The sequence below is a fragment of the Burkholderia sp. YIM B11467 genome (assembly GCF_052952715.1).
Genome location: NZ_JBQVSQ010000013.1, coordinates 1 through 57,671, shown reverse-complemented (window position 1 = coordinate 57,671; position 57,671 = coordinate 1). Strand labels below are relative to the sequence as shown.

Sequence of the window (57,671 nt, the reverse complement as noted above, 5' to 3'; positions counted from 1 at the left end):
AAAAACGGATCGCCACGAAAGGAACCCGCCATGAACGAATTGCCCCTTGCATCCGGCATGCCGCCCGTCGCGGCTGTCGCGCCGCCCGCCACCGCCTCGCGCGGCAAGATCGTCGCGATGGCCGCCATCGCCGGCGCGGTGGTGACCAACATCTACTGCACGCAACCGATCCTGCCGCTGATCGCGCAGGACCTGCAGGCCGACCCGGCGACGGCCGACCTGGTGGCCGGCGCGGCGCTGCTCGGCTTCGCGACCGGGCTGGCGCTGCTGCTGCCGCTCGGCGACCGCTACGATCGGCGCAAGCTGGTACTGGGCCAGATCGCACTGGCCTTCGCGTTCGCGGTGGCGTCCTCGTTCGCGCCGGGTGTGTGGGCGCTGGTCGGTGCCGCATTCGGGCTCGGGGTGGTCAGCTGCGTGCCCCAGCAACTGGTGCCGTTCGCGGCCGTGATGTCGGCGCCCACCGAACGTGGTCGCAATGTCGGCACGGTGGTCACCGGCATCATGGTCGGGATCCTGCTCGGCCGCGCGGTCAGCGGCCTGATCGCCGCGCACTATGGCTGGCGCGCGGTGTATGGCGTCGAGGCCGCCGCGATGGTGCCGGTGGGCATCGCCGCCGCGTGGCTGCTGCCGCGTGGCGTGCCGAGCACGACGCTGTCCTATGGCCGGCTGCTCGCGTCGCTGTGGACGCTGGCGCGCGCGCATCGCCCGATCCGCGAATCGATGATCGTGCAGGCGCTGCTGTGGGCCGCCTTCAATGCGTTCTGGGTCAATCTCGCGGCGCTGCTCGCCGACGGGCCCTGGCACCTCGGCAGCGCGTGGGCCGGCGGCTTCGGCCTGATCGGCGCGGCGGGCGCGCTGGCCGCCACGATCGGCGGCCGGGCGTCGGACCGGATCGGCACGCGGCGCGTGATCGGCCTGGGCATCGCGATCGTGACGGTCTCCTACCTGATTCTGGCCGGCGCCGGCAGCTCGTTCGCGCTGCTCGTGATCGGCGTGGTGGTGCTCGACATCGGCGTGCAGGCCGGGCTGGTCGCGAACCAGACGCGCGCGTTTGCCGCCGATCCGAAGGCGCAGGGCCGCATCAACAGCCTCTACATGACCGCGACCTTCGTCGGCGGCGCGCTCGGCGCAACCGTCAGCGGCGCGCTGATGGCCCGCTTCGGCTGGCATGGCGTGGTCGCGTTCGGCATCGCGGCCGGGCTCGCCGCCGCGCTCGTGCATCGCTGCATGGGGCGGCGCTGATCCGGCGTGCGCGATGACCGACCTCGACCTCATTCATAAGGCGCTCGCGCATCCGTTTCGACGGGACGTGCTGCGCTGGCTGAAGGCGCCGGACTCACCGGACACGTTCCCGCGCGCGGCGCGGCTCCACTCGTGCCACGGCGTACCGCTCGCGTCGATCGTGGCGCGCAGCGGGTTATCGCAATCGACCGTCTCGGCCCACATCGCGCTGCTGCGCGACGCGGGCCTGATCGTCGCGACGCCGGTCGGGCAGTGGATCTTCGTCGCCCGCAACGACACGGCCATCGCCGCGTTCGTCGCCCGGGTCGCCAGCGATCTCTGACCTGATCCGGCCCGGGGCAGCATCAGGACGATGCGTTGGGTCGTGACTGACGTTGCGTTCCGCGTGTTGTCCGAGCGGCGGCTGTAGCGCGGCGCTCAGCCCGTCCGCCGCACGGGTTCGCGTTCGGCCGCGTCGTCTTCTTCGACAAACCGCCCCGCGTAATCGCGCGCGAACTGCACGGCGATGCGGCCAGAGCGCGCGCCGCGCTCGAGCGCCCATTGCAGCGCGGGCTCGCGCGCCGCACGGATCTGCTCGACGTCGAAACCTGCCGCACCGAGGCGGCTGTCGACGACGGCCAGGTATTCGTCCTGCGTGAAGCCGTAGAACGTGACCCAGATCCCGAAGCGCTCCGACAGCGAGATCCGCTCCTCGACCGCATCGCCGGGATGCAGCTCGCCATTCTCCGCACGGGACACGTTCGCGTTGTCGCTCGCGTGCTCGGGCATCAGGTGGCGGCGATTGGACGTCGCGTACACCAGCACGTTCGACAGGTCGCTCGCGACCGATCCGTCGAGCACGGTCTTTAGCCCCTTGTAGCCGGTCTCGCCCGCCTCGAACGACAGGTCGTCGCAAAACACGATATAGCGCTCGGGCCGCGCGCGCACCAGCTCGACGATCGCCGGCAGGTCGTTCAGCCCTTCCTTGCTGACCTCGATCAGCCGCAACCCGTGTGCCGCGAACGCGTGCAGGCACGCCTTCACGATCGACGACTTGCCGGTGCCGCGCGCGCCGGTCAGCAGCACGTGATTGGCCGCGAACCCGCGCACGAACTGCCGCGTGTTCCGTTCGACGATCGCCGCCTGCCGGCCGACGTTGCGCAGCGCGTCGAACGCGACGAGCGCGGGCGACGGGATCGGCTCGAGCGGTGCCGCGTGATGAGCGCCGCCAAAGCCGCGCCAGCGAAACGCAACGGCCGCCTCGAAATCGACGGCCGCCGGCCGCCCGGTGTGCGCCATCGCTTCGAGCGCCACCGCGATCCGTTCGAGCTGACGCGCGAGCGACGACACGGCAACGGGTGCGCGCCCATCCGGCAGCGCGGCAATCAGGTCCTGCACGTCGCGATCGCCGCTCATTGCCGAGCGCCCTGCGACGCGCTCGCCTGAAACGGGAACCGCTGCGCGAGCGCCACGCCGAGCAGCGCAACGCCCCCGCCGATCAGGTGATAAAGCCGCAGCGATTCGCCGAGCAGCACGATCGCGCCGCCGGCCGTCATCACGGGCAGCAGGTTCATGAACATCGCGCAGCGGCTCGGGCCGAGCAGCCGCACGCCCTGCATCCACAGATAGGGCAGCACCACCGACGCCAGCACGCCGGCGTACAGGATCAGCGGCACGCTCGCGCGCGTCGGCCATGCGGCTTGCGCGGGCAGCCGCAGCAACATCGGCACCATGAACACGAGCGCGGCGAGCGCCTGCACGTAGGTCGACTGCCACGCCGGCAGCGCACCGATGCGCCAGCGCTTGAGCAGCACGCCGTAGAGCGCATACGCGGCCGACGCGGCCAGCATCAGCAGGTCGCCCGCATGCACGCCGCGCGCGGCGATCGCGGTCGGGTGCCCTTCGGCGATCAGGTACACGACGCCCGCGAGCGACAGCATGCCGCCGGCCACCATGCCCGCGCCCGGCGGATCGCCGAGCAGCAGCGAGCTGAGCGCCATCGTCATCAGCGGCACCAGCGCGGTGATGATCGCCATGTTGGTCGCACTCGTCGTTTTCGCGGCCTCGTAGGACAGACTCTGGAACAGCGCCATCGCGAGGAAGCCGAGCACCGCGAGCTTCGGCAGGTGCGCGACGAGCGCCGCGCGATTGCGCCACGCCGGGCGCAACGTGAACACGCTCATCAGCGCGACGGCGAGCAGCAGCCGGTAGAACGTGATCGCCGACGGGTCAATCGTCGATGCCGACAGCTTCGACACGACGACGTTGCCGGCCCACAGCGCGATCGCGCAGAAGGGAAACAGAAAAGGAGACTTGTTCATCGCGTTTGACGGATTAATATCGTGACAGGGATCTGGCGTGCATCGGAACGCCATCGTGCCCGCCCGCCCAACTGCCTGTCTCACGCCAAAATGTCAGGACTTATCGCCAATCGGACAATCGAGTCCACCCCACCCTTCGCGCACCTGCGCTACGAATCGACGCCGATGCCCGTGTCGGCGATGGCGGCGACGTACGCGCACGGCACGTGCATCGAGCCGCATCGCCACCGCCGCGCGCAACTGCTCTATGCGATCGAGGGCGTGATGCACGTGCAATCCGAAGGCGCGTCGTGGGTCGTGCCGCCAACGCGCGGCGTGTGGCTCGAAGCCGGCCTCGACCATACGGTGCAGATGAGCGGCGACGTGCAGATGCGTACCGTGTTCGTCGAGCCCGGCGCGGTCGAGCACCTGCCCGCACGGAGTTGCGTCGTGGAAGTGCATCCGCTGCTGCGCGAGCTGATCCTCGCCGCGGTGGACGTACCGCTCGACTACGCACCGGGCTCGCGCCACGATCACCTGATGCACCTGCTGCTCGCCGAGGTGACGGTCGCGCCGCTGTTGCCGCTGTACCTGCCGTGGCCGCACGACGCGCGCCTGCGGACGATCTGCGACACGCTCGTCGCCACGCCCGACGACCTGCGCACGATCGCCGAGTGGGCCGACGTGCTCGGCCTGTCGGTGCGCACGCTGCATCGCGCATTCCGCCGCGAGACGGGGCTCAGCTTCCGCCGCTGGCGCGAGCAGGCGCGGCTGCTGCTCGCGCTCAAGCGCCTGGCGCACGGCGAGAAAGTGCTGACCGTCGCGATGGATCACGGCTACAGCAGCCAGAGCGCGTTCTCCGCGATGTTCAAGCGGCATTTCGGCGTGTCGCCGTCGGCGTTTTATGCGTAGCGCGTGTTCGGCGCGACGGCACCGCTACCGCGCCGCAATCCCCGCGATGAAAAACACGCACGCGGCCGCCGACGCCACCGTGCGCACGTGATTCCACATCGTCCAGTCGTGCACGTAGCGCGTCCACAGCGCCGCGCCGTGCGTCGTGAGCGGATCGGCCGCGGCCAGCGCATCGTTGAGCGGCACGTTGACGGCCATCGTCACCGCGAACATGCCGAACACGTAGAGCACGCCGCCCGCGACCGCCGCCATCGCGCCCGGCTGGTCGCGATCGAACAGCGCGATCACGACCAGCGCGAGCGCCATCAGCGTCGTGCCGAGGAACAGCGGCATGAACGGCGAGCGCACGATGTCGACGTTGATCGCATTCATCGCGGCCACGCCGGCATGCGGCGCGATCCGTGCGAGCGACGTCATCACGAACGTCGAGAACGCGAAGTACACGCCGGCCATCAGCCCGCAGCCGATGGCCGAACCCCACAGCAACGCGGAAGTCACGAGCGCGATCATGGTCATGCGCTCCACACGCCGGTCGCGGCCGTCGCACGCGCATAGTCGGAGAAATCGCGCGCGGGCCGCCCGAGCGTCTCCTCGATGCCGTGCATCACCGCGCTGTTGCGCCCGTCGAGCACCACGCCGAACAGTTCGTCGAGCAGTGCGACGACCGGCTCCGGCACGCCAACCTCGCGCAGCGCCGCGACGAACGCGTCCGGCGGAATCTCGCGATACGCGATCGGCCGGCCGGCAGCCCGCGCGATTTCACCGACCGCTTCGGCGAACGTCAGCGCACGCGGGCCCGTCACCTCGATCACACGGTTCGCGAACCGTGCATCGGTGAGCGCGGCCACGGCCACGTCCGCGATGTCGTCCGCATCGACGAACGGCTCGCGCACCGCACCGGCCGGCAGCGCGACCTCGCCGGCCAGCACGCCGTCGATCAGGTAACCCTCGGAGAAGTTCTGGTTGAACCAGCTCGCGCGCACCACGCCCCAGCCCACACCTGACGCCTGCAGCGCGGCCTCGGCCGCCTGCGCGCGTGGCTCGCCGCGCCCCGACAGCAGCACCACACGTTCGACGCCGCTGTCACGGGCGAGCCGCGCGAATGCGGCGATCGCGTCCACCGCGCCGTCGACGGCGAGGTCGGGCTGGTAGGTCACATACGCGGCCGACACGCCGTCGAGCGCGGCGGGCCAGGTCGCGGGCGCCGTCCAGTCGAAGCGGACGGCCGACGTGCGCGACACGGGCCGGGTAGCGATGCCGCGTGCGCGCAGCCGCGCATCGACACGGGCGCCCGTCTTGCCCGAACCGCCGACGATGAGGATGGGAAGTGCCGACATGTGTGTCTCCTTGGGTCAAAATACGAGAATGTCTCGCGTTTCAAAAACACGATAGACTCTCGCATTAGCAACGTCAAGTTTTTCTGGAGGCGGCATGGGCCGACAAAAATCGGGGCAGAACGACGAGCCTGAAGCGGTGGCAGCGGACGCGCCGGCGCGCGCGCGGCTGGTACCGACGCAGCAGCGCAGCCGCGAGCGGTTCGAACGCATCCTCGCGTGCGCGTCGGAAGTCATGATCGAGAAAGGCTGCGACGCGTTCCGGATGAGCGACATCGTCGAGCGCACGGGCATCTCGTTCGGTTCGCTGTATCAGTACTTTCCGGACAAGGCAGCCGTGATCGGCACGCTCGCGGAACGCTACAACGCAGTCGGGCACGACTGCGTGCGGCGCGACCTGGCGAAGATGAAGCGGATCGAGGATCTGCACGGCACGCTGTGCCGCATCACCGACAGCTACTACCAGATGTTCGTCGACGAGCCGCTGATGCGGGACATCTGGCGGGCCACGCAAGCCGACCGCGCGCTGCAGGAACTCGACCGGGCGGACGGCGTGTTTCTGGCCGGGCTATTGACCGGTGCGTTGCGGGATCTCGCGCCGGCGGTACCCGACGCGCAGTTGGCCGCATTCTCGGAATTGACGATGGTGTTGATCGCTGCAGCGGTGCGGCATGCGATCGAGCTGCCGCCGAAGGCGGCGCGCAGGATTCTCGCGATGTTCAAACGGACATTGCCGGAAGATTTATCGGTGCTCGACAGCTAGGATGTGTTCGAATCCTCGAACCGCGGCATTCCGATTTCGCACTTGAAACAAAATATTCGTTAATACAATTACGCAAATCCATATGGGCGCAACCCGAGACCCCGGCGCCCGCCTCCCCTGATTTCCCACCCAAACCGACTCGATAACCCGCTGCTCCCGGGAGCGCGGGTCTTTCGTCTTTCGCGCGAAGCAATCCGCTTCGTGACGCAACGCTCGTTTCGCCCCGGTGAACGTCGCGATGCTTTATTCAGCAATCCGGCAGCCAGATTCCACCGGAGTCAACAAATCGCGAGATGATTAACCGAAATCGATTAACTCAATCAAATGCCGATGCTTAATGGAATCGATTTCAATCAATAATTCCAACCATCCATCCATTTGGCCATTTACTTTTCAATTTTACTTCCGCTAAGCTTACGGCACGTTTTTAAACCCACCAAATCGATCGGCGAATTTCCAACCCCAAGCAATCCGCATTAAATCGATCGATTATTGTTTATTTTGAAAATCGAATGAGATGGAATAAATCCATAAAAACCGGCAAGCCATCATGTGATTGACCGGGCTCTCCGTGCGTCGCGCGGCGACAGGTGCCTGCCGCCCCGACCACGCTTCTTTGGCATCGCGATTCAGGTTGCGCGGGACGGGCCCGATCCTATGGCCCGGCCGGCGCCGTACCGCTATCGCGGACTTCAAACTCACACTCTTGCGAGCGCTGACGATGGACGACTTTTGCCGCGCGAACCTGCCCCCTGCCGAAGATTGGCCGGCGTTTGTCTTCGAGTTGCCGGGGCTGCAGTTTCCGCCGTTTCTCAATTGCGCCGCCGCGCTGCTGGATACCGCAGTCGAGGAACGGGGCTGGGGCGATCGCGTTGCGATCAGGACCGAGTCGGGCATCACGTGGTCGTATCGCGAGTTGCGCGACGCCGGCAACCGGATCGCCAACATGCTGGTCCGCGATGCGGGCCTGGTGGCCGGCAATCGGGTGCTGCTGCACGGCGCCAATCACCCGATGCTGGCCGCCGCGTGGTTTGGCGTGGTCAAGGCCGGCGGCGTGGCCGTCGCGACGATGCCGAAGCTGCGCGCCGGCGAACTGTCGACCATCATCGGGCGAGCCCGGGTCACGCACGTCATCTGCGAAGCCGGGCTGTCGACCGAGCTCGACACGGCGATGGCGCGCATTCAGTGGCGCGGCGACGTTCGGTACTACGAAACGGATGACACGCATCCGCACGCGCACTGGCTCGGCGGTTATTCAGCGGTATTCGCGGCAGCCGACACGCGCGCGGACGATCCTTGCCTCATCGCGTTCACGTCGGGGACGACCGGGGAACCGAAGGCCACCGTCCATTTTCATCGCGACGTGATGGCGGCCTGCCACTGCTTTCCGCAGCATGTGCTCCGGCCCACGGCCGATGACGTCTTCTGCGGGTCGCCACCGCTCGCGTTCACGTTCGGCCTCGGCGCGCTGCTGCTGTTTCCGATCAGTGTCGGCGCAAGCGTCGTGCTGTTGCCGAAAGCGAGCCCGGAGCGGCTGCTGGCCGCCATCGACCGGCATCGGGTCAGCATCCTGTTTACGGCGCCGGCGGCCTATCGGGCCATGCTCGACCATCTCGACACGCATGACCTGTCGTCCCTGCGCAAATGCGTGTCGGCGGGTGAAGCGCTCCCGTCCTGGACACGCGACGCATGGCGGGAGCGCACCGGCCTGCACCTGATCGACGGCATCGGGTCGACCGAGATGCTGCACATCTTCGCGTCGACCGGCGACACCGGCACGAAGGACGGCGCAATCGGCAAGGCGGTGCCCGGTTACCGCCTTGCCGTCCTGGATGAGCACGGCCAATGCCTGCCGCCCTACGAAATCGGCTACCTGGCCGTGCAGGGGCCGACCGGGTGCCGCTACCTGAATGACGCGCGGCAACGCGACTACGTGAAGCACGGCTGGAACCTGACGGGCGACAGCGCCTACCTGGACGAGGAAGGTTATCTGTTCTATCAGGCGCGCGCGGACGACATGATCATCAGCTCAGGCTACACGGTGTCTCCCGGCGAAGTGGAGCAGGCGCTGCTGCGCCATCCCGATATCGCCGAATGCGGCGTCGTCGGACAGATCGACGAATGGGGCGGCACGCTCATTTGCGCGCATGTGGTGCTGCGACCGGGCGTCGGCGGCTCGGACGCATTGACGACGCAGCTGCAGCAGCACGTCAAGAACGTGATTGCGCCGTACAAATGTCCGCATCGCGTGACCTATCACGCCGGCGGTTTGCCACGCAACGAATCGGGCAAATTGCGGCGTGCCGTGCTCCGGCAGGCGGGTCATGGCGTGACGCATCCCCTGAATCAAGCAGTCCTCAACGAGCACGCCTTATGAAAATTCTCGGCGCCGCGGTGGCCATTCCGGACCCCGCGATCACCGCGCAATCCTGCGCCAACGATTACGCGATCAAGGCAGCCAGGCAGGCGCTGCAGCAAGCCGGTTGCCTGCCGTCGGAACTGGACCTGATCGTCAGCCTGTCGATTTCTCCCAGCCGGATGGCGGACGCGCCGACGATCGCCGGGCCGCGGCTGGCGCACTCGGTGCAGCGCGACCTGCGTGCGCGACATGCGGCCGTGTTCGATCTGCTCGACGCGGACTGGACGCTCGCACTCGATCTCGCGCAAAGCCATTGCAAACAGCTCGGCTATCGACGCGCGCTCGTCGTTCGCGCGGAGGCGCTCGCGGACGTCGAACAGGTGGCCACGAGCGGCTTCGCCGACGGTGCGGGGGCGATCGTCCTGACGCCTGCCGGCCAGGACCGCGTCGATGCGAGCCGCTACGCGGACCTCGATTCACCCCCGTTCGCGACGCTCGATGCACTGCCCGCCCGGCGCGTGAACGGCCTCCTGTCGCTGGCCCGCTTCGAGAGCCGGTTCGATCACGCAACCGGTCGCTTCGACGCCGAACCGGCCAATGCGGCCAGCGCGGTGCGCGCGATGGTCGACGCGGCGCAGAGCCGCATCGACCGGCGCGCCGCCACGCTGTTTTGCGAATCGTGGTTGAGCGGATGGCCGTCGATCGCCACCGGCGTGGGTCGCGATTTCCACGTCGATGTCGTCGCCGGTTCGACGGATATCCCGAACCCGTTCCAGCTGCCCGCGTGGCTCACGTCCCGCGTCGCACATTCGATGTCGTTGCGTGAGGATGAACGGTCGGTGGTCGCCATGACGCTGGATCCGTTCAGGCCGCGCATCGCCTGCAGCACGATGGAGGTCTGATGGTGCACAACGTCCGAATCGCAAGTCTCGCGTGCCGCCTGCCGGCACGCCAGGTCCCCAACGACGATCCCGTGTTCGCGGACGTCGAGCCCATTCCGTCGGAATGGTGGCAATTCTGGGGCATCGAATCGCGCTACATGATCGATCCCGATGCCGGCGAATCCGAGCTTGCGCTGGCCGAGCGCACGGCGCGCGACGCACTCGCCCGTGCCGGCGTGGAGGCCGCCGAACTCGATCTGGTGCTGTTCAACATGACGTCGCCGTTCGTCTCGCTCGCCGACGGCCGGCGCCGTTTCGCGCCGCGGCTGTCGCGCGCGCTGCGCGACCGGCTCGGCGCCACGCGCGCGCTCGACGCCGATGTCGAGATGGAATGCGCGAGCTTCGTGCTGCAACTGCAGCTCGCCACCAACCTCATCAAGCAGGGGCGGGTGAAACGCGCGCTGGTGTGCTCGTCGGAGCGCATGTCGGCGGTAGTCGACTACACCAGCAAATCGTCGACGAACTTCGGCGATGGTGCGGCCGCGGCCGTGCTCGTCGCCGAGCCGGCCGATCCCGGCGGTGCCGACTGGCTGGATGCCGCGTATCGCAGCGATGCAACGCACTACGACCTCGTGACGATGCAGTGGCGCAACGCCCGGGCCGCGGCAGACGACAACGCGGCAACCGACGCCGACAACCCGTTCGGCGTGTATTTCACGCTCAAGCCCGAAGCGCAGGAGGCGATCTCGCGCTTCATGCCGGTGGCCATTCCCGATATCGTTGAGCGGCTGTTGCAGCGGAGCGGAACAGGCATCGCCGACGTCGATGCGATGGTGTTCCATCAGCCGTCGGCGCTGCTCGTGCGCGCATGGGCCCAGCGGCTCGGGCTCAAGCCCGACCAATACGTGATTCGCGTGGCCGATTGTGCGTGCCTCGTATCGGCCGCCGTGCCATTTGCATTGTTCGAGTCGATCCGCGAAGGCGTGATCCGGCCGGGATCGTTGGTCGTGATTGCCGGCGCGGGCGCCGGCTGGGGCTTCGGCGCGCAATTGTGGCGCTGGGGCGAAACCGTCGTGACCGATGCGGGCGAAACCGTCGCCGCCGTCACCGAGCAGGAGGCGCAGGCATGACCACCAGACTCGTTATCGCCGGGATGGGCCATGCGCTGCCGGAGCGGATCGTCAGCAACGACGAAGTCGCCGGCATGATCGACACCAGCGACGCGTTCATCCGCGAACGCACCGGCGTCGTCGCGCGACGCTATCTCGCCCCCGATCAGGATCTGGCGGATCTCGCGTGCCCGGCTGCGGAACGGGCGATGGCCGACGCCGGCGTCACTGCGCACGACGTCGACCTGCTGATCGTCAATACGCTGTCGCCGGATCATCACGATCCGTCGCAGGCATGCTACATCCAGCCCCGGCTCGGCTTGCGGGAAATCCCGTGCTTCGATATCCGCGCGCAATGCAGCGGCGGGCTCTACGGGGTCGAGATCGCGCGCCATTTCCTCGCGAGCGGCCTGTATCGCAACGTGCTGCTGATCTGCGCCGAAGCCCTGTCGCGGCGGATCGACACCAGCAATGCCGGCCGGAATCTGTCGATCCTGCTGAGCGACGGCGCCGCCGCGCTGCTGCTGCAAGCGACGGACCACCCGGCGCACGGGCTGATCGACCTGACGCTCGGCGCCGACGGCACCCAGTTCGACCTGCTCAGCACCGAAGCGCCCGGCGCGCGACGCCCCCGCTTCATCGACGAAGACGACCTCGCGGCCGGCCGGCATTACTTCCGGATGAAAGGCGGGCCCATGTTCGAAGACGCCACGCGGCGCATCGTCGACGCGTGCCGGCAGATGCTCGACAAGCACCGGCTGACGATCGGTGATATCGGCCTGGTCGTGCCGCATCAGCCGAACCTGCGCATCCTCGACGCGGTCATCGAGCGGCTCGGGCTGCCCCGCGAGCGCTGCATGATCTCCGTCGATCAGCTGGGCAACATGGCAAGCGCGGCGTTTCCGGTCGCGCTTGCCATCGCGCGCGAGCAAGGCCGCATGCCGGCCGGGCAGCTCAACCTCTTCGTGACCTACGGCGCGGGCGCGACCTGGGCCTGTGCGCTCTATCGGAGCTGAACGACATGCTGAACGCTACCCCGGGGTGGATCGAGCCGCGGCTGGCCCTCGTCGGCACGGCTGACGTGCCGCTGTACGTGATCGTCAACGACGAGGCCGCGACGCTGATCGAGGGCGGCCTGAGCGGCATGACGGAACTCGTGTGGCAGCAGCTTCACGATCTGCTGCGGGACTTCGGCGGCATCCGGCATTTGCGCTACTGGCTGATCACCCACTCGCACTATGACCATTGCAGCCTGCTAATGACGCTCAAGTCGCGCATGCCGTGGCTCCATGTATCCGGTTCGCCCGACGCGTTCGATGCGTTCCAGAGCCCGTCGGCCTGCCGCACCATCCGTCAGCTCGACGCGCACGCGTCCCGGTCGTGGGCGCCCGCCGTCGGTGTCGACTTCACCGAGCTGTCCGACCTGCCGTTCTACCCGGTCAATCCGGGCACGCAGCTCGACATCGGCGGCGGGATGCAGATTCGCACGATCGCGCTGCCGGGCCACAGCCGTTGCCAGTTCGGCTACTACTGCCCGCAGCTGGACATCGGTTTCGTGTCGGATGCGCTCGGCGAGTTTCACGGCGCCAGCCACTGGCTGCCGCTGGTCTTTCAGGACCTGTTTGCCTATCGGCACTCGCTGGGCGTCATCGAGCAGCTACACGCGCCGCGGCTTGCATTGGGGCACCACGGCATCCTCGCCGGTGCGCTCGCCCGATCGGCCGCGCGGCAAGCACGCGCATGCCTCGATGCACGCGAGGCCGACGCGCGCGCGGTTCGCGGCAATGCCGCCGCCACGCAGGAACTGGCCCACCACTGGACTGCCCGTTACGCGGCAAGAAGCGAAAAGGTGGTGCCGCATTTCCTGCATCTCAAAAGCATGATGCACATGATCGATCTGTTCCATCGCGCCGAATAGCCTCCTTCGGATTCCCGCCGCAGCAACGCATGGGCGCCGCCCGGCGTCAGGCCGCTGCTCGCTGTTTTCATTCCTCTTCCGACGACATCATGACCACTGCGACCTTGCCGACCACGCTCAGCGAATTGCTTCAGAACCGCGCCGCCACCCTCGGCGACAAAACCGCCTACGTGTTCCTGAGCGGGCCGCCCGAGCAGGAACAGGCCGAATCGATGACCTTCGCGGCGCTCGACGTACGCGCCCGCCAGGTCGCCGCACTGCTGCGGCAGAACGCGGTCGAGATCGGGGACCGCGTGCTGCTGCTGTGCCGGCCGGGGCTCGATTACGTCAGCGCCTTCATGGGGTGCCTGTATGCGGGCGCGATCGCGGTGCCCGCCTACCCGCCGCGCAACCGGCAGCACATGGTGCGGATCGCCGGCATCGTCGAGAACGCAGGCGCCAACACGATCCTGTGCTCGGCCGATGACCACGCGCGCTGCACGACCTGGCTCGCCGATACCGACGCATCCGGCAGCACGCTGCTCGACGTCGGCGGCGCGCAGGTGCTGGAACCCGTCGATGCGCCCGCCGACGTACAGCCGTCCCACATCGCCTTTCTGCAATACACGTCGGGAACCACCGGCAGCCCCAAGGGCGTGATGGTGTCGCACGGCAACCTGATGCATAACCTGGGGCTGATGCGCGAATGGCTCGCCTATGACGAGGCAAGCACGATCGTCAGCTGGCTGCCGCCGTACCACGACATGGGCCTGATCAGCGTGATCCTGACGTCGCTCTACGGCGGCTTCCGGAGTGTGCTGATGGCCCCGGAACGCTTCATCCAGCATCCGTACCTGTGGTTGCGTGCGATCAGCCAGTACCGTGCGGACCTGACGGGCGCGCCGGATTTCGCGTACCGGATGTGCTGCCGGCGGATCTCCGACGAACAGCTGGCAACGCTCGACTTGTCGTGCCTGCGGGTCGCCTATAACGGCGCCGAGTCGGTGCGCGCCAGCACCCTGACGGATTTTGCGCAGCGCTTCGCCGCCGCGGGCTTCGCCGCCGACGGTTTCCTGCCGTGCTACGGGCTGGCGGAGGGCACGCTGTACGTCGCCGGCCGCACGGAGCGGCATCCGATCCGCACGCTGTGCGTCGATCAGGCCGCGCTCCAGCGGCAATCCGTCGTGTTGCGCAGCGAATTCCAGGGCGTGTCGCCGCAGCCGCTGGACCGCCCGGGCGAACGGGTGCTGGTCGGCGTGGGCCGCACCGACGGCGAACAACAGGTGATCGTGCGCGACCTGGAGACCAATGCGCGTTGCGACGATCGGACCATCGGCGAAATCTGCGTGGCCGGCCCGAGCATCGCCGCCGGCTACTGGCGTCTGGACGAGCAGACGCATTCGACCTTCCGGCACACGCTGGCCGGCGACCGGGATCAGGCATTCATGCGCACCGGCGATCTCGGCTTCATTCTGGATAACGAACTGTACGTCACCGGCCGGCTCAAGGACATGGTGATCCTGGCCGGCCGCAACTACTACTCGGAAGACATCGAGTACGCGCTGATCGTCGGCGTGCCGGAACTCGTGCCGAACGGTTGCGCGGCCTTCATGGACGACCAGGTCGACGCGGAGCGCCTGATCGTCGTGGCGGAAGTCGAGCGCACGCAGCGCAAGGGCAATCTCGACAGTTTCATCGACGCGATTCGCCAGGCGATCTGGAACCGCCTCGACATCGGCCCGAGCGCGATCGTGCTGGTATCGCCCGGCAGCGTACCGAAAACGTCGAGCGGCAAGGTGCGCCGCAGCACGTGCCGCACGCAGCTGCACGACGGCGCGCTGACGATCCTCGCGCAGTGGGACGTCGAGGGCGGCGTCGAGACGCCCGCGCCCGATCACCGGCAGCCCTCGCGCCCGGCAGCGGTCGTCGACAAACCGGCGGCCAACGATCGCCGGCGCGATGCCAGCGCCACCGTCGACGAACTGAACGACTGGCTCAGGCACTACGCCCGCACGCGAATCGATTCGCGCACCATCGACGAGCGCCGCACCATTCCGCCGCACATCGTGCTCGATTTCGGGAACCGTGGCCTGCTCGGCATGCCGATCGATCGTTCGCATGGCGGCCTCGGCCTCGGCCAGCGCGACATGTCGCGCGTGTTGGCGCAGCTGGCCGCGATCGATTCGACGCTGGCTTTCTTCGTCACCTTGAACAACACGCTCGGGATCCTGCCGATCATGCAGCATGCGCAGCCGCCATTGCGCGAGGAATTGCTGCCGAGCCTCGCGAGCGGCCGGATGCTCGCCGCATTCGCGATCACGGAGCCGGCCGCGGGCTCGCATGTGCGCGCGATCGCGTCCCGCGCGCAGCGCATCGAGTCCGGCGACTGGCTGGTCACGGGCAACAAGAGCTGGAGCGGCTCATCCGCGTGGGCGGGGATCATCAACGTGTTCGCGAAACAGGCCGACGGCACCGGAATGGTCGGATTGGCAGTGCGCCCCGGCACGCCAGGCGTGCGGATCGGCGCCGAGGAGCTGACGATGGGCGTGCGCGGCATGATCCAGAATTCGCTGCATCTGGATCGGGCACGCATCAGCGACGCATACCGGCTCGGCGACATCGGGCAAGGGATGTTCGTGGCGCAGCACGCGATGAACATTGCGCGCCTCGGCATCGCGGCCGTCTGCGTGGGCGGAATGAAACGCTGTGCGCAGCTGATGCATCGCTACGGGGCGCGGCGCCAGGTCGGCACCGGCCTCCTGCTGGACAACCCGCTGAGCCGCCTGCGCCTGGGCGAGCTGCGGGACCGCATCGACGGGCTCAACGCGCTGGTCGAGCACCTCGCCACCGAGCTGGACCTCGGCGTCGTGCTGCCTGAAGACTGCCTGCTGATTTCGAAGATTCTCGGCTCCGAGCTGCTGTCTCAATCCGCCGACGAGATGATGCAGTTCCTGGGCGGCCGCGGTTACATCGAGACCAACCTCGCGCCGCAGATCTTCCGCGACGCGCGCCTGACCCGCATCTTCGAGGGGCCGACCGAAACGCTGCTGGTTCATCTGGGCAGCCGCCTGCTCAACGGAAGCGACGATCTGCTGCGCTATCTGGAGCATGCGCTGGGCGCCGGCGTGCTGGCCACGGAGCTGCGCGAACTGGGCGCACAGCTGTCGCAAGACGGGCTCGCCAATGCGGCGAAACTCGGCGGCGCCGCGCATGCCGACGTCTGGGTCAATTACTGGCTCGGCACGGTCGCGCAATGGGGCTTGCTGCTGGCGGTGATCGAACGCGCGGCTGCGCAGCAGCGCATCGGCGACGGCGCGCTACGCTGGGCGCAGAGCCAGTACGAACGCGCGATCGAAGCGGCGCAACGGCAAGTCGGCCTGCGCGCTGCGCTGTCCACGTCGGTGGAGTTGAACGACTGGGCAGCGCGCACCGGGTTCGAGATCGGCGCGATCGAGCAAACGATCCCGGGCGCAAGCCAGCTCGTCGATCCGTTGCTGGACGCCCATGCCGACGCGCGTCCGGCCTCCCGCGCGCCCGACGCGCCAGCCGGCGAAGACGCCGGTTCGGCCTCAGCCCCGATCGTGAGCGAACCGGCGAGCCTGCTCGATCGCCAGCAGGTTCATGCCGTCGAACAATGGCTCATCGCGTGGCTGGGCGAGCGCCTCAAGCACCGCAAGCTTCGCTTGACGCGCGAGTCGACGTTCGCCGAGATCGGCTTCGATTCGATCCTCGCCGTCGAAATGACGCTCGTATTCAGCGAGGCGTTCAGCGTGACCGTCGATCCGTCCGCGGTCTGGGACTACCCGTCCATTCGCGCGCTGGCCGCCCATCTCGCGCCCCGGACGCACGGCGCCGCGCCGGCGGTTGCCGTCGCGCACGCCGATCCGGATGCACCTTCACCCATTGCAGCCCAACCTTCGATCCTGTGAGACCGTCCAACATGCACGCCCGATTCGACCTTGGTGATTCCACCGCCGCGCTGGCCCGACAACTCGAACACTATCTCCACGCCTATCCCGACGAAACGCGCACCTTGCTCGGCCTGTCGGCCGGTACCGCGATCGGCGTCGAGGTGCTCGACATGGAACTGCCGGTCAAGCTCGAGCAACACACGCATGCAGCCACGCTGCGCATCGGCCGCCACGACGCTCAGCGCGTGATGGCCTATACGCGCAGTTGCAACTGGGCGAACGGCATCGTGCTGGTGCCGACGCTGGCGCGTCTGGTGTTTGCCGGCGCGTTCCGCGGCCTGCGGGCCGGCGCGCCCCGCGCGATGCGCGCGTTCGCGGAATCCCGCCAGCCCGACCCGACCCGTAACCTGGGGGTGCTGTGGGGCGCCCTCAACCTGTTGAGCCTGGCCGGCTGGCTGACCCTCGATCGCGGCGACGAAGACGCCGAATATGCGCTCACCCCGGCCGGTGAATATGTCGTCGCGTGCGTCGAGCGCACCCGGCCGCTGTTCGAGCAACTGGCGAATGCCACGTCGGTGCTCCAGCATCTGCACGCCCTGTGTCATCGAACGCGCGTGGCGGCCAACGACAGCGTGCTGTATGCGCAGCTCGCGCGGATCTGCGTGGCGGGCTGGCCGGAGCTTCCGCTCCCGGCCACCGATCTGGAGCGCCAGGTGAATGGACAGCTGCGCACGGCGATGGACGGCCTGCTGCTCGGCCCGACCTGGGTCGCGCTCGATATGCCGGTGTTCGACAGGCAGCCGGATGGCCAGTACGCGCAATCGGCGCCCGGCATCCTCGGCAAGCTCGACGCGCAGCCCGACGGGGTCGCGGTCGGCGCGTGGACACAGGCCGATCCTGTCGTGCTGCACGCGGCATGGGCGCTGATGTGCAAGTTCGGCATGGCGGAAATCGATCGGGAAAAGGTGCGCCTCACCGAGTCGGGCCGGATTCACCGGCCGATTGCCGCCCCTTACGCGGGGTTGCCCGCGTCCTATCTGCGTTCGTATGCGCTGCTCGACGAACTCCTGTTCCGCAACCCCGATCCGCTCGATATCGATAGCGACGGCCACATCGATCGCGTGATGAACGTGTACGCGTCGAGCGGCGCCGGATCCGGGCCGGCATCGCAGGAAATCACGACGAAAATCCTGCGCGCGCTGTTCGACGACACGCTGCTGGATCGCCAGCCGGCCGGCATCGCCGACATGGGCTGCGGCGACGGCAGCGCGCTGAAGCGCCTGGCGGAATACGTCATTACGTCGACGCGGCGCGGCCGGCACCTCGCGACCCATCCGCTGCTCGTGATCGGCGCGGACTACAACGAATCCGCGCGCGGCCGCGCCGCCGCCACGCTGTCTGCGCTGAAGGACATCCCCGGCGTGCAAGTACGCGTGATCGCCGCCGACATTTCCCAGCCCGACCGCTACGACGAAGCCGTCGCCGAAAGCGGCCTGACCGTCGAGCAGCCGGACGGCAGCGTGCGCCCGGCGCGACTGAGCGACCTGTTGCATACCTTCATGTTCCTGGTCCATAACCGCCGGTTGAGCATCCGGCGCAAGGACGCCGCCGAAGCGATCCTCGAGCGCCATCTCCGCACCGTCGACCGAGCACGCCTGCGCGCGGTGATCGACCAGTACTATGCGGGCGCCCTGACGGTATCGGATCAGGCCGAGTTGCCGGTTACGCTCGACCAGATCAAGCGAGCGTTCAAGGTGGCGTATAGCGACGCGGAAGGCCTTGTTCCCGGTTACGTGGCGGCTGCGGATCTCATCGATTTCCTGACCCGCTGGAAGCGCCACGCGAAGCATGGCTTCCTGATCGTGGAAGGACATAGCCCGTGGGCGGAGAATCTGTGCGCGCGTGCGCCGGGCGGGCCGGACACGTGGTTGCGCACCGAGCAGCTTCCGTCGGTGTTCAACTGGGGCATGCATTTCGTGTCGCGTCAGTTCATGGCGCCGTTCAACGAATTCACGCTCGCGTTGACGCTGGCCGGCCTGCGCCCCGATAGCCCGATTTACGGGCGGATTCATCCGGAGGGGTTCCCGGCGCCGGATCTGCTGAGCGACTATCGATTCTTCAGTATCGCAAACTATGTTGCCGACATCGGCACGGATCGCTAGCGCGGTGGCGGCGCGTCATGTCGACGCGACGCGGCCCTCGAACTTCCGTTCGAGGGCCGCTTCCTGCTCCCTGCTCCCTGCTCCCTGCTCGGGTGCGTCGGGCGCCACGGTGGCCGGCGCCCGATCACGCGGCGCCGGCCCGTGCCGGTCAGCGCTTCGCCGGCACCGTCGGCTCGCCCGCCGTCGTCGCGCTGCGCGCCCAGTCAGCGAACTCGGTGTCGTAGCGATTGCCGATGTACGCGACATGGTTTGCGTAGCCGTCGTAATCGCCCACCCGGAAGCGCGACACGATCGTGTCGACGTCCGCGCGATGGCGCTCGAACATGAAGCGCGTCGCCATGTAGCCCCACCGGTACGCGCGCGTGACGTAGTCACTCGACGAGTAACGCGTGCCGAGCACGTCCGAGAACCGGTACGCGCCCGTGCGCACCGCGTCGATCGACTCCTGGTTGTCGTTCTTTCTCGACAGATACTCGGCGACGCCTTCGATCCACCACACGGTCGGCTTCGCGGTGCTCACCGAGAAGTCGCCCGCCATGTCGTAGCGGCCGTCGAGATAGTGCGTGAACTCGTGCTCGAGGTTCCACACCTTGAACTCGGGCCGCAGCCACGATGCCTCGTGCGCGATGAAGCGCGCCTGGTTGCCGGGCGCGGACGGATCGCCCTCGAGATACATGCCGCCGTTGTCGGTGCTGATGCCGTAGATCACCGACGCGTATTTTCGATAGTTCGCGTAGTCATCGAAAATGACGAGTTCGATCGTGTCGTTGCGATCGCCCGCGACCGGCTTGCGCCCGGTCTTCATCATCCGGTGGAAGTAGTCGTCCTGCCGCGCGACCGCCGTGCAGACCGACTGCAACTGCGGCATCGTCATGTCCTGCGCGAGAATGCGCACGCCCGCGTTGCATGCGTAGCGATTCGAGAGCACCGCGTCGGCCAGCCGCTTCTTGTAGTCGCAGGTGCCGTAGTCCGCGCAGTTGCCCGGATCGCCGTAGTCGACCGCTTCCGCCGCCGCGAGCCAGAGATCGCTGTCCGCGCCCGTCATGCTCGTCGACGCGAGCAGGTCCTGGATCATTTTCTTCACGCGCGGCTTCTGCGTCGGATAGCGGAGGAAGCGAAACGTTTCGCGCGCCGCGTCGGCCAGCTGATAGGCGGCGCTCGTGTTCGACAGGCTCGCGCGGTTCGCGGTGACGAAGCGGTTGAGCGTCTCCGGAAGCGTCGCGTCGCTGTCGAGCATCGGCTGCGCGCCGCTGCGCTGGTGCGCGTAGAAGAACACCGTGAGCAAGCCGGTGAAGCCGCCTGCCGCACTGCGCTGCAGCAGCGGCGCCGCCGCCTGCGGATTCGCCGCGCTCACGGTGTAGGACGCGATGCGGTTCTTCAGCGTCGGCAGGTAGTACGCTTCGTCCCGCATGTTCGTGATGAGCTTCATCAGCTCGTTCGCGGTGCTCGGCGCACGCGAATTGTCGCGATAGAGCGCATCGCCCTCCAGGCTTTGCTTGATATACGGGCGCAGCGACACCGCGAGATTCGGAATCGGGTTCGCGATGCCCGATACATCATATTGGTAATAAGCGGCACGCAGATAAATCAGCAAATTGACCAGGATCAAATTGCTCGCATCGTATTGATAGATTTCCTGCACAAAACGACTCGCGACAGCGTGCACGTTTTCGGCATTGAAGATCTGTGTGGCCTGCGCTTTATCGACCGAGAACAGGCCGTAATGGCATTCGTAATCAGGAAGATCCGCGATGTAATCGGCGAGTGCCGCGCCGCGATACTGGGTCATCACCGACATGTCGCGGCAATCGACGCCCGACGTGCTGCGCTTGCTGCGCGTGGCCGACTGCTTGAGCTGCGAAGGCCTGGTCAGCGCCGCGCGATCCTGCTCGCTGAGCGGCAGGTTGTACTGCGCCTGCTCGGGCGACACGGGCAGATTCTGCGGCACGCGAGGCATGCGCGCCTGCTTGGGTTGCGTCGGCTGCGCCGGCTCGGTATTGGCCGACGCGGTGCCGGCCAGTCCGGCGAATACCGACCACGCGACGATGGCCGACCAGCGGCGGCTTTTTTGAAGCACGTCGTTTATTGCCACTTTGTTTTCTCTCGATTGTTTTTGGGCAATCAAGATATAACATTACATATTGTAATGTCAATTTAATCAATACGAAATAATCGGTGTTGATTGGTTTAATTATTTGAATATAAAAATCGATTTGCGAAACAATTCAGCCGGCCGGCACGGCCCGCCTGCATCCGGTCGAGCGACAACGCGCATGCGTCACTGCCCGGTGGACAGTATTCGGCGAGCCGCTTCCGTGCGCTGTCGTAGTCCCTCCGTTGGTCGGGCGTCAGGTTCTCGATCCCCTTGCGTTCATACGCCTGCGTCAGCCCGAAATACGCCCAACCGTTGCCTTTGAAATTCATGTACAGGTTGCGATTCGGGTCGTCGCCGCCGAGCGACGCGTGAAGCGTGTCGATCGCGTTGTCGTATCGGCCGAGGTCGATCAGCAGTGCGGCGAGGGTCTGCCTGACCGGCACCAGCGCCACCGCGATTCCCGAAACCGTGGTGTTCGATCTCATCACGCCGGCCAACGTGATGAACACGATCCAGACCTGACCGGCGCATGCGTCGGAACGGCACCGGGCGCCTCGATGGTGCCCGGTGCCGCACCCATTGAAGCCTTACGACGAATGGCGGTCACCCATTGCGTTGCAGTTTATCGAGCCTCGCGCCAAACATGTTCGGTTTCCTGCATCAATTCGATACGGTCACTTCGACGCGACGGTTTCTCGCGCGCCCTTCCTTCGAGCCGTTGTCGGCCAGCGGATCGGCATCGCTCTGTCCTGCTACGCTGATGCGTTCCTGTGGCACACCGGACGCCACGAGAATCTGCGCGACCTGCCGGGCACGGGCTTCGGACAGCACCTGATTGCCACCCTGACGCGTCGTATCCGCCGGTATCGCGTCGGTGTAGCCGACGACGCGGACGTGCGCCGATGGTGCCGACGCGGCAATCGTCCGACCGATCGAAGCCATCATCGAAGCCCACCACGGCGCCACCATCACGTCGCCGGACCCATACATGCCGTTGAACCTGAGTGTCAGCGTGTTCGTCGCGACATCGCGATGCAAATCGACATTCCCCGCTGCAATTTCATCGCGCAAACTTGATCCGAGCTGCACCGTCAGCGCATCGAGAGAGGCCGTCGCCGAAGCGGGTTGCGAGCTGTCCGCCCAATGGCCGACAGCGGCATATCCGATCGCCGCCAGCAACAACGCAACGATCAGGCCGACGAGAATCCACCGGCGCGGTCGCCGCGCCGTCACAGGGCGCACCCAAGGATCAACTGCGGTTTGTCGGGGCAGCCGAATCGGTTCAATGTCGTGAACTAACCCGAGTCCGCCCGTCATCACGACGTCATGCACCCGCTCGCGGATGTTCAACAAGCGCGTCGCACCTTCGCTCGCGAAGCGATAGCGCCCCTGGAATCCGAGATCGAGGATGTTCTGAAACAACTCGATCAGGTCGAGGTGCTCGCGCGGGCTCTCCATCGCCTCATCGATCAATCGAAACACCCGATCACCGCCCTGCCGATCGTGGCCCAACGCGAGCGCCAGGCTGTTTGACTGCCAGTCCCGCCCTGCTGCCTCGCCCTTTCCCCAACACGTCTTCATCGCTGCTTCATCGAGCGCGGTGCACAGGCAATAACTCGCGCGAACCACGTGCCCGGATCGAAGCTTCAGCTCGTTGCAGACACGCGTGAACAGCCTGAGCTCGTGTTCCAGCCATTGCCGTCGATACACGACAGCTTCAGGATCCAGTGAGGCGGGTGTGCTGGCCAGCGCGCGCAACAACACGTGTGCGGATTCAAGCAACGGATTCACCGCTAGTTCGGCAGCCCTCAGTCGCGCGGCAAGCGATGGAGACACCGGCAACCCGGTCTGGTTCCTCGAATCGGTAGTCGAAGTCGTCACTTCGCAGGCTCCTCGCGGCTCATTGGAAGACGCCTGCCGGGCTCGTCGGCATCGCGCCGCGCGGCAACCCCGGAGGCGGTCCGCTATCGGACAAATTGAATACCGGCATCGAGGTCGGGCAGCGGAATGTCTTCAACACATCGCTCGTCAACGGATTCGCGACACTTCCCGTGCTCTCAATGTCGAGCACCGCCTTGCGACCATCGAAGTCGAATGCAACGCGGGTACGTCCGGGCGTGGCCGTCTCGACAACCTGCCCTCTCCGGAACAACCGCATCAGCGCCCACGGTCCGTCGGCCACGATCGTCGACGTATCCGGCCGAATGCGCGGACTGGCCGTGATCTCCGTGTGAACACCACCGCGCGGCCCCGGCCACGACACCGTGAAGGGTGCCACCGGGCCATGCCGATAGAGCGAGCTCTGGCCGTCGATGTCGAGTGACAGGCTCGTGATCGTGGGATCCAGTTCAGGAATGCGGATGTCGGCCTTCCACGTAAGCTGCTTGTGGCCCGGGTCATTGAAGAACACGTCGCGAATCGCCTTCGCATGCTCGAACGGCTCCAGGTCGGGCCCCTGGACAGGCTCGGTCGCGCCGGGCAGCGTCCGATAACGCCACGGTTTCGCGGACGTATCGACGAACGGCGCAAGCGTCTTCGCGAAGAAATCGTCGATCACGCCTCCTTGCGCGAACACCCGGGTGAAGTCGTCGATGCTGACGTCACGCTTGCTGTCGGGCGAAAACGGATAGCTGCCCTCGATGGAGAGCCGACACGCGTCGCCGACGACTGCCTGCATCTGCCGGGACAGCAGTTGGCCGATCCCCTGATTGACTTCGCGGGAGCCGTCCGCAGCGAGTTGCAGCAGCACTGCCCGGAAAGGCGCAGGCATCGTGTTGGCGCTCATCTTGAGCTTCGCACCGGTATCGGTCGCGGGCGGCATGCTGTTGTTCGACAATGCATTGTCGGAAACCGTGAGCGCCGTGTAGTAATCGTTCAACAGGTTGGTCACGCCGTCGAGTCCCGTCGTGCCGGCTTGCGCGGCCGTCGCCCGGGAGTCGGCCTGCGAGTCGGCATTGCCCGTCACGACCTCGCGCAGCGCAGCGAACTGGCTGTCGACGAGCTCGCGTTCGACACGTTCCGATGCGCGGATGCCGAGCACCTTGTCGGCCTTCTGGTTGAGCTGGTCGGCCGCCTTCTGAAGAAATGAACCGTCCGATCCGGTCGCCGCAGCCGTGAGGGTCGTTTCGTGCACGGCCGCGCGGGCAAGCCTCGCGAGTGGCGAGTCGGGGGCGGCGAAGCCGCGCAACACCTGAAGGTTGAACGCGAGGCTCGTGCCGCTCACCGTCCGGATGTCGCCGAGAAAAGCGTCCCACTGCCGCGCGTACTCCACCAGGTACTCGCGACGGACCGCATCCGTCAGCGCATCGTCCCGCCCGGTCGCCTTGCTCACGATCTCAGCCGTTTTTTTTTGAGCCTCGCCGAGATACGAGCGACCCATCACCCACGCATCGTCGTCGCGCGCGATCTGGACGAATTCCGGAAGCCGCTTGTCGAACAGGTTGCGGTACCCGTCGAACGTGAAGAGACCCGGCACACCGCGCGAGAGCGGCTGGTCGCTCACCCGCGTGAACACGGTGCCGGCTTGCGGTCCGACGGCACGCAACAGCGTGAACTCGTCCGGTGCCTCCTGCTGCATCGCCGCCTTTGCGCGCTGATACAGGCGGTCGGTCGCGTTGCTGCCGTCGAGGAACGAGCGAGCCTGCTGGATCAGCGCATCGTTGCGGATCAACGGCGACTTCACGACGCGATCGCCGGAGAACAGCTGCTGCACGTGATCGATCATCGAAGCACGGCCGCCGAAAATTGCCGCGCTGTCATTCTTCGCCCAATCGTCGAGTACCCACGCCTTGACGTCGCCAGCATTGAATTTCGCGTTGTTGTAAAGCATCAAGTAGACGCGCAGCGCATCGTAGGCGGCCTTCGGATCCTTGTTGGCAATTGCCCGGGACATCACGTCTTCCATCCGGCGCACGATCTGCGGCACCAGCAGGTTGTCCTCCAGCGCGTCGTAGGTGCGACCGCTCTCCGTCACGATGTCCGGTGGGGTATAGAGACCGTAGCGCCACGTGCTGCCGGGATCGGATAGGTCCAGATTCGGATACGTCGGCAAATAGTGCGCTTCGGTCAGCACATCGGGTACGGCCTCCGGCTTGGGCGCCTTGTACAGCTGCGTCACGTGGGCCGCCAATGCGTGGACCTTGCGGCCGACGGCGTCGAGATACTCGCTGTTGCTGCCAAAGCTCACGCGCAACCCGAACGCGAGCCAGACGAAAAGCAGCAACGCGAGTGCATGTCCGATCACGCGCAGCAGCCGGTACCGGTACTCCCAGCGCAGGTTGGGACTGACAAGATGCGCTTCCGGAAACACGACGCGGGTCAGGACGTCGTGCAGGAAAAAGCTCCGGTTGCCTTCATGCGTGTCGGCGCCGCCGCCCTGCCCGTGCTGCGGCGCAAGACGTTGCACGACCGTGTCGCGTTCCGCGATAACGAGGTTCCCGTCTTGCTGCGCGCTCGTGAAATAAACGCCACGCAGCGTCGAATGAAGCTGGGTATCGTCGTATCGGGAATCGAGGAACACACGGTCAATCAGGTCGACGAGCGGAACGATCAGTGCGGAGAACGCTTCCGGCAACGCAACGAGCTGTCGGCGCTTGATGGTTTCGCCTTCATCCTGAAATCGCGAATGGACCATGTCAGACAATCGCCCTGACAGCTGCATCAGTTCATCTCGGTAGCGCACATGCAAACGCGACTTTTCAATGGCGTCCTTGCCATACGGCAACGTTACCCCCCATGCCTGTGCGCGACTCTCCGTCGCCAGATCGCTGAAATACTCCACAAATCCCGTCAGACGGTCCATCTTCGTGACGAGTACATAGACAGGAAAGCGAATTCCCAGCTCACTGCGCAGTTCATCGAGGCGCGCGCGCAACGCGGCCGCTTCGGCGATGCGTTTCTGTTCATCCGAGTTCGTCAGTGTGGCGACGTCGACCACGAGTAACACCCCATTGATCGGGGCACGAGGCCGATGTCGGCGCAACATGCCGAGAAAACCCAGCCATTCCCCGCGGTCGAGTGTTTCGTGCCACCCTCTGGTATCTCCGCTAATCGAAGCGGTATTCGCACCCGACTTCGATCTCGCCGCCTGGGAAACGGCGGATGCCTCGACCCCACCGTGGTCACGCGCTTCTGCTGGCCCGTCGTCGCCGCGCTCCTCGGCAACCGACTTGTCAGCTGCTTCAGCCGGGACGTCGGCGTCCATAACCTCCGAGGTTCCATGACGCGTGTAGTAACCGACCGTGTCGATCAGCACGGCGTCATTCGTGAGCCACCAGTCGACGGAAGCCGCTTCGTCCGCCGATGTTCCGGCTGCGCGCTGCATCTGCTCTGCGATCGGAAACGCCAGCCCGCCATTGAGCAGCATGCTCGTCTTTCCTGCACCGCTTGAACCTAATGTGACGTACCAGGGCAGTTCATAAAGATAGCGCTTGCCCTGAAACAACTTGCCCAGTCCGCGCGCGCCGGTGCGCATCGACCTCAACCGCACCAGCGCGGCCGTAACGATTGCTTCGACCTTTTTCAACCGTGGTGCAGCTGGCGAATCCACCTTCTTCGCGCCGAAATGAAGCACCTTCTTCAAGAAGGCCTCGTCCTCTTGCATCTTGCGCCAGGTTCGGATCGCCCAGAAAAGGACAAAGAGGGTCACCACCAGCGCGATCGTGGCAAGTCGCGCCGACACAGGTTCGAACGGTGACGCATGACCGAACGACAGCAGCGGTGCCGCATACCAGATCAGCAAACACAACAGCGTAACAAACACGATGCTCGTCGGCTTGCCTGCGAGCCAGAGCAATACACCCACCATCAACAGAACGATCAGCAGCACGCGCACGCCGGCTGCAGCAAGCGGCTTGAGGCCACCGAATGCAAAGAACGGACCGACGAACCAGATCACCAACGCAACGACGACCAGCGCAAGGAACGCGAGAAATGCGCGCGATACAAAAAACGGCAGATACTTTTTCATGTCTTATCTGGGAAACGAATCCTGTCTATTGCGCGACGACGATCTGGACGCGCCGGTTCTGCGCGCGGCCCTGGGCGGTGCGGTTGTCCCCGATCGGATCGGCGTCGCCCTTGCCCACCACCTCAAGGCGGTTGGCCGGCACGCCGGCACCTTGCAGCATCTGCATGACCTGGGATGCCCGCTCCTCCGACAGCGCCCCGTTCGACGGGAACTGACGACTACGGATTGGCTGGTTGTCCGTGTAACCCAGGACGGTGACCTTGCCTGGCACTTTCACGATTTCTCCCGCGATCTTCGCAATGAGCGGCGCCATTGCACTTTTGATCGTGACGCCGCCGGGCAGGAACATCGCATCACCTCGGAACGTCACCACGCTGTGACGCGCGTCCTCGTCAACGCTCACGGTGCGTACTGCGATCTCGTCCTTGAGCAGTTGCTTCAGATGCAATTGCGGTGGTGCGGGTGGCGGTGTCATCCGACCGATGTCGGCGATCTGCATCTGCACGGCGTTACTCCGGCTCACTAGTTCATATTTGAACCAACCGAAGATTCCCAGCAGAACGATCGACAATACGGTAGCCGTCACCCATACCGGAAACTCGAACAACGACATGTGGCGCTTTCGATCATGGGGCTTCCAGTTCGGCGACAATGCCTGGGGCACGGGCTCACGGCCGCGCATGATCTCGTTGTAGACGCGCTGGCGTACAGCAGCGTGTTGTCGAGGCACGCCACGGTACTGGCCTTCAAAACCGAGGCTCAATACCCGATAGATGACTTCCAGCAGATCGCGATGCTCTTCGGAATCCTGCAGCAAACGCCCGATCAGCAGATATACCTTCGTCCCACCCTCGACATCCCGATGGAAGGTCGCCGCCAGACTCTTCTGCACCCACACGGCCTCGAGCGAGTTGCCGCGTGCCCAGGCCGTCTGCATGGCGGCCTCGTCCAATGCCGTGCAGAGACAATAGCTTGCGCCAAGCGCATGATCTCGGCGGATGTTCGCTTGCGTACAGAGTTTGTCAAAGGCGTGGATTTCGCTCGCCAGCAGGTCACGCAAGCGCGTCGCCTCACCGGCCGAAAGCATGTAAGGCATATCGGCCTGGGCTCGCAACAGAACGCGGGACGCTTCCAGCAGCGGATTTCGCGCAGCCTTGATCTTGTCCAGACGCTGAGCCAAGCTTTCGCGCGGCTCAGCAGGTCGATCCAGGGGCGTTTCGTCCTTCCGGTTCAACGCTTCTGTCAACGCCTCCTGACCTTCGGGGGCTGCATGCATGCCATCTACGGGCCCGTTGGACTTTCTCACGGTAGACATGGTCAGCGCCCCACCTTGACCGTCGACGCGGCAATCAGCCTGCAACCGCATTCGGTGCGGTGGCCGTGCAACGCGACATGCCGCCCGCCCATGCTGAGCGTCGGATGCGCCTCGACAATCTTGTTGATGCCGTGTGGGCGTCCGTCCGGGTAAATCGCCGGACAATCGACCAGGTCGTACAGGCGCGCGATCTTCTTGCCGCGAATCTGATGTGTTTCGGAACCGGTGATGATCCGGCCGCCATGGTCGGTCGCGTCACCGACGACTGCAATGCTAGTAGACATGGTGTTTGTTCGAGAATGCACGCTTACATGCGCGGAAAGCTGCTGAAGTCGACCTTGAGAGGTGGCGGCAATGATCTGGATTCCTCTACGATGAAATTTCCACGATCCGCCGCCGCCGTTCGTTCACGCTCAGCGGCAATGCCCGCGGCATTGTCTTTCAGGCCGAGCGACCGAACTCGTCTGTCGTTGCCAACGAAGAACGTCCGTGCCCAACCGTAACCGCCCGGCGCATATTCATGGAAATAGGGCACGCGGAACCACGCACGACTATCGTGAACGTAATCGTCCAGCAACCGGATCGCGGCGGGAGGTAACTTTCGTACCGCCTCGTCGGACGTGTGTTCAAGCAGAAATGGCAGCATCTCCGGGCGCGGCGCGAGGACAAAGTCCAATATCGGCTGATACGAGGCGACCGCGCCGAACAGTTGTATCACCCGGTCGCGCTCCCCCATCCAGACGATTTTCGACCCTTGCCTGCGTTTGGAGGGGACGTCCTTCCGGTCAACCGTCAGGTAATAGGCATTGACGTTCTGCTCCAGCGCAACCGCCGTCCCGATCGGTCCAAACTTCACCTTCACGGCTTCCCCCGGCGTCTTCGACCAGTACACCTGCCAGCGCGATCGTCGATCGGGATACAGGTACGCCAGCAAGAGCCGGAACTCTTCCGAAGCTTCCAGAAGGTCGGTCTTGTCGTTGGTCATGACGTCCGTCGTACCCTCGCCGGGCCGAGGAGATTTTCCTGCCGCGGCTGTCAGGATCTCGGCATCCTTTTTCTTGATCTGTTCGCCGAGTTCGGCCGCCCTCTTCTTGAATGGATTCGCAAGTGCCGGAATCGCAGGCATGCTCAGCGCCGCTGCGTCGAGGCCTGACTTTTGTGCCTCGAGTCGGCTCTTCTCGCGCTTGAGGTTGTCAAGCCGCGAGGACGAAACCGCTTTGCCCGCGATCCGCCTCTCCAGTCCGTAGGGCGTGACGTCGTCCTCGGGCGCGCTGCGGAAGAATTCCTGCGCCGTGACGTATGCCTGCGGATTGCCATAGTCTGCGCGCAAGGTACGCCACTCGAGCGACTGTCCCATGCCTGCACGCATTGCCGTTTCAATGCTGTCGAGGGGTTTTTGATTGACGGTTGAGAGCCATTCGTTGAAGGTGCGAACAAGTAACGGCGACAATGAGAAATCTTTCATCAGATCATCGCGCCTGCTAATATCGCCTTGGACGATCAACGGCATGCCAGCCTTCAACGCTTCGATATACATGTTGTGCAAGGCAATCTGACTGAGCTTGCTGCCTTCGCCGTCTCGGGCCTTGCCTTCTTCACCCACCCGATAGCCGCCGCCAACGTCCGAATGCACGCCCGGATACGCGACCTCGGTTCTGCGCGATTCACCGCCTGGATAGCTCTGCTTCTCCCGAATGGAGTCAAGCGGGAAACTCATCCGCTGTTCGTGGATGGAGAAGAAGTGCACACATTTCCTGACCGACTCGGGTACGTTAAGTGCACCGTCAGCCGTCCACGCCCAGTGTCCGTCGAGTTCATCAAGGTTGAGCGCGGCCGTTGCAGTGTCGGGAATGCCCACCGATGCGACGGTATCGAACAACCCCAGGAAGTTGACCTCGTAGGGAATCGCACCTGCAATCACTCCCCCCTTCGCCCACGTGTTGATAAGCCGGTTGACGAATACCCGCGCCCCGGCCGCACCACGCGAAAAGCCGATAACGTTCACCCATACTTTCTTGATCGAACGATTGAGTTGCCCCCCGGGGCCACTTTGTTTCTTCTGAACCGCTGACAGTTCGCCATGCAGACGCTCCAGTTTGGACTGTGACTGGTGACGGTAGTACAGTCGGGCAGCCTTTGCCACCGTGCCGACCGAACGAAGCGCCGGAGACACCGTGCGGGCAGCATTGGCCAGATTGCTATTGGAGGCCATGACTTCGTCGTCAATCAGCGAGCACAAGGCGCGAGCGTCGGGCTCATCCAGCAGGATGTCCCTCGTCATCGCGTCATACAGCGCGTTCAGCACACGGGTATAACCCCATGCAACGCGCATGCCGAAGCCGTATGCCATTGCCTTGCCAATCGACGTGAACTCATCCTCACCGATTTCTGGAAATGGGGTACCGACGCCAGGTATGTAGAACCGATACTCTCCGGCCAATGGTTTGTTACTACATGCGTAGTACAACCTTGCGACGTTCGTATGCGTTGGTTTCTCTTTGTTCTTGGTGTCCCAATACTCGTTGTTGTTCGTACCGTCAAAAAACAGATTGACGTGCAACGTCTGCGGACAGCCGGACGGTTCACCTGCCAGTGTACTTTTACCAATCAGTCTGGCAGCCTTACCTTCGGCGAAACGCCCTTTCTCATTGAATGGCTCCGGCCAGCGAATGACGCTCATTGCGCATTCTCCTTATTCTCGTTCAGATCAGAATCCAGTACCCCATTCGCGATGTACGGATCATGATCGTCGATGCTTTCGAGAATCCTCCCCTTATTCCTAACCTGCACGCGAATCCGGTCACCAGGAAGAAAATGCACGATGAGCCCAGCAGTACGAGGATCGTATTGAGGGACTTCTGCCGTTGCTGTGTACCATTTACCCGGCGTCGCGCCATCTTGAATCTTGTCAACTTTCCACTTGATCACAAGCTTCATGCCGGAACGCCAGTGGCTGGGAATGCCGATACAACACATGCCCCCGCCCCCCCCCGAACGCACCTCGCCTTGCTCCTTCGGGAAAATATTCGGGCCGCCTGCCCAGAGATCCTGACCTTCATTAGCAACGCGAAACCGTGCAATGTAGTAATCGGTGTAGTTGTAGCCGCTTACATCTCCTGGATTGCTCTCGTTCGCATCCGAGCATCCGACCATCGTTAGCAACAGTCCTGTCACAAACAGGGCGACGAGACGATTCATAACGGGGATTTTCATCAAAAAGATCCCGCTTTTTTTCTTCAGGAACGTACGACCAGATATTGGCATCGGAGAGTGGCTCTGCTCACCTGCCAGCGCAATCCTACCGATCAATCCGGCGGCTTCGCTTCCGACTAAACGCCCTGTCTCGTTGAGTGGCCTCGACCAGCGATTTACGCTCATCTCGTGTACTCCTTATTTTTGTTCAGATCCGGATCCAATACTCCCTGCGCGATGTAAGGATCATGGTCATCGATTCTTTCGAGAAACTTCCCCTTATTCCTAACCTGAACGCGAATCCGGTCACCTGGCAAGAAATGCACCACAAGCCCAGCAGTGCGAGGATCGTACGGGGGTACTTCTGTCGTTGCCGTAAGCCACCGATCGCCGCTTCGATCATCATCATAGGGATGTGTATCTCTCCTCCACTTGACAACTAGCTTCATATCAGGGCGCCAGTGGCTGGGGATGCCGATACAACACATGAACCCTCCTCCACCCGAACGCTCTGCTCCTTGCTCCTTCGGAAAAATATTCGGGCCGCCCGCCCAGAGATCCTGACCTTCATTAGCAACGCGAAACCGTGCAATGTAGTAATCGGTGTAGTTGTAGCCGCTTACATCTCCTGGATTGCTCTCGTTTGCATCCCAGCAACCAACCATCGTTAGCAACAACCCTGTCATGAACAGGGCAACGATACGATTCTGAGTAGGGATTTTCATCGCGATATTTCGTTTTTCCAGTGCCAGCCACAATCAATCAACTTGGTGTGTTCGCCATTGGCCAATATCCTCTCCATTTCTACCGTTGAAAAATGAATCGAATTTCCGAAAATTGTCACTATCATTCCTCAGCCATCCTTGCGGCGATTCCGCTCACGTGCTTCTCGAAATCACCCGCAAGCTTCCGCCAGATGTATGCAGGTACCCGTTCAAACTGCTGCACCAATGGTGTCTTTCCCGTTACGCTCGACCGAATCGCAAATCGGATCTCGTTTTGCTGATCAAATGACTCTCCGTACTGGAACGAAGTCACACAAAACGCGTGGCGATCCGCCCGCGATGCAAGGCCAAAGTCAACTGCCCGGTTATATCTGCGCAAAAAATCCTGATAATTCACCGCGTACGGCTGCGTCTCATCGATCAGCCCAAGGTCGACCATCTCGCCCACTAGCGCGTAAGGCTCATCGCGTTGTTCCAGTTCATCGAGTTGTTGCTGCGCAAGCAAAACATCGACTTGCCCGACATCGACACCGTGTTTATGCTCATCGATTTCGACGCGCTGCCATTCCATATGGCCGCCGCGGTACATCCACATGGACATCGGATACGTAATCCCCGCTCGCACCTCCTTGCCGCAAACATCCAGAATCGATGGGAGCGACCGCGGATCGAACAGGCGCAGCAGAACTTGCATGCCATCGCCGATGTCCGCAAATAGAAAACGCTGCAGATGCGCGTTGAGCTCATCGATGCTCAGCGCGCTCCGTATCACAGTGAGGCATGGCCGATACTGATCCATGAGATCGATCTGGCGCGCCCATTCGCTATCGGCATCATTCATCTCGAACAGGATCGGGGCCGCGTTGCCGGCTTCTTCCTCCGGCAACCCTTCGAACAATGAACGCACTTCGGGCGAATATTCGAGCACCCAGGGAGCGAGTGCCTCCGGGTACTGGGCGCCGTCGACCAGGCCGTAAAGTTTTTCAGCGTGCTGCTCTGTAGACATGACCTAACCTCAGAGTCTCGGGACGACCGAAGCGCCCGTCTTCGCGGCTTTCATCAGGCACTCGATACATACCTTGGGAACGTGCAACTCGACGGGCACCTCGTCCGGCTGCGGGAAGAAATGGTTGGCCGCATGTGCTAGCCAAACGCCACTGGTTCCGCTCTTGATGCTGCCTTGTTCGAGTTCGATATAGCTACCTCCCCCGTTCAGCACCAGTTTCTTTTTCGCCTTGATATGGATTGTGTCGCTGGTCACGTTGACCTCGAGCAAGGCCAGCAGATTGATTGCCTTCTGAAGCGCATGAATATCGATGTCTCCATCTGCCGCCACGGCTTTCATGCCGCCGCGAGCCGAGAAGAAGCGCACCGCATCCCGCGCGCTGACCAGAACACTGCCGTCCGCGGATGCGGCGATATGCTCACCGCTGGTGAGCGCAATATGCTGACCGCTCGCGATATGGGTCGTCGCAGGAGTCGTAGTGTGGATGCCGGCGGCGCCGGCAACGACGATCTGCGGCGTCTCCAGCTCCGTAAAGCCGTCTCTGTCGGCTTCACCGCGCGTGCCGCGTATTGCGGCGTTCTGTCGGGCCAGCGCGTTCGCGACAGTTTCCTGATGGCTGCCTGCCTCTTGCGCGGTTGCCTGCTGCGCCAGTTGGGCGAGCGCGGACTGCCCGCGTTCGGCCTCCTCCAGCCGAGCGGTCGTTTCGCCCATGTCCGTCATATGGGCCTGCGCGTTCAACCGAGCTTCGGTCGTGAGCAGCATGCCCTGTCCGGCACGAAACACTCCATGCCCGTCCGTGCGCAGTTCGGCACCCCGGCCACGCTCGTCCTGCCTACCGGCATTGCCTGCGATGCGAGTGACATGGCCGAGGTTTAGTTGCGAGCTGCCTTCATCACTCGACAGATGCGCCTGGATCTTTCCGTTGGTATCGTCGAAAGCCAGGGTGTTCGCCCGCCGACCCTCGACTTCGCGGCTGCGGAAACCGGCCAGCGCGTGGTTTTCCGGTAGCGCGAACGGTGGCATGTTGAATGCGTTCGTCGCACTTCCGACGATGATCGGCAAGTCCGGATCGCCGTTGACGAACGCGACTTCGACCTCATGCCCGCGGCGCGGCAGGAATATCCCGCCGAACTGATCGCCGTGCCATGCCCCGGCAACACGTACCCAGCAGCTCGAACGCTCATCGTTCTTTCCGAGGCGGTCCCACAGGAACTGGAGTTTTACGCGACCGTATGCGTCGGTCCAGATTTCCTGATTCTCCGGGCACGTCACCACCGCATACTCGACGCCGGCAACGCGCGGCTTCTCGATCGTGCGAAGCAACCGGAAAGGTTCATTGGACGGCTGCAACGTAAAATGCGCTTCGCAACGGTAGCGCTGACCGGCACCCGACGCCTCCCCGATCTCCTCGATCGTCAGCGTACTGTCAATGACCGCATACTCGCGATTGGCCGCAGTCTGCGGGTAGTGCGACAGCACGAATGTTTGCCCGGTCACGACACCGCGCAGATTGCCTTTGCCCGATGCCCTGAGCCCTTGGCATCGGTAAGCCTGCATCTGCACGATCGTCAGGTATTCCGCCTCGGTGCGCGGATCGTTGTGGTCGCCGGACAGACCCGCCGCTCCCGCCTGGGGCTGCGCATGGTCGCCCCACGTGTAATGTTCCTGATGGGCGAGCCCCGTGTCGCGAGGGTCCTCGCGCTCGATCCGCAGATCCGCCCGCGGCCACGTGTAGTCATAGTCGACGCTGGTCACGGCGCCTGTCGTCAGCGCATGCGACACCGACAGATCGTGAATGTGCTCTTCGTCGATGCGCCTGGCGCTCGGTGCCTGGTAGAGAATCGTCGCATACGCGTCACCGAGAGGCTGAAACGCGCCCAGCGAATCGACGAGCACAAGCCGATGCTTGCCTTCGCTATGCTCGAAGAAATAGAAGATGCCCCATTCTTCCCAGATCCGCTGCAGGAACGTCCAATCGCTTTCGCGGTGCTGCCGCTGAATATCGCGCTTTGGCCACGCCTTGTTCGGGCGTGGCGTGGTAAGCCGCTTGTCGACGGGAAACGGATAAGCCGATAGCACCGCATCCGTAATCTCGATCACCGACATATCCTGAAAGATTCGGCAATCGCAATTCTTGGTTGCGTGCCAGAGCCACGGCCGCAGCGTAAGCGCGTAAACGATCGAACGACCGTCCTCGCGCAAAATTTCAGCGCGACTCACGATTCCGGTGATTTCGCGCGTTCCTGCTCCGATGTTGGCCAGCCCTGCATCGCCAACAAGGCCGCGAATGAAGTGCCCCTTGCCGTCGATCTGGATTAAAACCGTTATTTCGGTGCCGATCATCTTGTCGAGCTGGATGTTGGCCGCAATGCTCTGCGAGAACGCGAGCGCATCCGGCGTTTTCAACTCGAGTACGTACTCGAACAGCTCACCGATCGTTTCCCTGCCGGTGAGCTTCACCGGCGTAAGGATCGGGTGATCGCCATACATCGGCAGGGCCGCGCCCGAAACCGAGAGTGTTCGTGGTACGTCAAATAGAGCCATCTCGACACCTCCGTTGATTCAATCGAACCACCGACCGCTCACAGCGGTCCCTTCGTCCCAAACCCGTCGCTCCTACGCGCGCACACCCCAAAGCTCCAGCTTCAACGAAGGAAAATCCCCCGCCACGTGCAGCGCAACGCCACCGTGGCGCACGACTTCCTCCCACATCGGTCCGCCCTGGGTCAACTCGTAGTAGATGTATCCCGCATTGAACGGAATCTGCCGTGGCGGCACCGGAAGCGCCTGCAGGCTGATACCCGGCAGGTGACTGCGCACGAGGCTCGGCAGTTTCTCCGAAGGCCCCGCCTTCGCCTGTGCGAGAAACTGCTGCTTCAGCACATCGGGCGGCATCGCCGCATGTACGGCCAGGACCAGTGCAGTAAACCCCCGCATGTCGACCGGATCGATCACCGCATTGCGCATACCGTGCCCCCGATCCTCGAGAGCAATGCTTTGTGCACTCCGCACCAACACAGCGTTGAGCAGCCGATGCGTGTCGTCGACGATCGGCTTCAGGCACAGATGCGGCGTCGTATGCTGATACGGCGGATGCGTATCGAGCGGCCGACGCGTATCCGTGCGCAAATGGGTCGACAGCTCGCCCGCCATGCCGATCAGCAGCGCATAGACATCCGCGGGCGACGTGGTCGGCACGTGCAGCATGTGCTGCAGCAGCGGCTCGTACCGGTTCAAGATCTGCAGCAGCAGGTAATCCGTGACCGTTGCCGCACTCGCGGTGGTGTCGTCGGCGCCCGCCAGTCGTTGTGCCAGCGCATTCGCACGCAACCGCGCGAGATCGTGAATCTTCGTGACCCAGCTGGTCAGCAGGTCGCTCGCCCCATAACCCGAAACAGGTGGCACGAGCGTGTTGTCGAGCTCGATGCTGCCATCCGCGCGTATCGTTTTCACGCTTGTGAGCGCGAGGCCGATCCACGCATCACCGAGCTCCTTCTCGGGCAGCAGGCGCAATCGCAGGTTCGAAAGCTGCACGGACTCGGGGGCGAGGCCGATCGAATTCGTGTCGCGCAACTCGGTATCGAACACGAGGTAACGCGCCAGCGAATCCGAGGTGTTCTCGAACGTCGTCTCTTCGCAGTTCGGCAGTCGGACCGGTACCGCCAGATAGATCACCTGATCGAGATGTTCCGGTCGGATCGTCAACGGAGGCGGCAGCGGCGTGTTGCCCGGCGCATCGAACGGCGAGCCATCGGCGAACACGCCGGCGGCGGATTTGACGATCACCTTGCCGAGCGCGAGCGATTCCAGATCGAGTGCGTAGTGCGCAAAACCGAAAAAGAACGGCGACAGCGGCGCCGCGCGCATGTGCGCGTACTTCTCCAGATAACGATCCTGTTGCTGGAACAGTTGCGGACGGAAAAACAACCCTTCCTGCCAGGCGACCTTGGCATACCAGCTCATACGTACCGTCCGTTGCGTTGCGCGACGTAATTCATTTCTTGGCTTCCTCGATCCTGACGGCCTTTGCGTCGAGATCGATCTTCAGTTTCAGCTTCGGCGTGAAGAAGCGGTACCACGCTTTGTCGGGTGCGATCGGCATCGTGTACACCGTCCGCCACACCGAGTTCGGCAAGTCGCGATAAGCCGCAATCACGCCGATGGCGGTCGTTTCCGAATCCGGGCGCCGGGCAATGGTCCGATGCTCGCCGGGCCGCAGTTGCACTTCGTCGCGCTTCACGACGTCGTCACCCAGTACCGTCTTGTCCTGGGTCTGCAGCGTGAAGAAGTCCGCCGCCTTGAAGGCGTTGTCGTTCTTCAGTTCGTAGACGCGCACGACAATCGGCGCGGCCCGTCCGCGGTCGTCGGGATTGACGTCGGCCTTTGCGTCGACAGTCATTTCAAGCCGGATCGCTTCCTTCGGTTTGGACTCGCCGCCCGCACAGGCGGAAAGCAGCACGACGCTGGCGAGCGGGGCGACAGTCAGGATCGAACGCATTCAGATTTCACCTTGATGGACCGCGGGATGCGCCCGCGCGCGGAGAAAGCAAATTTCCTCCGACGCGCGGCATCTCGCGGGCTTACGCTTCCTTGTTGCCCTTGATGTCGAAGCCGGCCGTCACCGCACCGCCGCTGCCGCCCTGCGCGTTCTGCACGACGTACTCCTGCTTCACCTTCGCAAACGACAGCGACACCGTTTCGCGGCTCTTCTCGGCGTCCATCTTGCTGCCCGACGGCTTCACGCGCGTAACGATCACGTCACTCATCGTGAGCTTCAGGTACTCGAGCGGGTTGCCACCGGCCTTGCGCATCACGAGCGTCGCTTGGTCGATATGCTTGCCGGTCAGCGCATACTTCATCAGGTTCGGGCTCGCGCGATCGATGTTGTGTTCGAACGTCAGATCCTTGACCGTCGCCTTGCCGGCACCGCCGCCGCTGCCCGCGTGCATCGTCGATTCCTGCAGGATCTCCCAGTCCCAGTTCAGGACTTCGATCTCGTCCTTGTGCTTGTCGTCGAGCGATTCGCCGTTGATGCCGTCGATCTTCAGGAAAATGTCTTGTGCCATGCCAATGCTCCTAGAGTGAGTGAAAACAGGTCGGGCGCCACGAGAGAAAGAGGTCCGATGCCCGACCCGAGAGGGCCAAGCTTCTCTATCAGGCCGCTTCCTTGATCGACGGCAGCTTGGTGACGAGCCGCAGCGAAACCGTCAACCCCTCGAGCTGGAAGTGCGGACGCAGGAAGAATTTCGCCTGGTAGTAGCCGGGATTGCCCTCGACGTCTTCGACGAGGACTTCCGCTGCCGCGAGCGGACGGCGCGCCTTGGTGTCTTGCGACGAGTTGGCCGGATCCGCGTCGACGTAGTGCATGACCCATTCGTTGAGCCAGCGCTGCATGTCCTCACGCTCCTTGAACGCGCCGATCTTGTCGCGCACGATGCATTTCAGGTAATGCGCGAAGCGCGAGCATGCGAACAGATACGGCAAGCGTGCCGACAGGTTCGCGTTGGCAGTCGCATCCGCGTCGTGATATTCGGCCGGCTTTTGCAGCGACTGCGCACCGATGAAGGTCGCGTGATCGGTGTTCTTGCGATGCACGAGCGGAATGAAGCCGTTCTTCGACAGTTCGGCCTCGCGGCGGTCCGAGATCGCGATCTCGGTCGGACACTTCATGTCGACCCCGCCGTCGTCGGTCGGGAACGTGTGGCACGGCAGGTTCTCGACCGTGCCGCCCGATTCGACGCCGCGAATCAGCGAGCACCAGCCATACTGCTTGAACGAGCGGTTGATGTTGACGCCCATCGCATACGCGGCGTTCGCCCAGCCGTAGCGGCTGTGATCCGAGCCGTTCGTGTCTTCCTCGAAATCGAACTCGTCGACCGGATTGGTCTTCGCACCATACGGCAGGCGCGCGAGGAAGCGCGGCATTGCGAGCCCGACGTAGCGCGCATCCTCGGTGTTCCGCAGCGAATTCCATGCCGCGTATTCGAGGTTCTGCGTGAAAATCTTCGTCAGGTCGCGCGGGTTCGCGAGCTCCTGCCACGACTCCATCTGCAGCACCGACGGTGCCGCGCCCGTGACGAACGGCGTATGCGCGGCCGCGGAGACCTTCGCGATCGAACCCAGCAGGTCGACGTCGGGCGGCGTATGGTCAAAATAGTAGTCGGCGACCAGGCAGCCGTACGGCTCGCCACCGAGCTGGCCGTATTCCTGCTCGTAGAGCTGCTTGAAGAGCGGGCTCTGGTCCCACGCGATGCCCTTGTATCGGCGCATCGTGCGATGCAGTTCGTTCTTCGAGACATCGAGCGCGCGAATCTTGAGGTGCTCGTCCGTCTCCGTGTTCGACACAAGGTGATGCAAACCGCGCCACGCCGACTCCAGCGCCTGATAGTCGTCGTGGTGGAGAATCAGATTGATCTGTTCGGAGAGCTTGTGGTCGATCTGCGCGATGATCGCGGCAATGCTCTTGTACGCATCATCGCTGATCGTGGTCGATTGCGTCAGCGCCTGCTCGGCGAGCGTCTGGACCGCAAATTCGACCGCTTCGCGTGCCTGCTCGGTCTTCGGGCGGAACTCCCGTTCGAGCAGCTGCGTAAAGTCGGACTGGGTGGCCGTCTGAGCTTGATCGGCTTGTGCGTGCTGTTTCGCCATGGTGGTCATCCTCGATCGTTTCGTCGGTCAGTTCGCTTCGCTCTGGTCATCCGCCTCGCCTTCGTGGCGCGCGGGCTTCGGTGCGGCGGCCAGCGACTTGAGCAGCGCCGGGTCGTGCAGCAACTGGGTAACGAGCGCCTCGGCGCCCGACTTGCCGTCCATGTAGGTCTGCAGGTTCGCGAGCTGTGTACGTGCTTCGAGCAGCCGGCGCAACGGCTCGACCTCTCGGGCGACGGCGGCCGGCGAGAAGTCCTCGATGCTCTCGAAGGTCATGTCGACCATCATCTGGCCTTCACCCGTCAGCGTGTTCGGCACGGCAAACGCGACGCGCGGACGGATCGCCTTCATGCGCTCATCGAAATTGTCGATATCGATGTCGAGGAACCGCCGATCCGATACCGCCGGCAGCGGCTCCACCGGGTGCTTGCCGGACAGGTCGGCCAGCACGCCCATCACGAACGGCAGCTCGACCTTTTTCTCCGAGCCGTAGACCTCGACGTCGTACTCGATTTGCACACGCGGCGCACGATTGCGCGCGATGAATTTTTGCGAACTGCTGGAAGCGGACATGAACAGGTTCTCCTGAACGGTGGTAAGTGGACAGTGCTCAGCAAAGCGCTTCGTCCAAACGGGATGGCAATGCATCGAACGTCAACGCCTGCACAGGCGCAGCGGCTGGATCGGCGATGCCGATTGCGATACCTTCAAGCGCGGCCTTCGACGTGAACGCGTCGAGCCAGAGGGCCGACAGGCGCGGCAGTACGTGCTGTTCGATGAAGCCGATGAGGATGCGTGCACCGGTCTCCTGTACGAGACAGCGGCCGACGATGTAGTCGACCACCGCCTCGTCGTAGGTGAGCGCGATTTGATGGTTGTCGGCCATGCGCTTCACCACGCGTCCAAGATGCAGGCGGACAATGCGGGCGAGCGCGGCATCGGCCAGCGGCCGGTACGGTACGACCGTTACCCGCCCGAGAAAGGCCGCCGGGAAGGCTTTCAGCAATTCGGGAGTGAGCGCGCCCCGCAACCCGTCCATATCGGGCGACAACACTGGATCCGCGCACAGGCTCGCGGTCAGATCGGCACCGACGTTGCTGGTCAGCAGGATGGTCGTGTTGCGGAAATCGATGTGGCGGCCGTCGCCGTCCTCCATGTAGCCCTTGTCGAACACCTGGAAGAACATTTCGTGTACGTCGCGATGAGCCTTTTCAACCTCGTCGAGCAGCACGACCGCGTACGGACGGCGGCGCACCGCTTCGGTCAGGACCCCGCCTTCGCCATAACCGACGTAACCGGGCGGTGCCCCCTTCAGGCCCGACACGGTGTGCGCTTCCTGATACTCGCTCATGTTGATCGTGATCAGGTTCTGTTCGCCGCCGTACAGCGCCTCGGCCAGTGCCAGTGCTGTTTCTGTCTTACCCACACCCGACGGCCCCGCAAGCAGGAACACGCCGAGCGGCTTCTTCGGGTCGGTCAGGCCGGCCCGCGCGGTCTGCACGCGCTCGCCGATCAGGCGCAGCGCATCGGTCTGGCCGATCACGCGCGCCGCCAGCGTTTCGGGCAGTCGGCGCACCGCGGCCACCTCGTCCGTGACCATGCGACCTACCGGGATACCGGTCCAATCCGAAACGATCTCCGCGACGATCGCCTCGTCGACTTCCGGAAACACGAGCGGTGCCTCGCCCTGGAGGTTGGCCAGCGCATGCTCGAGCTTGCGCAGCCGTTCCACCGGCATCGGCGAGTCGTCCCGCTCCCCGGCGAACCCTTCGCGGGCGACGCGCAACGCTTGCACAGCCGCCGCCTGTTCACGCCACCGGGTCTCGACCGCGTTCGCGTCCGACGTCAGCCGGTCGATACGCGAACGCACGGCGGCCAGCCTTTTGTCCGCCTCGAGCCCGATCCGGGCCTCCTGCACCAGTAGGGTCTCCTCGGCACGCGCGGCCGCGAGCCGTTGACGCGCGTCGTCGAGCTCGCGCGGCGTGGCATGTTGTGACAGCGCGACCCGCGCACAAGCGGTATCGAGCAGGCTGATCGCCTTGTCCGGCAACTGGCGTGCCGGAATGTAGCGGTGCGACAACGTCACTGCACCCCGGATCGCCTCGTCACGCACCACGACACCGTGATGTGCCGAAAACGTTTCCGCGAGGCCCCGCACCATGTCGGTGGCAGCAGCTTCGGATGGCTCCGCGACCTGCAGCACCTGGAAACGCCGGGTCAACGCGGAATCCTTTTCGATATGCCGCTTGTATTCGGCCCAGGTCGTCGCGCCGATCGTCCGGATCGTGCCGCGCGCGAGCGCCGGCTTCAGGAGGTTGGCAGCGTCGCCCGTGCCCGCCTGGCCGCCCGCACCGATCAGCGTATGGATTTCGTCGATGAACAGGATCACCGGGGCAGTCGATTTCGCGGCCGCGTCGAGCAGGCTCTTCAAGCGGGCCTCGAACTCCCCCTTCATGCTGGCACCGGCCAGCAGCGCCCCGACATCGAGACCAAGCAGCCGCACGTCGGCCAGCTTTGGCGGCACGTTGCCCGATGCGATCGCGCGTGCGAGACCTTCGACCACGGCCGTCTTGCCGACGCCGGCTTCGCCGGTCACCAGCGGGTTGTTCTGCCGCCGGCGCAGCAACACGTCGATCATCGTGCGGATCTCGAGCTCGCGGCCGATGACCGGATCGATTTCGCCAGCGCGGGCCCGCGCCGTCAGGTCCGTGCAGTACTGCTCGAGCGAACCGTCCTTCGGCGCGCCCGGCATCGCGCCGGATGCTTCGCCCGGCGTCGCAGGCAGCCATTCGCTGCGGTCGTACGGATCATCGGCCGCTTCCGGCGAACCCGCGATCCAGGCCGGAAGCACGTCAGCGAGGCCGTCGACAGGGATCTTGCCGAACGCGGGGGAGACGGCAAGCAGCCCGCGCCGCAAGTCAGACGTGGACACGAGTGCCGCGATCAACCACGCACCGCGCACGCGGCGGTCACCGTATTCGAGCGTCGCAAGAACCCACGCGCGCTCGATTGCCGATTCGACGTGCGACGAAAAATCGCTGATCGAACTTGCACCAGCCGGCAACGCAGACAGTGCCCGCGCGAAGTCACGCTCGAGCGTATTGCGATCGATCCCGGCGTGGCGAACGATCCGCTGAAGGTCGCCGTCCGGCTGCTGCAGCAGCTGATGCAGCCAGTGGACGAGTTCGACGAACGGATTCCCGCGCAACTTGCAGAAATTCGTCGCCGACTCGATACCCCGGTAAAGCTGAACCCCGAGCTTACCGAACAATGCTTGGCGCGAAATGGTCATGATGTTCTTTGTTGTTGGTCGTGATGCCGCGAGCATCATTCCTTCACCATCAGGACTGCTACACAGATGTTTCGCCCGATGCCGCTGGAAATACTCGACACATCGCTCTCTCTTCGACCCGATTCAATCGGCCAAATCGAATCGGAGCGGCATTATCGGCATGAAATTCAATTCCAGTCAATCCAATCCATTCAGCAAATTTACCGAAATCAAATTACGGCATTCCTGGTATACCCCGTATCGACCACGCCCCTATCACACATGTTGCCGCGAGCAAGCTCACGCCAACCGATCCAGATCAACAAAATCCAAGTCCTTGTTATTTTGAGATATTTTCACGAATCCTGTTATTTGCATTTTTTCACAAATACGTATCAGCATGATTTTCAAATCATTTCCACGCTAACTGTTACCGCATTTAACACTTCACCATAAATCTCAAAAATATTCGAAACCAAGATCGACGAATCGATTATCCACATGACGATAGACGAACCACCTGGACTCGTGGTTAGAATGCGAAATTCTTGTCATCGGACACCCAAATGCGTTCCTTTCGTCAGCCGTGGCGTCGCCAACCGGATATTTCGCACGACGAGCCTCTGCTTGACGGAAACCGGGAACGACAGACGCCCGATGTGGAAGATCACGATCTTCCGGATTACGAAGTGGTCGACCATCCGCGCAGCAACGATGACGTACTGGTCGATCTCGGTATCGGAGGCATGGACCGTGCCGATGCACATGTGCGCACCCCGGCCAACGCCGACGGTAGCGACTCGCTGGTCGAGACGTTGCACGCGCAGTACTGGCGCGCGCTGACCGATCCTCATGCGTCGGTTGCAGCGGATCTGATGCCACCGGGGGATCAACCGACATCGCACGCGCACGCGCCGGATCCGCAGGTCGATCCTGGCGTACGCGACGCATGCGATTCGATCGAAGTGCTATTGCGCGGCAACCCCAAGCTGGAAGATGTGTTCGAGCAACTCGATCGGCACGCCGGGCACATCCTGGACGATGAACCCGTGCCGGAGATCCTGCGACTGTTTGCCCCTCCAGAATTTCACGCGGCGGCCGCGCGGCAGGGGTCGGCGCTGCCGCCCCCGCTCACGCGGCGCGAACACCACGCGCTGTCGGTAGACAGTCCGCTGTCCGCCCCCGAACGCAGGGACGAAGGATGATTCACCGCGAGACCTCCGGCTCACCCCAAGCCAAATGCTTGAGTGACGCTCCGCTCAGCGAACAGATCGAGCGCATCTCGACGCACTTGCGCGCGCAGCCAACCACGGCATCCCATCGGTGGGCACTGTTCCAGTTGATGTGCGTAACGGGTGAATGGCCGAGAGCGATCCAGCAGTTGCAGACTTGGGCGAAGCTCGAACCCGGCCAGGTGGAAACCGCACAGGTCTATCGCGACCTGATCCGTGCAGAAAGCTGGCGCAAGCAGGTCGTCGACGGACACGTACGCCCGGGCTTCGTGTTCGAGCCGACCGCGTGGGTCGAGGGTCTGTTGAATGCGCTGCGCCTGGCTGCCCGTGAGCAAAGCGAGCAAGCCGACGATGCGCGTGAGGCCGCACTCGACGCCGCGCCGACCGTTGCGGTACGTATTCCGCAGGGACCTGCAGACTGGATCGTCGACAGCGATTCACGTTTCGGCCCGGTCTGCGAGGTCGTCACGGCCGGGCACTACCGCTGGGTGCCGATCGCCGATCTCGTAGCGTGGCGCGTGTCGCGTCCAACAAAACTGGTCGACCTGGTTTGGGCGCCGTGCACGCTCACGCTCGTCGACCAACGTGTCGTCCACGGCTTCATGCCTGCACGATATCCGGGTTCGGAGACCGGTGACGACGCTGTGCGCCTCGGGCACAAGACCGTTTGGCAGGCGCACGGGCGAACCGGCGTCATAGGTTTCGGCCGAAAGACCTGGATCACCAACCAAGACGACTTCAGTCTGTTCGAATTGCCGAATGCGGAATTCGGCACGCATGGCATCGACGGCGCCGCCGGAAGGGAGCGAGTCGATGACTGATCGCAAAAGACCGTCGCACGCCCCGGATACGCTGGCGGTCCGCACACCCCGCCGAGCCAACGCGCACCTGATGCCAACCCTGCTCGACCGATTGCGCGACGACGCACCGCATCGCCGCGTCGAAGCCCCGGAGGAATATACGGTGACGCGCAAACAGATGCGTGACATCGTGCAGCGCGACCTCGCCTATCTGCTGAACACGACCAGCATCGAGGATCAGATCGATCGCGCGCGCCATCCGCACGCGGCGGCTTCGACCGTCAACTTCGGCGTGCCGCCGCTCGCGGGAGCCTTTATCGCGTCACGTCAGTGGAACAGCGTCGAGCGCATGATCCGGCAGGCCATTACCGATTTCGAGCCGCGTCTGATTCCGGATTCGCTGGTGGTCTCGCCTCGTCATGCCGACGACGGCGGCGAGCATCACCATGTCCTCGCGTTCGAGGTTCGCGGACTGATTCATATGGACCCGTACCCGCTCGAATTCATGGTGCAGAGTTCGCTGGATCTCGAAACGAGCGAGATTCGCATCACCGGCATGCGCACCAGCTAGGCGCAACGCGGCACAACGACAACGACGAGACCTATCCGATGGACCCGCGACTGCTCGACTATTACAACCAGGAACTCATCTACATGCGCGAGCTGGCAGCCGAATTCGCGCATGCACACCCGAAGATCGCACGTCGGCTCGGCATGCAGGCAGGCGAAGTGGCCGACCCCTACGTCGAACGCCTGATCGAGTCGTTCAGCTTCATGGCCGCGCGCATGCAGATCAAGCTCGACGCGGAATTTCCGCGCTTTACCGAGCGGCTGCTCGAGGTCATCTACCCGAACTACGTTGCGCCCACACCGTCGATTGCCGTCGCTCGCCTGTATCCCGGCCGGGCGGAAGGCAACCTCGCCAAAGGGTATCGTATCGCGCGCGGCACGTCGTTCACCGCCCGGGTTCCCGACGGAGAGAGAACGGCGTGCCGGTTCACGAGCGGGCAGGACGTCACCCTGTGGCCGCTCACGATCACCGAAGCGCGCCTGACGGGTGTGCCGCCGGACATCCCGGGACTCGCGAGATACGTCCCGCCCGATACACAAGTGCGCGGCGCCTTGCGGTTGCGGTTGGCGACGACCGGCGACGTGCGGATCGCCGATCTGAAGGGACTCGATCGGCTCCCCGTTTATCTGGCCGGCGATGAGCAAGTGGCCTCTCACCTGTTCGAACTGCTGCACGCCGGCGCCATCGCGTCCGTGATCGGCGCACCCGGAGAGTTCGGCCAGCCGGGCCGCTCGCTCGCCGCCGTCACGCAAGGCGCAGTGGAGCACGAAGGTTTGCGCGCCGATCAACACCTGTTGCCGCTCACCTGGGCGAAGTTCCACGGGCACAACCTGTTGCACGAGTACTTCGCGTGTCCCGCGCGGTTCTGGTTCTTTGCGTTGACCGGCCTTGCCGAAGGCTTTGCACGCACTGACAGCCGCGAGATCGAGATCGTCGTGCTGCTCGACCGCTCGCCGGCCGAGCTCGCCAACCTCGTCGATGCGTCACGCTTCGCGCTGTTCTGCACGCCGGTCATCAATCTCTTCAGCAAGCATACCGACCGGATCGAGATCTCACCGCGCGAAACCGAGTTTCATCTCGTGCCGGCTCGACTGGCGCCGCTCGACTACGAGGTATTTTCGGTGGAGACCGTGTACGGGCAGGTGGCCCTGACATCCGACGAGCTCGAATTCCGTCCGCTCTACCAGACACTGAACAACGACGAAGGCAATCACGGACGTTATTTCTCGATGCGGCGTGAACAGCGCCTCGTCTCTCATTCCTCGCGTCGTTATGGCACACGCACGCCTTACGTCGGCACCGAAGTGTTTCTCTCGCTCGTCGACCAGAACGAGGCCCCTTACGCCGAAAACCTCCGCTTCCTGTCGGTCGACGCGCTCCTGACCAACCGGGATCTGGCCACGCTCGTGCCGCGCGACGGCGTGCGCGATCTGGAGACCGCGGAGTCCGCGCCGGTAGAAAGCATCGGCCTTATCCGGCCGCCGAGTCCGCCGCTACCGCCGTATGCCGAGCGGGACATGGCGTGGCGCCTGATCCGCCAACTCAACTTCAATTACCTGCCGCTCGACGATCTCGATCACCGCGAAGGCGGCCAGGGGCTACGCGATCTGCTGCGTCTGTACCTCGCGGAAGGCGACTCCGCGCAAAACCGGCAAGTCGAAAGCCTGGTCGGCGTCAAGACGCGCCCGGTGACGCGCAAGCTGCCGGGAACCGGCCCGATGACGTTCGGGCGCGGCGTCGAGTGCGCGCTGACGGTCGACGAGACCGGCTTCTCTGGCGTAAGCCCCTATCTGTTCGGCACGATCCTCGAGCACTGGCTCGCACGGCACGTATCGATCAACAGCTTCACGCAGACTGAACTGCATTCGATGCAGCGCGGGCGCATAGCCCGCTGGCCGGTGCGCACGGGCGCACGCGGAGTCCTGTGATGAAACGCGCGACGCTGCCGGCGCTGCTGCGAGACAGCACGCTGTCGCCCGAGCTGCTCGAACACTTGCAGGCCGAGCCCTGGCGTTTCGGTTTCCTGTCGCTATTGCGACGCATCGGCGCGAATCCGGCGATCGATCCGATCGGCACCGCACGTCGGCCTCGTTCGGAACCGTTCCGGCTCGGCCAGCAGCCGAGCCTTGCGTTCGCGCCGCGCGAAGTTGCCAACGCGCACGAAGCCGAAGGGCGACTGAAGGTGCGGCTGTTCGGCCTCGGGATGCTTGGCCCCAATGGCCCGCTGCCGATCCACGTGACCGAGATCGCGAAGGATCGCGAGGACAGCCGGCGAGATACGACGACAATCGATTTTTTCGATCTCTTCCATCACCGCTTCTTCACGCTCCTCTATCGCGCGTGGGCGTCGTCCCAGTCGACAGCCGGGCTCGACCGAAAGGATAACGAGCGGTTTTCGTTCTACGTCGCGAGCCTCGTCGGGCACGACATCGGCGAAATCAGCCGGCGCCCGCTGCCCTCGCACGCACGTCTCGCCGCCTCCGCGCACCTCGTGCGCGAAGCACGCAATCCGGACGGTCTGCGTGCCACGCTCGAACGCTACTTCGGCGTGCCCGTTGCGATCCGGGAGAATGTATTTCACTGGATCGAGATCGACCCCGCCGACCTCGGCCGCATGGGCCGCCCGGGGAAGGCGGCAACGATGGGCCAAGGCGCGATGCTCGGCCGCGTCGCACCCGATCGCCAGCACCGCTTTCGCATCGTGATCGGCCCGGTCGATCTCGACGCCTACCTGCGCTTCACGCCGCAGGGCGAGGATCTGCCTCGGCTCGTCGAGTGGGTGCGCGCGTTCGTCGGTTACGAGCTGGAATGGGAGCTTGAGCTGCGGATCAAGCCGAAGAGTGCGCCGCCGGCGGTCATGGGTGGCCGGCAGCGCATCGGATGGTCCGGATGGCTGGGCCGCCCGGACCCGCGCAAGCCCATTATCGGCATGCGATTCGAGCCCGAACGTTACGTGCGGCCTATCGATCGCCGTGTCACCGATACCAGGAACTGACCATGAGCAAAAGGCAATCCTCGGCGCCCGGCAGACAGGGCCCGATCGCCGTCACGAATGTGCCGCATTTCGACTGGCTCGCGCCCGTGAGCGACGATGCGCCCTGCGGCCCGGATCTCGAATACGACCACGATTTCGTCGTGCTGTTTTCCCGTGTCGCCCCCAAACAGGACGTACAGTACGGCGCGTTCGTGGGCGTGCCCGATCCGCTCAACTGGAGCGAGATCGAACGGGATTGTCGGCGGCTCATGATGCGCACGAAGGATTTGCGTGTCGCCGTGTTGTATACGCGTTGCCGCACATGTCTCGGTGGTGTGACGGGCCTGGCCGACGGCATCGCGCTACTGGCTGCCTGGGTGCAAGCGTTTCCGGATGATATCCATCCACAGACGAGCGCCGACAGCGATCACGACGCGGCGCTGGAAATGCGGATGAACGCGTTGCAAGCGCTGTCGGATCCCGACGGGTTGCTGGCCGATGTGCGAGAAATCGTGCTGATGAAGTCGACCGTTACCCGCCTGCAGGTGCGCGACGTCGAGCGCGCGTTCGCGCATCCGCGTCCGGCCGATGCGCTCTCGCCCGATTCCGTCGTCCAGCAGTTGCAGGATCTGCGTATGCTGCAACCGGCAACGATCGAAGGCATCGACGATACGATCGCCGATCTCGCCACGATCAACGCGTGGTGCAACGATCATCTCGAATCGTTCCAGCCAGACCTTTCGACGCTGGCGCGACTCCTCGACAGGCTGGGCTCGCCCACGCACGCCGATTCGGCCGAACCGCCCGATACGATTCCCGCCCCGACCGCGATGGCCGACACATCATCGCAAGACGACACGGTAGCGCCGACCGCACCGGCGCATCCCGTATCGGCAAGCGATCCTGACTGTGCCCCGCCCCTAATGAACTCCGTGCCGTCCGACCGCGACTCCGCGCTTGCGACGATTCGCGCCGCACGGACGTGGTTCGAGAATCACGAACCGAGCAGCCCGATTCCGGTGTTACTCAAACGCGCCGAGCAGTTCGTCGGCAAACGCTACGCCGAGGTCGTCAAGGCGATTCCGGCCGAGCTTCTGGTGCAGTGGGAAGCGGAAGACAGTTCGTGACCGCACTGGAAAACAACATGGCCGTGGTGACGGTTGTCGGATCGACACAAGATACGTATTCGCGACCTGAAGCACACGGCCGGCCGTGTAAGCCTGTCGGGATTGTGACTTGATATTCGAGTACTTGATATTCGGGTTCATGCAAGAGCGGCCACGCAAGCGATGCCTGTTTCGAATTTCTCACAGGAGAAACCGATGTCGACGTATCAAGCACTCCTCGCGCAACGCGAAGCTCTCGATGCTCAAATTGACGCGGCCAAAGCGAACGCCCGAACTACCGCACTCGTCGAGATCAAACGCATGGTCGGCGAGTTCGATATCACGTCACAGGAGATCTACGGCGTCACGCGCGTGCAGACACGGCAACGACCGCCTGCAAAGTACCGTGATCCAGAATCCGGCGCCACGTGGAGTGGTCGAGGGCGGCCGCCGGCGTGGATCGAGGGCAAGGACCGTGCTCGATTTCAGATCGCGGCAGCGGCTACCCAGGCTTGAATCGCACGCCGACACCCTCTCGCGCAGCAACGGGCACGCACGATACTTCGGATCGCCGAAGTCTGCATCCGGTTCACTGTAGCCAGCCATGTTCACGGTAACGTCGAGATCAGATTCCCGGCAATACTGGCGGCACGCTGTTTTTCCCCGTCATCAAGCCGCTGAGCGATTCGCGCCTCGACGAGTGCCGCAGCAGCGCCATACCTCTCCAGACCGGGCTGAGCATCGAAACTCGCACGCGAACGCGTGATCCACGCTGCACCGAGCGCTCTGTCTCTTGGCAGTCCGTTGCCGGTCAGGAACCGCATGCCGACCGCATACTGCATGAACGGATCCCCGAGCAGCGCCTCGTTCAGGCTCGACAGCCCGTCCCACTGGCGATTGGCAGCCGCGGCCGCGCTGACGGGCGAATCGCTCCATAGCGTGGCCGCCGGATCGGCCGGCACCAGCCAGCGTTTCTCTCCGGCCGAAATCCCGGTGTCCATTGCCGGCGCGAGGCTGCGCAGCGCAAGCGCGATCTCGGATACCGCCGAGCCACGTCGCGCCGCGCGGCGATGCCAGTCCATCGCGACCGTTTCGTCGCGGGGCACGCCGTCGCCCGTTTCGTACATCAGCGCAAGATCGCTTTCCGCCCACTGCGATCCGGCAGAAGCTGCACTGTTGAGCCACGTGGACGCTTCCTTCGGATCACGCGCGACACCGCGGCCGTGCAGATAGGCGATGCCCACCATCCGCTTCGCCTCGGTGCTCGTCGGCGCGGCACGCAGTGCCCACGCGAACGCTTCATAGTCGTCGGTGCGACCGCCGAGCCCGGTCGACAGATGCCACGCGAGCGAGCCTTGCGCCGACACGTTCCCCTGCTCGGCCGCCCGGCGAAACCAGTACGTCGCCGCATCGAAGTCCACCGGGACGCCGTCGCCCAGATCGTACGCATCGCCAAGTGACGACTGATACGCCGGCTCGCCGCGATCCGCGAGTTTCCATTGCCAGTACGCACGCTCGTCCGCGGCAACGAGGCCGCTATCGGCCGACGCAAGGACACGCATCGCACCGACATTGCTGCCGGCGGCCGTGCGGCACCAGCGCGCAGCCTCGGCCGGACGGCGCGGCGTGCCATTTCCATCCAGATACATCGTGCATAGCATCGTCTGCGATGCGGCGTCACCCAGCTTCGCCCCGCGCGAGAACCAGTCGAATGCGATCGCCGGCTGCGGACCGCCCGACTGCCCACGCCAATACACCGTGCCCAGCGCCGAATACGCAGCGGGCACCTTGCGGCTCGCGAGGTCCTCCAGCCATTGAAGCCCCGTCCTGCCCGCGAACGACGTGTGGTGCTCGCTCAGGTAGAACCCGGCCGATACGCCGGCAGCCGGATCGCCCGCGTCGGCGGCCTGCTTCAGGTAGCGCAAGCCCGTCTGCTCGTCGCGCGGCACACCGACGGTACCCGTCAGGTACTGATAGCCGACCCATCGCGCCGCCTCGATGTTGCCGTGGTCCGCGGCAAACCGGAACCACTGCATCGCCTGCGTCCGGTCGACGCTCGTGCCTTCTCCGCGCCATGCCATGTTGGCGGCCATCAGGGCGGACGCTTCGTCACCACGATCCGCGCCGCGCGTGGCCAGCCGAAAGGCCTTGCGCAGATCCACCGGCTCACCGTCGCCGCGTGCCGCGTAACGCGCGAGATTGGCCGCCGCGGCGCCGTTGCCCTGCGCATCGGCTTTTTCGAACCACGGTTTGGCGGCGACTGAATCCGGCTGCGTCCCCAGGCCGTTGTGCAGCATTGCGCCGAGATCGTTCTGCGCGACCGCCAGCCCGTCGTCGGCTGCGCCCTGCATCCATCCCAACGCGGCCTCTTTGTCGACCGGACCGCCACGGCCGAACAGATAGAGGTTCGCCAGTGCGTAACGCGCCCGTGTATCGCCGGCGAGCGCCGCTTTGCGGTACCAGTCGCGCGCCTTCGCGTCGTCGTGCGGCACGCCCGCCCCGCTTCCATACAGTTCGCCGAGCCTGCGCTGCGCGTAGGTCGAGCCGGCACGCGCCGCGGCCGAAATCAGGCCGAAGCCGCGCTGCGCGTCGCGCGGCACGCCGATGCCCGCGAGATAGAGATTACCCAGCACCGCTTGCGCTTCGGTGTGGTTCTGGTCCGCCGCGGCGCGCAGCCACGTCGTCCCCTGTTCGACATCGCGCGGCACGCCGTCGCCCCGGATCAGCATCAGGCCGAGCGTGAACTGCCCGTCCGCCTGGCCGCCCACCGCGGCGCGCGACAGCCACGCCGCCGCGACCACCGGGTCGCGCGCCACCCCGCGCCCGGCCAGCGCGAATTTCCCCGCGTTCGCCGCGCCCGCTGCCGAACCGCCCTCGGCGGCCTTCACGAAGTACCGGTAGGCGGCCGCATTGTCGGCTGGTTGCCCGTCGCCGTCCGCATTCATCCCGCCGAGCTGGTTGGCCGATGCCGCATCGCCGTCGCCCGCCGCCGACGCGAACCATGCGTATGCCGTCGCATGGTTCCGCGGCAGTGCGACACCGTCGTAGTAGACATAGCCGAGTGCGCGCTTGGCCAGCGTCGAACCGTCGCTCGCCGCCGATTCGAGGATCGTCATCCCGCGTTTCAGGTCGGGGCGGGCCGCGTAGCCGTGCAGCACCATCTGCCCGTAGAGCGCGCGGGCCGTCAGGTTGCCTGCCTCGGCTTCCTGCCGGCAAAGGCTGCGAATTTGCGCGGGTTTGTCCTTCAGCAGGAGGCTGTCGAACCGCGCGTTCAGCGCCAGTACGCATGGCGTCGTGTCGTCGTGGACGGAACCGGACACGGTGCGTTGCATTGCCGGCATCGCGGCAGGCAGCGGTCCGGGCCGAGGCGCAGCGGCGCTGCCGAACCCGATGGTCAGCCCCGCCATCAACCCTGCGGTTCTGATTGACCATTTCAGCGCGGGCCCGACGCAGTCGATACGCCGCACCGCCGGAACGCGCGGCCGAGGTTTGCCCACCGGCCTCATGGCTTCACGATCGTGACGTTCTTGATGATGACGTCGGTTCTGCCGGCCCCGTCGTCGATCGTCTTGCTCAATTCGATCCCGTAGTCGGCCAGCCATGCGGAGCGAACGCGAGCCGTCGTCCCGTCCTTGCGTACCTCGCTGCAGTCGAGATTGACGGCATTGCCGGTCAACGTCCCATAGATCGTCGACGCCGGTTCGGTCTTGCCGATTTCGCATCGCCGGGTCAGTCGGCCGCGGCTCGACGGTTGGGGCAGAGCGATCTCGATGCGTTTGCCCTCGGTCAAAGGCGCGTTCGCCACCACGATTGCCGACGCATCTTTCAGCATGCCGAGCCGCTTCGCATTGAAACGGGCTTGAACGCTCTGCCCCAGTAGTTCCGCGATACCCGACGTCAGCCCGAAGTAGGACCAATCAGTCGCTCCGGAACCATCATGCGTGGTCATCAATTCAGCGACCACGCCGTTATTGCGTCTATTGATGTAGGTATCGACATACGGCCCCGCGGCCTTCGGCGTCGTCTTGTTCGCCCATTCGCCGTCCACGATCAAGCGCGAATACGGCAGCGGCCGGCTACCGTCCGGCGGCAACTGGCTGCGAATCGCATCCGGCAGGCGCCGCTCGTCAAACACTTCGTCCAGGTACGCGTCCGGATCGGCCAGCACGGTCTCGCTCGCCGACTTGCCGCCGAAAAACATCTTGAAGAGTTCATAGGTCGTGCGTTGCTGTTCCGGCTCCGGAAGCTTGTCGATCATACCGATGGCAAACGCAATCGCCGCGCATGACTTCGACGCGCCGGGCTTCGAAAGCGACGCGGGCAACTCGATCGTATTCAAGTGCGCGTCGACGTCGAGCAACTCGGCCACGGTGTAATGCTCATCCCCGGACGCCGTGCCATCGCGATTCAACAGGATGTCGATCATCTCCAGCACACCCTTGAGCGTCTTCGACGGGAGCGTCTTCGCCAGCGTCGCCAGATCCTTGCCGCCCATATCCGGCATCTCGCAGTTGTGCTGCGATCCGCGCGACACATCCGCCATCATTCGCAGAGCCTTCAGCCGCGCGGCCGGCGGCAGCATCGTGTCAGCGAACCCGGGCGAGCTGCTGCGCAGTGTCGTCAATCGCGCAAGATAAGCGGGTTCCTGCGCGATTCGGGTGAACCACGCGATCAGAATCTGCCCGTTTTCCGAGTCGGGATCCACCCCGATCTGCGCAATATATGCACGTGCGCGTTCGCTGATCTGCGCTGGCGTCAGGTTAATGACCGGATTCGCCGTTGGCGTGGAAACCGCCGGCTCCGCAGGCGCGCTCTGCACGCCCAATCCATATGCCGTTGCGGTCGCGATGGACAGCAACACCCCGAAAAGGCCTGTTTTTATTTTCATAAAGTCGAAATTCGAACGCGTGATCGCTTATTTTACAGTTCGGAGGCAGGCCACCGACAATCGCGGCCGCGCCGCATCACTGACCGACTCTTGCGCTACACCGACGGTTTCGCCTACTGCTGGATCGTCGCGTTCTTCAACAATCCGCCAACGAACTGCGCACTCGCTTTTTCCAGTGCGAGCGCCTCCAGTTGCTGGCGGATCGTTGCCTGTGCCTGCGGGAACGACGGCACCTGTGTCGGCCGCTTCGCATCGAGCTTCACGATCGCTCGCGCCCCATCGATCGGGATCGACGAGGGCGTGACCGCGCCCACCGGCAGCGTTTCGAGCGCCTGCGCGATCGCGACCGGCAAACCGGACGTCTTGCCTTCCGTCGCCGGCGTCTTGAAGCTCGTCCACGACAACTCGCCGCCGGCCCCGCGGCTCGGCGCGATGCTGTACTGGCGTGCAAGACCTTCAAACGATTTGCCCGCCTTCAACTCGCTCAGCACGGTCGCGGCCGTCGCTGCATCCTGAACGACGATCAGCCGCGGCTTGTATTCGTCCTTCCCGAGCGACGCCACGATCTCGTCGTAGCGCGACTTCACCTGCGCATCCGTCACCGGGTCGGGTTTCACGTTGTCCCTCAGATAGAGCTGGGTCTCGGCATTCGCTTTCGCCACCTGCATCGCCGCCTGGACTTCCGGCTTGCTGCCGTAGTTTGCCTTCTCCGCTGCCTGCTGGATCAACACGCGCGTAATCAGCTGATTCTTGATCGCCTGACGCACCTGCGGCGTGTCGGGTTGCCTCGAGACCCGCAACACGGCATCGACTTCCGCCTGCGTGATCGCCGTCCCGTTCACCGTCGCAACGGTGTTCGCCGGCTGTGATGCGACCGCCGTCTGCGCGGATGCGGTACCGGTCAGTGCACCGGCGAGTGCCATTGCAATCAGCGCTGGCATCAGTTTCGTATTCATCTTCGTTCCGTCTTCGGATGGAAAGGCGCGAAGACATGTCTTCGCCCACATGCGACCGCTCCGCGAGAGAACGGTGCGCGTCGATCAATAATTCCAGTTCAATGTGGCCAACACGAGCGTCGCCTTCGCGCCGAGCGCTGCCGGTTGCGTCAACGCGCGCCCGACCAGCACCTCGCCGGACAGGAATTGCTTGTGCCACTGCCATTGCGCGCGCACTCCCGCGCCGGCACCGGCCAGCGTCGGGAAACCCGATGTCGCGACGAGGCTTGCCTTGCCCGCATCGAAGAACACGTATGGCTCGATCCGGCCGTCCTTCCATGCCGGGGCGTTCACCCACGCAAGCTCGTTGCGCGAATAGAAACCACGATCACCGGCGATCTCGCCAGAACGGAAACCCCGGACGGTATCCATGCCCCCAAGGTACAGCTGCTCCGAACCGAACAGCGCCACGTTCGTGTACTGCCCGCTCAATACGCCCCGATACGCGAGCAGCGCGCGTCCGACCTTCGGTAACGGCAGCGTGAACGCAGCCGTCGCGTCGACTTTCGTGAACTGGCTGTGCGCTTCGTCGCGCGTAATGCCATGCGAATCGTGGTTCGCACCGAACCACGGCAGACCTTGCGATACGCCGCCGTTGGCTGTGAAATTACCTTGCGCGTCGTTCATCACGAACTTGTGCAGCCAGTTTCCGCCGACGCGCAACACCGCCACGCGTTGCGGATCGAGATCGATGCCGTTGACCTCGCGGTCGGTGCGACGCCACGACAACGTGGTGTCTACGCTGGTGATATCGCTCACGCTGCGTCCGACCAGATAATTCCAGCCGAAGATATGCGACAGCGTGCGGCCGTATTCGAGCGCGGTCGTGCCGATCAGTTGCTGGTATTCCGAGTCGGAAATCGTGTAGCTGAACGTATGGCGGCCGAACGGTACCGCGAACGAACCGACTATCGCGTTGCTGTCGAGGCTGTCGAGGAAATTCACGCTCAGCGATTCCTGCAGGCCGAGCAGGTTGTCGGCTTCGACGCCTGCGCGATAACGCGTCACGCCGGTCGCCGAACTGCCATAGTTGTCGACTCCCAACGTGTAGTAGAGACGATCACCCGATTTGTTGCCGATGTCTACAATCGATTCGCCGGGATTCTGGCCAGGCAGGATCTGCACCGTCGCCTGGTTGCGGCGCAGGCGGTTGATCTGTGCCACACCCTGATCGATATCGGACAAGCGCAGCGGATCGCCGGACGTAGTCGGAAACGCGTTCTCGTATCCCGCATCCGTGAACCAGCCGCCGCCCGCCGCTGACTCACCCGGCTTGAGCCGGTGAATCGCCTTGCCGTTGATCGTGAACGATTCGATCACACCGACCTGAATCGTGATCTTCAGCGTGCCGGTGGCGAGATTCTGCGGGCCAAGCAGCGCGCGCGTCGTAACGAAACCGCGTTCGACAAAAACGTCGGTAATCCTCTTCAACAGAACGTTGATGCGATGCGAACCGAGGTCCTGACCGACGAACGGCGCGACCACTGCCTCGAGCCTTTTGCCGGACACGCCGCCCGGCGGTTCGAACGCACGGCCGTCGGGTGCCTGTAGCGTGATCTGCTTGACGGCGAAGGTCGGACCGGATTCGGCGATCGCATTGACCGGCGTGTCCGGCGGAATGTCGAGCGTTGTCTCCGACGTCGGCGCGACCGTGATTGAAGCCGGTGGTTGATCGAGTTGCCGCTGGCGCGCCTGCTCGCGCTGTTGTTCGATGATCAGCTGCGCCGGATCCTGCACGGGGCGGCCGGCCGGGGGCGGAGTCTGCGCGTGCACCGGCACATGGAATGCAGCAAGGCTTGCGACCAGCAGCGGCAGCTTCAGTCGGGGGAATGCGCGTGGTTTCATCGTTATTGTGCGTGCAGGTGCCCGAGCGTCGACGTGGCCGTTCCGATAGCGTCGTTCTGTGCAGCGGCCACGACGATCACGAGCGCGAGGAAGACGACGACGGCCAGCCCGAGTCGATTTTTTGTTCGATAGTTCATGCGTTAGCGCCACCACCACGTCGTCAGGCCAAGATGCTGGTCGATCTGGACGGGCGT

At 64.1% G+C, this 57,671-nt stretch carries 43 protein-coding genes; 18 read left to right on the top strand and 25 right to left on the bottom strand.

All coding sequences use genetic code 11. From position 1 onward, the window contains the following. Window positions 1-30: 30 nt before the first annotated feature. Together ACTRWB_RS32440 and ACTRWB_RS32435 are read left to right on the top strand one after the other, a co-directional pair. Window positions 31-1,242 (top strand): MFS transporter, encoded by a 1,212-nt coding sequence (locus ACTRWB_RS32440; protein WP_446904292.1) that lies wholly within the window; start codon window positions 31-33, stop codon window positions 1,240-1,242. Between the two features lie 13 nt (window positions 1,243-1,255). Next, the gene (locus tag ACTRWB_RS32435; protein WP_446904291.1) at window positions 1,256-1,564 is read left to right on the top strand and encodes an ArsR/SmtB family transcription factor; all 309 of its coding nucleotides are present in this window, start codon (window positions 1,256-1,258) and stop codon (window positions 1,562-1,564) included. Between the two features lie 95 nt (window positions 1,565-1,659). On the opposite strand, the gene ACTRWB_RS32430 is transcribed toward ACTRWB_RS32435, so the two are convergent. Then, window positions 1,660-2,637 carry an ATP-binding protein gene (locus ACTRWB_RS32430; RefSeq protein ID WP_446904290.1) on the bottom strand — a complete coding sequence of 326 codons (978 nt, stop codon included), beginning with the start codon at window positions 2,635-2,637 and terminating at the stop codon, window positions 1,660-1,662. Then, window positions 2,634-3,542, bottom strand: coding sequence for a DMT family transporter (locus ACTRWB_RS32425; RefSeq protein ID WP_446904289.1), 909 nt, complete (start codon window positions 3,540-3,542; stop codon window positions 2,634-2,636). The genes ACTRWB_RS32430 and ACTRWB_RS32425 overlap by 4 nt, the downstream gene beginning before the upstream one ends. A 90-nt stretch (window positions 3,543-3,632) precedes the next feature. Between ACTRWB_RS32425 and ACTRWB_RS32420 the strand changes: the two genes are divergently transcribed. Then, window positions 3,633-4,433 carry an AraC family transcriptional regulator gene (locus ACTRWB_RS32420; RefSeq protein WP_446904288.1) on the top strand — a complete coding sequence of 267 codons (801 nt, stop codon included), beginning with the start codon at window positions 3,633-3,635 and terminating at the stop codon, window positions 4,431-4,433. 24 nt (window positions 4,434-4,457) lie between these two features. Here the strand turns inward: ACTRWB_RS32420 and ACTRWB_RS32415 are convergent, their stop codons facing one another. Then, window positions 4,458-4,943 carry an anthrone oxygenase family protein gene (locus ACTRWB_RS32415; RefSeq protein WP_193102969.1) on the bottom strand — a complete coding sequence of 162 codons (486 nt, stop codon included), beginning with the start codon at window positions 4,941-4,943 and terminating at the stop codon, window positions 4,458-4,460. A gap of 2 nt (window positions 4,944-4,945) precedes the next feature. After that, window positions 4,946-5,770, bottom strand: a complete 825-nt coding sequence (locus ACTRWB_RS32410) for an NmrA family transcriptional regulator (protein WP_446904287.1) — start codon at window positions 5,768-5,770, stop codon at window positions 4,946-4,948. A 94-nt stretch (window positions 5,771-5,864) separates the two neighbouring features. On the opposite strand from ACTRWB_RS32410, the gene ACTRWB_RS32405 reads away from it, so the two are divergent. From ACTRWB_RS32405 to ACTRWB_RS32370, 8 genes are all read left to right on the top strand, one after another. After that, window positions 5,865-6,530: a TetR family transcriptional regulator gene (locus ACTRWB_RS32405; protein WP_446904286.1), complete on the top strand. Its 666-nt coding sequence runs from the start codon at window positions 5,865-5,867 to the stop codon at window positions 6,528-6,530. Window positions 6,531-7,251: 721 nt separating this feature from the next. Further along, a complete protein-coding gene (locus ACTRWB_RS32400; RefSeq protein WP_446904374.1) occupies window positions 7,252-8,907 on the top strand; it encodes an AMP-binding protein in 1,656 nt (551 codons plus the stop codon). Further along, window positions 8,904-9,791 (top strand): hypothetical protein, encoded by an 888-nt coding sequence (locus tag ACTRWB_RS32395; protein WP_446904285.1) that lies wholly within the window; start codon window positions 8,904-8,906, stop codon window positions 9,789-9,791. The genes ACTRWB_RS32400 and ACTRWB_RS32395 overlap by 4 nt, the downstream gene beginning before the upstream one ends. After that, a complete protein-coding gene (locus tag ACTRWB_RS32390; RefSeq protein WP_446904284.1) occupies window positions 9,791-10,900 on the top strand; it encodes a 3-oxoacyl-ACP synthase III family protein in 1,110 nt (369 codons plus the stop codon). Before ACTRWB_RS32395 ends, ACTRWB_RS32390 begins: the two co-directional genes overlap by 1 nt. After that, window positions 10,897-11,895, top strand: coding sequence for a beta-ketoacyl-ACP synthase 3 (locus ACTRWB_RS32385; protein WP_446904283.1), 999 nt, complete (start codon window positions 10,897-10,899; stop codon window positions 11,893-11,895). The genes ACTRWB_RS32390 and ACTRWB_RS32385 overlap by 4 nt, the downstream gene beginning before the upstream one ends. A 5-nt stretch (window positions 11,896-11,900) precedes the next feature. Beyond that, window positions 11,901-12,797, top strand: a complete 897-nt coding sequence (locus tag ACTRWB_RS32380; protein ID WP_446904282.1) for an MBL fold metallo-hydrolase — start codon at window positions 11,901-11,903, stop codon at window positions 12,795-12,797. A gap of 89 nt (window positions 12,798-12,886) precedes the next feature. Beyond that, a complete protein-coding gene (locus ACTRWB_RS32375) occupies window positions 12,887-16,705 on the top strand; it encodes an AMP-binding protein (protein ID WP_446904281.1) in 3,819 nt (1,272 codons plus the stop codon). Between the two features lie 11 nt (window positions 16,706-16,716). Next, window positions 16,717-18,849, top strand: a complete 2,133-nt coding sequence (locus ACTRWB_RS32370; protein WP_446904280.1) for a class I SAM-dependent methyltransferase — start codon at window positions 16,717-16,719, stop codon at window positions 18,847-18,849. A gap of 148 nt (window positions 18,850-18,997) precedes the next feature. Here ACTRWB_RS32370 and ACTRWB_RS32365 read toward each other — a convergent pair whose 3' ends face one another. The 17 genes from ACTRWB_RS32365 to tssH form a co-directional block, all read right to left on the bottom strand. Continuing rightward, window positions 18,998-20,926: a collagenase gene (locus ACTRWB_RS32365; RefSeq protein WP_446904279.1), complete on the bottom strand. Its 1,929-nt coding sequence runs from the start codon at window positions 20,924-20,926 to the stop codon at window positions 18,998-19,000. A gap of 110 nt (window positions 20,927-21,036) precedes the next feature. Then, window positions 21,037-21,441, bottom strand: coding sequence for a hypothetical protein (locus ACTRWB_RS32360; RefSeq protein WP_446904278.1), 405 nt, complete (start codon window positions 21,439-21,441; stop codon window positions 21,037-21,039). A gap of 163 nt (window positions 21,442-21,604) precedes the next feature. Continuing rightward, window positions 21,605-22,825, bottom strand: coding sequence for a type IVB secretion system protein IcmH/DotU (gene icmH / locus ACTRWB_RS32355; RefSeq protein ID WP_446904277.1), 1,221 nt, complete (start codon window positions 22,823-22,825; stop codon window positions 21,605-21,607). 19 nt (window positions 22,826-22,844) lie between these two features. After that, a complete protein-coding gene (gene tssM, locus ACTRWB_RS32350) occupies window positions 22,845-26,912 on the bottom strand; it encodes a type VI secretion system membrane subunit TssM (protein WP_446904276.1) in 4,068 nt (1,355 codons plus the stop codon). Between the two features lie 25 nt (window positions 26,913-26,937). After that, entirely contained in the window at window positions 26,938-28,188 is a 1,251-nt protein-coding gene (tssL, locus tag ACTRWB_RS32345; RefSeq protein ID WP_446904275.1) for a type VI secretion system protein TssL, long form, read from the bottom strand. 41 nt (window positions 28,189-28,229) lie between these two features. Beyond that, window positions 28,230-28,511, bottom strand: coding sequence for a PAAR domain-containing protein (locus tag ACTRWB_RS32340; protein ID WP_446904373.1), 282 nt, complete (start codon window positions 28,509-28,511; stop codon window positions 28,230-28,232). A gap of 23 nt (window positions 28,512-28,534) precedes the next feature. After that, window positions 28,535-30,907 (bottom strand): T6SS phospholipase effector Tle1-like catalytic domain-containing protein, encoded by a 2,373-nt coding sequence (locus tag ACTRWB_RS32335; RefSeq protein ID WP_446904274.1) that lies wholly within the window; start codon window positions 30,905-30,907, stop codon window positions 28,535-28,537. Further along, window positions 30,904-31,605 carry a DUF3304 domain-containing protein gene (locus tag ACTRWB_RS32330; RefSeq protein WP_446904273.1) on the bottom strand — a complete coding sequence of 234 codons (702 nt, stop codon included), beginning with the start codon at window positions 31,603-31,605 and terminating at the stop codon, window positions 30,904-30,906. Before ACTRWB_RS32330 ends, ACTRWB_RS32335 begins: the two co-directional genes overlap by 4 nt. Further along, a complete protein-coding gene (locus ACTRWB_RS32325) occupies window positions 31,602-32,144 on the bottom strand; it encodes a DUF3304 domain-containing protein (RefSeq protein WP_446904272.1) in 543 nt (180 codons plus the stop codon). Before ACTRWB_RS32325 ends, ACTRWB_RS32330 begins: the two co-directional genes overlap by 4 nt. A 121-nt stretch (window positions 32,145-32,265) precedes the next feature. Next, window positions 32,266-33,150, bottom strand: a complete 885-nt coding sequence (locus tag ACTRWB_RS32320; RefSeq protein WP_446904271.1) for a DUF4123 domain-containing protein — start codon at window positions 33,148-33,150, stop codon at window positions 32,266-32,268. 9 nt (window positions 33,151-33,159) lie between these two features. Then, window positions 33,160-35,694 carry a type VI secretion system Vgr family protein gene (locus ACTRWB_RS32315; RefSeq protein WP_446904270.1) on the bottom strand — a complete coding sequence of 845 codons (2,535 nt, stop codon included), beginning with the start codon at window positions 35,692-35,694 and terminating at the stop codon, window positions 33,160-33,162. 72 nt (window positions 35,695-35,766) lie between these two features. Then, entirely contained in the window at window positions 35,767-37,113 is a 1,347-nt protein-coding gene (tssK, locus tag ACTRWB_RS32310; protein WP_446904269.1) for a type VI secretion system baseplate subunit TssK, read from the bottom strand. A gap of 31 nt (window positions 37,114-37,144) precedes the next feature. Beyond that, complete coding sequence (gene tssJ / locus ACTRWB_RS32305) at window positions 37,145-37,648, bottom strand: type VI secretion system lipoprotein TssJ (protein WP_446904268.1); 504 nt, start codon at window positions 37,646-37,648, stop codon at window positions 37,145-37,147. Between the two features lie 82 nt (window positions 37,649-37,730). Further along, window positions 37,731-38,216 (bottom strand): Hcp family type VI secretion system effector, encoded by a 486-nt coding sequence (locus tag ACTRWB_RS32300; RefSeq protein WP_048249919.1) that lies wholly within the window; start codon window positions 38,214-38,216, stop codon window positions 37,731-37,733. A gap of 88 nt (window positions 38,217-38,304) precedes the next feature. After that, the gene (gene tssC / locus ACTRWB_RS32295; protein ID WP_446904267.1) at window positions 38,305-39,798 is read right to left on the bottom strand and encodes a type VI secretion system contractile sheath large subunit; all 1,494 of its coding nucleotides are present in this window, start codon (window positions 39,796-39,798) and stop codon (window positions 38,305-38,307) included. A gap of 27 nt (window positions 39,799-39,825) precedes the next feature. Further along, entirely contained in the window at window positions 39,826-40,368 is a 543-nt protein-coding gene (gene tssB / locus ACTRWB_RS32290; RefSeq protein ID WP_446904266.1) for a type VI secretion system contractile sheath small subunit, read from the bottom strand. A 37-nt stretch (window positions 40,369-40,405) separates the two neighbouring features. Further along, window positions 40,406-43,087 (bottom strand): type VI secretion system ATPase TssH, encoded by a 2,682-nt coding sequence (gene tssH, locus ACTRWB_RS32285; protein ID WP_446904372.1) that lies wholly within the window; start codon window positions 43,085-43,087, stop codon window positions 40,406-40,408. Window positions 43,088-43,632: 545 nt separating this feature from the next. Here tssH and ACTRWB_RS32280 point away from each other — a divergent pair. The 7 genes from ACTRWB_RS32280 to ACTRWB_RS32250 all read left to right on the top strand — a co-directional run bounded on the left by ACTRWB_RS32280 (window position 43,633) and on the right by ACTRWB_RS32250 (window position 50,265). Next, a complete protein-coding gene (locus ACTRWB_RS32280; protein ID WP_446904265.1) occupies window positions 43,633-44,271 on the top strand; it encodes a TagK domain-containing protein in 639 nt (212 codons plus the stop codon). After that, entirely contained in the window at window positions 44,268-45,119 is an 852-nt protein-coding gene (locus ACTRWB_RS32275) for a type VI secretion system accessory protein TagJ (protein ID WP_446904264.1), read from the top strand. The genes ACTRWB_RS32280 and ACTRWB_RS32275 overlap by 4 nt, the downstream gene beginning before the upstream one ends. After that, a complete protein-coding gene (tssE, locus tag ACTRWB_RS32270; RefSeq protein ID WP_446904263.1) occupies window positions 45,112-45,669 on the top strand; it encodes a type VI secretion system baseplate subunit TssE in 558 nt (185 codons plus the stop codon). Before ACTRWB_RS32275 ends, tssE begins: the two co-directional genes overlap by 8 nt. Before the next feature lie 38 nt (window positions 45,670-45,707). Beyond that, window positions 45,708-47,597 carry a type VI secretion system baseplate subunit TssF gene (gene tssF / locus ACTRWB_RS32265; protein WP_446904262.1) on the top strand — a complete coding sequence of 630 codons (1,890 nt, stop codon included), beginning with the start codon at window positions 45,708-45,710 and terminating at the stop codon, window positions 47,595-47,597. Continuing rightward, window positions 47,597-48,664, top strand: a complete 1,068-nt coding sequence (gene tssG / locus ACTRWB_RS32260) for a type VI secretion system baseplate subunit TssG (protein ID WP_446904261.1) — start codon at window positions 47,597-47,599, stop codon at window positions 48,662-48,664. Before tssF ends, tssG begins: the two co-directional genes overlap by 1 nt. A gap of 2 nt (window positions 48,665-48,666) precedes the next feature. Then, window positions 48,667-49,770 carry a type VI secretion system protein TssA gene (locus ACTRWB_RS32255; protein WP_446904371.1) on the top strand — a complete coding sequence of 368 codons (1,104 nt, stop codon included), beginning with the start codon at window positions 48,667-48,669 and terminating at the stop codon, window positions 49,768-49,770. Between the two features lie 195 nt (window positions 49,771-49,965). Continuing rightward, window positions 49,966-50,265 carry an H-NS histone family protein gene (locus ACTRWB_RS32250; protein ID WP_446904260.1) on the top strand — a complete coding sequence of 100 codons (300 nt, stop codon included), beginning with the start codon at window positions 49,966-49,968 and terminating at the stop codon, window positions 50,263-50,265. Window positions 50,266-50,357: 92 nt separating this feature from the next. Here the strand turns inward: ACTRWB_RS32250 and ACTRWB_RS32245 are convergent, their stop codons facing one another. The 4 genes from ACTRWB_RS32245 to ACTRWB_RS32230 all read right to left on the bottom strand — a co-directional run bounded on the left by ACTRWB_RS32245 (window position 50,358) and on the right by ACTRWB_RS32230 (window position 57,477). Continuing rightward, window positions 50,358-53,081, bottom strand: coding sequence for a tetratricopeptide repeat protein (locus ACTRWB_RS32245; RefSeq protein ID WP_446904259.1), 2,724 nt, complete (start codon window positions 53,079-53,081; stop codon window positions 50,358-50,360). A gap of 170 nt (window positions 53,082-53,251) precedes the next feature. After that, window positions 53,252-54,610: a hypothetical protein gene (locus ACTRWB_RS32240; RefSeq protein ID WP_446904258.1), complete on the bottom strand. Its 1,359-nt coding sequence runs from the start codon at window positions 54,608-54,610 to the stop codon at window positions 53,252-53,254. Between the two features lie 140 nt (window positions 54,611-54,750). Next, window positions 54,751-55,593 carry a peptidyl-prolyl cis-trans isomerase gene (locus tag ACTRWB_RS32235; RefSeq protein WP_446904257.1) on the bottom strand — a complete coding sequence of 281 codons (843 nt, stop codon included), beginning with the start codon at window positions 55,591-55,593 and terminating at the stop codon, window positions 54,751-54,753. Between the two features lie 84 nt (window positions 55,594-55,677). After that, window positions 55,678-57,477, bottom strand: coding sequence for a ShlB/FhaC/HecB family hemolysin secretion/activation protein (locus ACTRWB_RS32230; RefSeq protein ID WP_446904370.1), 1,800 nt, complete (start codon window positions 57,475-57,477; stop codon window positions 55,678-55,680). Window positions 57,478-57,671 lie beyond the last annotated feature (194 nt).

What these genes read in the sequence shown, in the direction of transcription:
- tssB (WP_446904266.1), bottom strand. Translation starts at nt 40,368, where the DNA reads ATGTCCGCTTCCAGCAGTTCGCAAAAATTCATCGCGCGCAATCGTGCG.
- ACTRWB_RS32235 (WP_446904257.1), bottom strand. Translation starts at nt 55,593, where the DNA reads ATGAATACGAAACTGATGCCAGCGCTGATTGCAATGGCACTCGCCGGT.
- ACTRWB_RS32315 (WP_446904270.1), bottom strand. Translation starts at nt 35,694, where the DNA reads ATGGCTCTATTTGACGTACCACGAACACTCTCGGTTTCGGGCGCGGCC.
- ACTRWB_RS32375 (WP_446904281.1), top strand. Translation starts at nt 12,887, where the DNA reads ATGACCACTGCGACCTTGCCGACCACGCTCAGCGAATTGCTTCAGAAC.
- ACTRWB_RS32380 (WP_446904282.1), top strand. Translation starts at nt 11,901, where the DNA reads ATGCTGAACGCTACCCCGGGGTGGATCGAGCCGCGGCTGGCCCTCGTC.
- tssH (WP_446904372.1), bottom strand. Translation starts at nt 43,087, where the DNA reads ATGACCATTTCGCGCCAAGCATTGTTCGGTAAGCTCGGGGTTCAGCTT.
- ACTRWB_RS32400 (WP_446904374.1), top strand. Translation starts at nt 7,252, where the DNA reads ATGGACGACTTTTGCCGCGCGAACCTGCCCCCTGCCGAAGATTGGCCG.
- ACTRWB_RS32395 (WP_446904285.1), top strand. Translation starts at nt 8,904, where the DNA reads ATGAAAATTCTCGGCGCCGCGGTGGCCATTCCGGACCCCGCGATCACC.
- ACTRWB_RS32275 (WP_446904264.1), top strand. Translation starts at nt 44,268, where the DNA reads ATGATTCACCGCGAGACCTCCGGCTCACCCCAAGCCAAATGCTTGAGT.
- ACTRWB_RS32435 (WP_446904291.1), top strand. Translation starts at nt 1,256, where the DNA reads ATGACCGACCTCGACCTCATTCATAAGGCGCTCGCGCATCCGTTTCGA.
- ACTRWB_RS32385 (WP_446904283.1), top strand. Translation starts at nt 10,897, where the DNA reads ATGACCACCAGACTCGTTATCGCCGGGATGGGCCATGCGCTGCCGGAG.
- tssC (WP_446904267.1), bottom strand. Translation starts at nt 39,798, where the DNA reads ATGGCGAAACAGCACGCACAAGCCGATCAAGCTCAGACGGCCACCCAG.
- tssF (WP_446904262.1), top strand. Translation starts at nt 45,708, where the DNA reads ATGGACCCGCGACTGCTCGACTATTACAACCAGGAACTCATCTACATG.
- ACTRWB_RS32370 (WP_446904280.1), top strand. Translation starts at nt 16,717, where the DNA reads ATGCACGCCCGATTCGACCTTGGTGATTCCACCGCCGCGCTGGCCCGA.
- ACTRWB_RS32245 (WP_446904259.1), bottom strand. Translation starts at nt 53,081, where the DNA reads ATGCAACGCACCGTGTCCGGTTCCGTCCACGACGACACGACGCCATGC.
- ACTRWB_RS32415 (WP_193102969.1), bottom strand. Translation starts at nt 4,943, where the DNA reads ATGATCGCGCTCGTGACTTCCGCGTTGCTGTGGGGTTCGGCCATCGGC.
- ACTRWB_RS32425 (WP_446904289.1), bottom strand. Translation starts at nt 3,542, where the DNA reads ATGAACAAGTCTCCTTTTCTGTTTCCCTTCTGCGCGATCGCGCTGTGG.
- ACTRWB_RS32330 (WP_446904273.1), bottom strand. Translation starts at nt 31,605, where the DNA reads ATGAGCGTAAATCGCTGGTCGAGGCCACTCAACGAGACAGGGCGTTTA.
- ACTRWB_RS32280 (WP_446904265.1), top strand. Translation starts at nt 43,633, where the DNA reads ATGCGTTCCTTTCGTCAGCCGTGGCGTCGCCAACCGGATATTTCGCAC.
- ACTRWB_RS32255 (WP_446904371.1), top strand. Translation starts at nt 48,667, where the DNA reads ATGAGCAAAAGGCAATCCTCGGCGCCCGGCAGACAGGGCCCGATCGCC.
- ACTRWB_RS32410 (WP_446904287.1), bottom strand. Translation starts at nt 5,770, where the DNA reads ATGTCGGCACTTCCCATCCTCATCGTCGGCGGTTCGGGCAAGACGGGC.
- ACTRWB_RS32430 (WP_446904290.1), bottom strand. Translation starts at nt 2,637, where the DNA reads ATGAGCGGCGATCGCGACGTGCAGGACCTGATTGCCGCGCTGCCGGAT.
- tssG (WP_446904261.1), top strand. Translation starts at nt 47,597, where the DNA reads ATGAAACGCGCGACGCTGCCGGCGCTGCTGCGAGACAGCACGCTGTCG.
- ACTRWB_RS32390 (WP_446904284.1), top strand. Translation starts at nt 9,791, where the DNA reads ATGGTGCACAACGTCCGAATCGCAAGTCTCGCGTGCCGCCTGCCGGCA.
- tssM (WP_446904276.1), bottom strand. Translation starts at nt 26,912, where the DNA reads ATGAAAAAGTATCTGCCGTTTTTTGTATCGCGCGCATTTCTCGCGTTC.
- tssE (WP_446904263.1), top strand. Translation starts at nt 45,112, where the DNA reads ATGACTGATCGCAAAAGACCGTCGCACGCCCCGGATACGCTGGCGGTC.
- ACTRWB_RS32340 (WP_446904373.1), bottom strand. Translation starts at nt 28,511, where the DNA reads ATGTCTACTAGCATTGCAGTCGTCGGTGACGCGACCGACCATGGCGGC.
- ACTRWB_RS32325 (WP_446904272.1), bottom strand. Translation starts at nt 32,144, where the DNA reads ATGAAAATCCCTACTCAGAATCGTATCGTTGCCCTGTTCATGACAGGG.
- tssJ (WP_446904268.1), bottom strand. Translation starts at nt 37,648, where the DNA reads ATGCGTTCGATCCTGACTGTCGCCCCGCTCGCCAGCGTCGTGCTGCTT.
- ACTRWB_RS32405 (WP_446904286.1), top strand. Translation starts at nt 5,865, where the DNA reads ATGGGCCGACAAAAATCGGGGCAGAACGACGAGCCTGAAGCGGTGGCA.
- ACTRWB_RS32440 (WP_446904292.1), top strand. Translation starts at nt 31, where the DNA reads ATGAACGAATTGCCCCTTGCATCCGGCATGCCGCCCGTCGCGGCTGTC.
- ACTRWB_RS32300 (WP_048249919.1), bottom strand. Translation starts at nt 38,216, where the DNA reads ATGGCACAAGACATTTTCCTGAAGATCGACGGCATCAACGGCGAATCG.
- ACTRWB_RS32250 (WP_446904260.1), top strand. Translation starts at nt 49,966, where the DNA reads ATGTCGACGTATCAAGCACTCCTCGCGCAACGCGAAGCTCTCGATGCT.
- ACTRWB_RS32230 (WP_446904370.1), bottom strand. Translation starts at nt 57,477, where the DNA reads ATGAAACCACGCGCATTCCCCCGACTGAAGCTGCCGCTGCTGGTCGCA.
- ACTRWB_RS32420 (WP_446904288.1), top strand. Translation starts at nt 3,633, where the DNA reads ATGTCAGGACTTATCGCCAATCGGACAATCGAGTCCACCCCACCCTTC.
- ACTRWB_RS32320 (WP_446904271.1), bottom strand. Translation starts at nt 33,150, where the DNA reads ATGTCTACAGAGCAGCACGCTGAAAAACTTTACGGCCTGGTCGACGGC.
- tssK (WP_446904269.1), bottom strand. Translation starts at nt 37,113, where the DNA reads ATGAGCTGGTATGCCAAGGTCGCCTGGCAGGAAGGGTTGTTTTTCCGT.
- tssL (WP_446904275.1), bottom strand. Translation starts at nt 28,188, where the DNA reads ATGCATGCAGCCCCCGAAGGTCAGGAGGCGTTGACAGAAGCGTTGAAC.
- ACTRWB_RS32335 (WP_446904274.1), bottom strand. Translation starts at nt 30,907, where the DNA reads ATGAGCGTCATTCGCTGGCCGGAGCCATTCAATGAGAAAGGGCGTTTC.